Raw genomic sequence first — 57,671 nt, 5'->3', positions numbered from 1 at the left:
GCAGAAGGGTGTCTCTGATTTCCGGGATGTTTTCCTGTGCTCCGTGGATCATAAGGGAGAACTCTATATTGCCCCGATCAGCCCGGATAAGGGGAAGCCAACCTAACTGCGCCAGCGTCTGAAAAAGGGCACCCGTTCCAGGTCACGCCTGGAGATCAGCCCGGATAACAGGCAGATGCTCAGATAGATGGCCATGCCGCAGGCGGCAGCAGCTAAGAATTGTATCCACTGCGACTGTGAGATTGGAACAGAAGTATAGACATACGACATCCCGGCGGCCATGATGACCGTAGCGGCCAGGATTTTGAGCGGGTCCGACCAGCGCAAGGACATGGCGGTGAGCTTGACTACACTGTAGCCGTGCAGAAGCGTGACAAGTAAGCTGTTGACCATAATGGCGATGATGGCGCCCAGAATGCCGTACTCGGGCCGGGAGGCCAGCAGGAGAATCAGCAGGATTTTGACAACGGCTCCTATCAGCGTATTGATCAGTGCCTTGCCTGGGCGGTCCATGGCCTGAAGGGCAGCCTGCAGCGGGGCCTGGACATAGAGAAACACAGCGAACGGGGCCATCATCCTAAGCATAGGGGCCGTATCCGCCGCATTGCCGTACATTAGCGTACAGAGCGGTACGGCAAGAATATACATAACAGCAGCAAACGGGGCACCGGTCACCATGGCCAGCCGCAGGGCCTGGTGCATTCTTTTGTGAATCGTAGGCAAATCGTTGCGGGCGGCGGCCTCGGATAAGGAAGGGACAAGGGAGACGGCCAGCGAGGAGCTGAGCACACCCGGCAGCAGCAGCAGCGGAATCACCATTCCCTGCAAGGAACCATATTGTGCGGTTGCAGCGGCGGCTGCGATTCCGGCGAGCGCGAGGCTGCGCACGGTAATAATCGATTCCAGAAGGTAAGAGAATGAGCCGATCAGTCGTCCGGCAGTTACCGGTATTGAAATGCCGATGAGACGCTTGAAGACAGGTGTAGTCGTCTGCGCGGGTTCGCGTCCGGCACTGCCCTGCGTATCCTGAACCATAGGTCCCACGTTAGGCGGGAGTTCAGTCCTGTCTTTTTTGTCGTTAAAATAATATTGCCCCAGCAGGGCCAGCATTCCGGCGATCTCCCCCACAGTCACGCCAAGCATAGCACCCGCAGCCGCAAAGGCGATGCCCTTCGGCAGCAGCATCCAGGAGAACCACAGCATGAAGAAGATCCGAATGACCGATTCCAGCACGGAGGAGAAGGCCGAGGGAATCATGTTCTGCCTGCCTTGAAAGTATCCCCGGTAGATGGATGAAACGGCGACGATGGCGATCATGGGGGTCATGCTGACGAAGGTATAATAGACACGCTGGTCCGTCAGAAGAACGCTGGATACCCAGGAGGCGCTGAACAGGGCGACGAAGGTGAACACAATGCCCAGCGACAGGCTGAGAGCGAGGCCGGTTTGCAGGATTTTGCGCGACTGCTCCGGGCGGTTCTCTCCTTCGGCTTCGGCAACCAGCTTGGCAATCGCCAGCGGGATTCCCCCCGTAATTACCGTAATGAGCACAATGAAAAACGGGTATCCGAGCTGATACAGACCCACCCCCTCAGCGCCGATGATCCGGGGCAGGGCAATCCGGGGAATGAAGCCAAGCATCCGGTTAATGATACCGGCGAGCAGCAGGATGATCGTTCCTTGTATAAAGGTCTGTTTCCTCACAGGGCACTCCTTCTTCCTACATATGAGATGAAACTGCAGGTGAATTACCGCCATAACCAAGCCAGGCTTGTATAAGGATATGCCGGTACAGGTGTGCTGCATGACAAGCATTCTGTAGACAAGTTTTTTGGTCTTAAGCAGGAAAGTGTGAGCGCAGGGTCGAATACGTACCACTGAGCATACGTAAATGAGGAATCTTTGGAGGTGCCTGCACGTGGAATCGGAACAATGGAGATATGACGAGCTTAGTGAAGATATCGAAGCCATGTGCATCAGCAAAGCGGAGGAATTCCGGCTCCTCGGCTATGAATATGTGACCGGTAAGGATATTTGGGATTGCATCAGCCGCAATTATGCCAAAGAGGGAAGACCTCCCCTGCACAGGCTGGTCAATGACATTTATTCACTCAAGTCAGGCAGTTATATGACTTATCTGACCTTGGCGGCCTACCGGGGATTGAATTAACGGGGGGATTTGCCAAAAGGAACGATTTTCTTTTGCAAACGGGTACAGGAAGCAGTAAAGTAAGTAAAGAGTGTTCAGACTTGTCCTATCAAACGGAGGTATCCACGCTTTGCAGCAGAACCTGCCGTTTCTTTGTGTGAATCAAGACACCGTCATTCCTTCTGAATTGACGGTCATTTCGCACGTAGCTATAATAGGAATATTGAAGTAATGAAAGGGGAACTAGCTAGAGCATGAAGAGAATGTTGAGCTTTATCATTACCGTGGTCGTTCTAACGGGCGTCATGGTATTTACTACTCCCGGGCTGCTGGACAGAGTCCGTCTGGGTCTTGACCTCAAGGGCGGATTCGAAATTCTGTACCACGCCGAGCCAATGGATACGGGAGGAACTCTGACCCGCGCTTCGCTGCAGAAGACTGCAGAGAGCCTCGAGAAGCGGGCGAATGCACTCGGAACCAGCGAGCCTGAGGTGACCACCGAAGGTACGGACCGCATCCGTTTGAAGATCGCAGGTGTAACCGACGAAGCAGAGGTCCGCAAGAAAATGAAAGAACCCGCAGTTCTGACCTTCCGCAGTGCCAATGAAGGGGATGCTCCCGGGGTGTACAGCAAGATTGAGCTTGTAGGCAGTGACTTTGTTGAAGGTGCGGCAGAGGTTCAACGCGATCAACTGAACCGGCCCGAAATCAGCATCTCCATCAAAGACAAGAAGAAATTCGCAGAGATTACCGAGCGCCTGCTGGGTAAGGAACTCGCCATCTATCTGGATGAGAACCTGTTATCTTCGCCTCCAACGGTACGAGCTGTCCTGACCGATGGTAAGGCTTCGATTTCCGGGGGATATACACTGGATGAAGCCCGTGAGATTGCCGATACAATCAACCTCGGTGCTTTGCCGCTGAAGCTGACAGAGAAATATTCCCAGAGCGTAGGGGCTACACTGGGTAAGCAATCCTTGGATGAGACCGTCAGAGCCGGGATTGTCGGTTCTGTGATTATTTTGATCTTCATGCTGATTATGTACCGTCTTCCGGGCGTACTGGCCAGCTTTGCGCTGATCCTGCACACCTGGCTGCTGATTCTGGTATTTGTCCTGGCAGACTTTACACTGACCCTTCCCGGGATCGCCGCGTTCATCCTCGGTATAGGGATGGCCGTCGATGCCAATATCATTACCAATGAACGGATCAGGGAAGAAATGCGCAGCGGGAAGGGCATTATGTCTTCCGTCAAAGCAGGGAACAAGACCTCCTTCCGTACAGTTATGGATGCGAATGTAACCACTATTATCGTAGCGGCTGTCATGTTCGCCTTTGGTACGGGTGCGGTTAAAGGCTTCGCACTGATTCTGATCGTGGAAATTGTACTTAGTATTGTAACAAACCTTTATTTTGCCCACTGGCTGCTGACTGTGCTGGTTAAAGCCGGCGCACTCAAAAAGCCGAAGCAATTTGGGGTAAAGGAGAGTGACATCAGTGCGCTTTAAGAAAGAGCTTGATTTCGTACATTTAAGTAAATTCTTCTATATCTTCTCGATTGCCCTTACTGTGGCGGGGCTCGTCTTTCTGGCAACCTTCGGCCTGAACTACAGCGTTGACTTCAAGGCCGGGTCCAATGTGGACGTAGCGCTCTCTAAGAGTGTCACGCTGGCTGAGCTGCAGCCGGCTCTGAAGGATGCGGGCATCGAGCATGAACCAACCGTTACCATCGGCGACAAGCGGGTCAACATCCGCTATGATCAAGAGCTGAGTGATGCACAAAGTGAGACCCTCAAGAAGTCAATCAACAAGATTGATGACAAGGCGTCTTTTGAAATCAATACCGTAGATACTGAGATGGCTAAGGAACTGGCCCGCAATGCGATCTATTCCGTGCTGTTATCCAGTATCGGGATTATCATCTATGTAAGTATCCGTTTTGAATGGCGTTTTGCGCTGGCTTCCATTGTGGCGCTGCTTCATGACGCATTCATGGTAGTGGCGGTCTTCTCGATCTTCCGTCTGGAGGTAGACATCACCTTCATTGTCGCGGTGCTGACCATTATCGGTTACTCGATTAACGATACCATCGTTATCTTTGACCGGATACGCGAGAATCTGCGCTTCGGCAAGCAGAAGTCTTATGAGGATCTGAAGCACCTGGTTAACAAAAGTGTAATGCAGACACTCATGCGTTCTCTTTATACAGCCTTCACCGTATTTATTGCCGCATTCTTCCTGCTGATTATGGGCGGGGAGTCGATCCGTATGTTCTCGCTTGCTATGGTTATCGGTCTGCTCTTCGGAGCGTATTCATCGATCTTCATCGCAAGTCCGCTCTGGCTGCTCCTGAAAAAGAACCAGAAGCCTGCGGCGAAGACCCCGGCCAAAGCCTAACACCCGGTTATTCTGTAAGCCGCGTCTGTAGCGACGCGGCTTTTCGGAATCTTCGGGTCAGGGCGTCTTGCTTGATTTCATCATCATGAGTTTACCTGCTAGTGGTAAGGAGGGCCTCGTTATGAATGACAAACCATTACCCCGGAAACAAACTGTTGCCTGGACCGGAATCCTTAGTGATGTTCTACTCGCTCTAGCCAAGGGTAGTATCGGTTATCTGTCAGGCAGCAAGGCATTGTTGGGGGATGCAATCTATTCCGGAGCCGATGCCGCTGCCAGACTGGCGGGGGTGATTCCGTGGAACCTGAAGCAGAGCCACAAGGCAGAAGGCTCAGCGGAACGCGGCCGGGCTGCGCAAGGAAGCAAGGAGCCGATGGCGGCTATTCTGTTCTCTGTGCTGATTATTATGGGCGGGCTGCAGGTTGCTTTCTCGGCTATCCGTGATTTGACAAGGGGACATCTGTCGGCACCGGAGGAGTCAGCGCTTGTTGCTGTCCTGCTGTGCATTGTGTTCAAAGAGGCTGTATTTCAATACCAGTACCGTTATTTCAAAAAAAAGGGTGACGGCAGTCATGCTGCTTATGCCGATAGCCACCGGTTCAGCCTGTACACCTCTATAACTGTATTTATCGGAATTGCCCTGGCCATAACTGGAGGATACTTGAACTGGCATCCTCTGCTCTACATGGACCCCATAGCAGCTCTGCTGACCGGATGTCTGATTCTCCGCAAAGGCTATTCGTTAATTGCTTCCTCTGTATACAGCAAGAAGATTCAGGAGCTTCCTTCCGAGGAAGCAGCCAGCTTCATTGAGACGGTTCAGCGGGTGCATGGAGTCATCCGGGTGGAGCAGCTCCGGGCGCTGGAGGAAGGCAGTTATGTGAATCTGCATGTGAAGATTAGTGTGAATCCGCGGATCAGCGTGATGGAGGCCCAGGATATTTCAGAATGTGCCCGCAAGCTGCTGCAGCACCGGTTCGTTCATGTAGGCGAGGTTCATATGGATGTTGTGCCGTATGATCCGGGTTATCCTTATAAAAGCAATCACGAGCTTGTGGACAACGATATTCCCACGCTGCTTCAGTAGTCTGCAAGGTGAGAGAAAGGTGAACTGTATTGCTTCATTCTAAAACAAGCTGGCAATCTCCGGCAGCCAATTCCGAGCGTATTTCGGAACTGGCCCGGAGCCTTTCTATTTCTCCGCTCCTTTCTTCACTGCTGGTGCAAAGAGGGATGGATACCGCCGACAAGGCATGGGTATTCATGGATTCAGGAGCGGAAGATAGACATGATCCATTCCTGCTCAAAGGAATGGCTGAAGCGGTGCCGCGGATACAGAAGGCACTGCAAGAGGAAGAACATATTCTGGTGTATGGTGATTATGATGCGGACGGAGTTTCCAGCACTGCGCTGATGATCTACCTTCTGCGTCATCTTGGGGCCTCTTTTGATATTTATATTCCCCATCGCTCCAATGAAGGCTATGGACTGCATAATCATGCGCTGGACTGGGCGGTCCAGCAGGGTGTATCTCTCGTCATTACGGTTGATACTGGTATCAGTGCCTATCATCAGATTGCCTATGCCTCGGAGCTGGGCATTGATGTTATTGTCACGGATCATCATGAGCCGCCGGAGCTGCTGCCCGAGGCGTATGCCCTGATTAACCCGAAGCTGCCGGACTGCCCGTATCCCTTCAAGGGTCTGGCTGGAGTGGGGGTGGCTTACAAGCTGGCTGAGGCGCTCCTTGGCAGTGAAGTGCCTGAGGAATGGTGTGAGATTGCCGCTATAGGTACCATTGCTGATCTGATGCCACTGCTGGGCGAGAACCGCAGTCTGGTGCGCAGAGGCCTCAGCAGCATGCGGAATTCGTCGTTCCCGGGCATCCGTGCGCTGCTCTCGGTGGGCGGTATTGCGATGAACACCGTCAGTGCGGTGAATATCGCCTTCGGGATGGCGCCGCGTATTAATGCCAGCGGAAGACTGGATCATGCTGGCCGGGCGGTTACACTGCTGACCACGGAAGATGCGGCAGAAGCTGAGCAATTTGCCGGAGAGCTGGATCTGCTGAACAAGGAACGCCAACTGGTTGTCGAGCGAATTGTCACCGAAGCCACAGCTAAGCTGGAGGAGAGAATCAGCCGGAGCGGACTGCCGGATATTATAGTGCTGGCGGACCAGGGCTGGAATGTGGGCGTAGTCGGCATTGTGGCCTCCAAGCTGCTCGAGCGGTATTACCGTCCGGTTATTATTCTGGACATTCATCCGGAGACCGGGATGTGCAAGGGCTCAGCCCGTTCCATCCCGGGTCTGGATATCTATGCAGCCTTATCCTCATGCGCCGAATTGATGGACCACTTCGGAGGACATCCGGCCGCTGCCGGGATGAGTCTGCCGCAGGGCAAGCTGGAAGCCTTCGATGCGGCGCTGAATAGCTATGCTGCGTCTGTTCTGACACCGGAGGACTTCGTAGCTGTTACGGCTGCGGACGGGGAGGTATCCATTGCCGATCTGACCCTCCAGGCTGCGCTTGAGCTGGAGCGGCTTGCGCCGTTCGGCATGGCCAATCCGCTGCCGAGATTCATTCTGCGCGGAGCAGTTGTGAAGGAGACACGGAAGATGGGTCAGGAGGGCAAGCACCTGAAGCTTGTGCTCCAGCAGGACAAGCTGACGATTGAAGCTGTAGCCTTCGGCAAGGGGCCGCTGGCTGATCTGCTTCCGGATGGTACAGTCGTGGATGTTCTGGCAGAACTGTCCGTCAATGAATGGAACGGCTCGCGCAAGCCTCAGCTAATGCTGCAGGATCTTGCGGTGCCGAAGGCGCAGCTGTTCGATCTGCGCGGCGCGGCCGATGCCGTCAAGCAGGCGGCGCATATTCAGGAGCTGCTCCGCACCTATAGCGGCAGCAGTCCCGGCCGGAGTGCAGCGGTCTTCCAGAACAGCCGGACAACGCCGCTGCGTGATCTGAAGGACATGTCCCTCTGGGTATACGATGAGTCTGCCGGGATCTCGGCTGTACATCAGCCGGAGGGCACGCCTGACGAAGAGGGACTGTCACTGCTCTGTGTGCTTGATATGCCGGAGTCTCCGGAGCAGCTGGAAGCACTGTTCACTGCTTTTCCGGGGGCGGAGAACATTGCCCTGCTGCATTCAATCCGTGACGGGCGTGACCGGCTGCAGGTTCCCACCCGTGATCATTTCAAATCGTTATATCAATGGATTGCCGCAATCGCTGCATCTCCAACTCCTGAGCAAGAAGTCCTGCTGCGGCTCAGCCGCCAGTCGGCGCTTGGTGTGCGTATGGTGAGCAGAATGCTGGATGTGTTCGATGAGCTTGACTTCATTGAGCGCAGCGGCGGCAAGATCACCTTTGTCCCGCAGCCTGCCGCCAAGAGTCTGAGCACATCAGAGCATTTCGTCAGACTGGGCAAGACGGCGGAGATGGAGCAGTATTTCATGGAAGGCAGCCGCAGTGAATTGCAGGAATTCATGCTGTCACGGCGTTTAGGGGCCTCATAACAGCTACACATGCTGTCACGGTCATTTGGTTTGAGTAACTTCAGCGGGGGTGATCCCCGCTTACTTTTAGGAGATGATGATGTTGGATTTCAAAAACAGTATTCGCGTAATTCCGGATTTCCCCCAGGCTGGAATCAGCTTCAAAGATATTACTACACTGCTGAAGGACGGCGCTGCGTACCGTGCAGCCATCGATGAGCTTAAAGCTCTCGTGGCCCACCTGGAGATCGATGTCATTGCCGGACCGGAGGCGCGTGGCTTTGTAGTGGGCGCACCGCTGGCTTACGCGCTGGGTGTAGGCTTCGTGCCGATCCGCAAAAGCGGCAAGCTTCCTTATGAGACAATCGAAGTGGGCTATGATCTGGAATACGGCAAGGATACCCTCGCTGTGCATACCGATGCGATCAAGCCCGGCCAGAAGGTGCTGATTGCGGATGATCTGCTGGCTACCGGAGGGACGATTGCTACGTCAGTAAACCTGGTGGAACAGCTTGGCGGACAAGTGGTCGGCGCAGCATTCCTGATCGAGCTGACGGCTCTGGCCGGACGGGACAAGCTGTCGGATATTGAAGTGGTTACCTTGTTGACTTACGAGGATTAATCGTCGTGCCCGGCAACTTTTCCCGGGAAATATAAAGCGGACTGCTGTCGAATGAAGACAGCAGTCCGCTTTTTGTTGATGCGCTGGGTGGATAATAACAGATGTGAGTTATTTAATGTGCCGATTTGTCAGCTTCCTGTTCATTGGACAGGCCCAGAACCTCGATCAGCTTGAAGAGCAGGGCGAGCACCATACCGACGATAGTCGCCAGTGCCATGCCTTTCAGCTCTACACCGCCAAGCTTCAGCGAAATGCCGCTGATGCCGACCACCAGGACGAGCGTAGCCAGAATCATGTTGGTGGCTTTGGAGAAATCGACTTTCTGTTCAACGAAGATACGCAGACCCGACGCCGCAATAACACCGAACAGCAGCAGGGATACACCGCCCATAACCGGCAGCGGAATGTTGGCAATGACCGAGGAGAACGTTCCGGAGAACGACAGCACGATGGCGATTACAGCAGCGCCCGCGATAACATATACCGAGTATACCTTGGTCAGAGCCATAACGCCGATATTCTCACCATAGGTTGTATTAGGCGTAGACCCCAGGAACCCGGAGAGTACTGTTGAAATCCCGTTACCCATCAGTGAGCGGTCCAGTCCCGGGTCCTTGGTCAGATCCTTGCCCACGATATTGCTGGTGACCAGCAAATGGCCGATATGCTCCACAATGACCACAAGCGATACAGGAATAATAGTCAGAATGACCTGCCAGTTGAAGGATGGGGTAATGATCGTGGGATGCGAGAGGAAGCTTGCTTGAGAGATGGCACCAGTATTCACCTCACCCAAGATATAAGCGAGTACATAACCGGTAACAATACCGATGAGGATATGAATGATTTTGGGGAAGCCGCGGAACAGCACGGAGCCGAGCACGGTAACACCAAGCGTGACGAGTGACAGGGTAATCGCTTTGCCGTCAGGCGTCCAATCGGCGGTGGCCACACCATCTGGAGCAATCAGTCCGGCCATCCGTGCGGCTACAGGCACAAGCTCCAGTCCAATCGTGGCAACTATCGCTCCCATAACTGCCGGAGGGAATACAATATCAATCCAGCCGGTACCGGCATAACGTACAATTAAGGCCACAAGAATGAAGATAACACCAGTCACGATAAAAGCGCCCAGTGCAAGCGAATATCCGCGCTCATGATCGCCGGCATGCTCTTTCAGCACAAGCAGCACCGGAGAGATGAAGGCAAAGCTTGAACCCAAATAGGCGGGGATTTTGCCGCGGCAGATCAGAATGTAGAGCAAGGTGCCGATACCGTTCATCAGCAGGATCATGCCGGGATCTACCCCGAACAGGTTGGGAACAAGCACGGTGCTGCCGAACATGGCGAACAGATGCTGAAGACTCAGGAGGAAGCCCGGGCCCCAAGGGAGTCTTTCGTTAACTTGAATTTCGCGTTGCAATGGAGTTCACTTCTCTTTCTGATCTAATTTGATTTGACAATTCTTATCTTTTAAAAAACCGCCTTTACTAGATTAAATAGAACAGCGGGTTTTTACAACAACATTTTTATCCGTGCCACAAAATTGTCTTTTCTTGACCCTTTCCCTGACAGGAATACCACGCTATGGCAAGTGTTGACGGAATCCTTCGTAAGCGTCATAATTATAGACAACTTTAACCTGAGCGCAATGCAGCCGGGAACGTATGGAACCTGCAAATTCTGCATGCTTGCAGGTTCATTTTATTATAGAAGGGAAACGGATACGACGAGAATGGGCATAGAGCAACTAACCGAAAAGGCTGGCGCCTATATAAAAGAAAAAGATCTTCTCCGCATCCGTGAAGCTTATGAATTCGCCGATCAGGCTCATCACGGGCAGGTACGGAAGTCGGGGGAGCCATACATTCTGCATCCGCTGGCGGTCGCAGATATTGTCGTCAATATGCAAATGGATGTCATATCCATCATTGCTGCGCTGCTGCATGATGTTGTGGAAGATACGACGGTGTCCCTGGAGCAGATCCGCACGAAATTTGGCGATACCTGCGCCATGCTGGTAGACGGCCTGACCAAGCTGGAGCGCATCCGCTTCCGCTCCAAGGAAGAGCAGCAGAACGAGAACTACCGCAAGATGTTCATCGCTATGGCCCAGGATATCCGGGTGATCGTGATTAAGCTGGCGGACCGTCTGCATAATATGCGTACGCTCAAATACCAGTCTGAAGAGAGTCAGCGCCGGATTTCTTATGAGACGCTGGAGATCTTTTGTCCCATTGCGGACCGGCTGGGGATCTCTGCGATCAAGTGGGAGATGGAGGATATTGCACTCCGTTACCTGAACCCGCAGCAGTACTACCGGATTGCGAATCTTGTACACAAGAAGCGGGCAGAACGCGAGCAGTTCATTGACAGTGTCATCGGCCGCATCCGCGCCAAGCTCGATGAAATGGGCATCGAAGGCGATCTCTCGGGACGCCCGAAGCATATCTACAGTGTCTATAACAAGATGAACACGAAGAACAAGCAGTTCAACGAGATCTATGATCTGCTGGCTATCCGCATTATCGTCGACAATATTAAGGATTGTTATGCCACTTTGGGCATTATTCATACGCTTTGGAAGCCGATGCCTGGCCGTTTCAAGGACTATATTGCTATGCCCAAGGCGAACATGTATCAGTCTTTGCATACAACCGTAGTAGGTCCGGGAGGAGAGCCGACGGAGGTTCAGATCCGCACCTGGGAGATGCACCGCACGGCCGAATTCGGGATCGCCGCCCACTGGGCGTATAAGGAAGGCAGCAGCAACAACAACGTCAATCCCGAGAACCGGATGCCGTTCTTCCGCGAGATTCTGGAGCTTCAGCACGAAGCCAAGGATGCCGAAGAATTTGTAGAATCGCTGAAGATGGACTTTTTCTCTGATCTGGTCTTCGTATTCACGCCTAAGGGTGAGGTAGTGGAGCTGCCTGCCGGCTCGGTGCCGCTGGATTTCGCGTTCCGCATTCATACCGAGGTCGGGAACCGGACAATCGGCTCCAAGGTGAACGGGCGTATTGTTCCGCTTGACCATAAGCTGAAGACCGGGGATATCGTGGAGATTCTGACCTCGAAGAATTCTTACGGTCCGAGCCGCGATTGGCTGAAGATTGCCCAGTCCTCACATGCGCGGAGCAAGATCAAGCAGTGGTTCAAGAAGGAGAAGCGTGAGGAGAACGTGGAGAAGGGCCGGGAGGCCATCGAACGCGAGCTGAAGCGCCTGAACGTGGAGGTCTCTGACTGGCTGACGGAGGACAAATTGTCCGAGGCTGCGAAGAAGTTCGCCTTCAATGATGTGGAGGATATGCTGTCAGCGGTCGGCTTCGGCGGGATTACCGCAGCGCAGATCGCCTCCAAGCTGACTGAGAAGCTGCGTAAGGACCAGGAGGAGGCCGCAGGTCATCTGGAGCTTACCTCCGAGATGAAGGCGATCAAATCCAGCGGAGAGAAGCGCAACCAGCCGACCAACGGGGTCCGTGTCAAGGGGATCGACAATCTGCTGGTACGCTTCGCACGATGTTGTAATCCTGTGCCGGGCGACGATATCATCGGATATGTGACCCGTGGACGGGGCGTATCGGTACACCGTGAGGATTGTCCGAACATTCCGAACGAGATGGACGGGGAGGAAGCAGCGCGCGTGATTGAAGTGGAGTGGGAAGGCAGTATGGAGGCTAATTACAGCGTCGATATTGAGATTACCGGCCATGACCGCAACGGGCTGCTGAATGAAGTGCTGCAGGCGGTATCGGAGAGCAAGACCAATATTTCAGCGGTCACCGGGCGCTCCGACAAGAACAAGATGGCGATGATCCATATGACGATTCTGATCCGCAATACCGATCACCTGCAGTCAGTGGTCGACAAAGTGAAGCGGGTCAAGGATGTGTATACCGTTAACCGTATTATGCAATAGGTGCTAAGGCAAGGAGCTGAAGGATGAGATGAGAGTCGTTGTGCAGCGCTGCAAGAACTCCAGTGTAACGGTGGACGGTGCAGTGACCGGAGCGATTGAAGAGGGCCTGCTGCTGCTGGTCGGCGTAACCCATGAGGATACGGAGAAGGATGCCAAATATTTGGCTGACAAGGTTGCCGGACTGCGGATTTTTGAGGATGCGGCCGGTAAAATGAACCATAGTGTGACGGAGGCCGGCGGGGCCATTCTGTCCGTCTCCCAGTTCACGCTGTACGGGGACTGCCGCAAGGGCAGACGCCCCAACTTCATGGCGGCAGCGGCTCCGGCTGAGGCAGAGCGGCTCTACGACTACTTCAACCAGGTGCTGCGTGCCGGAGGGCTACAGGTAGAGACCGGCGTGTTCGGAGCGATGATGGATGTTGCCCTGACCAACTGGGGACCGGTTACGCTGCTGCTGGACAGCAAGGGTTAGGATTAGAGCCGGGCAGACGCCGCTATAAAGGACGGCAAAGCCGTTTCCACTTGATAAGATACATCACGGGACTCCACAAGGTGGGGTCTTTTTTGCTTCTAGTTAACCAAGCGGGATAGCAGCAGCCCTGGCTGGATAGACTATGAATGATGCACCATTATTCAAGTGCGGGGAGCAAGCAGAATGAGACAAGCACCAAAAGCATGGATGTGGAACATGATTCAGTCCCACGTGGCCGGGTCGATGACCGAAGCCTCAGCGACAGCCAAGGAAGCCAGGGACCCGAAGGAACCGCAGGGACTCCAGCGTAGAGGCCGCGGTCTTTTGCCGCGTACCTAACTGGAGCGAAGGTATGCGGGGAGATCCATTATCCTTCTATTTCTCGCTGAAACGGTACGGTCCTTTAAAAGGACGGCAAAGCCGTTTCCACTTGGCGCGTAGGCAGTACGTACGGAACAGAATTTACGGGAACTGCTTAGGCTTCGTTATAAAGCGGGGGAATGAGGGTAATAGATTGACGAGACGACAGCAGCCTTAGAGAGGAGATATGGATCTCATGAGTAAAGTAGCTTTTCTGCTCGCCAATGACTTTGAAGATTCTGAAATGAAGGTTCCTTACGAAGAAGTTCTGCAGGCAGGACATCAGGCAGAAATCATCGGTCTGAAGAAAAATGAGACCCTGCTCGGCAAACAAGGAAGCGTATCCTATACATCGGATAAAGCGATCGGCGAGGTCAAAGCCGCAGAGTATGATGCGATAGTCATTCCGGGCGGATCTTCGCCGGAGAATCTTCGTCTTGACCCGGATATTCTGCAATTCGTGAAGGATGCTGACCGTGCAGGCAAGCCGATTGCCGCGATCTGCCACGGCCCGCAGATTCTGATCAGCGCTGAATTGCTGCAGGGCCGCACCCTTACCTCCTACCCGCCGCTGAAGGATGATCTGATCAATGCCGGTGCGGAGTTCAAGGATGAAGAGGTCGTCGTAGACGGCAATTACATTACTTCACGCACACCCAAGGATGAGCCCGCTTTTGTGCGTGAGCTGCTTAAGGTGTTGTAATACAAGAAATACATGCATAACCCGTTTGGCATAATACAACTTTATGGGAGGGATTTACAATGACTAGAAGAATCCAAGCCTATTTCAGTACAGAAGATGCAGCGGAAGGTGCTAAGACTTCTTTGATTCCTTACGGTGTAGAGGGGATTGAGGTATCGGCTTTAACGGACCCTTTGGATAATGGAGTAAATAACCGGCGCAACATTCTAATACCGCTGGGCTCCACGAATACCGCTTCAACAGGTGCCGGAGGCGTTTACGCTGCCGGAGGTGCAACAGGTATGGGGTCCGGAGCGGCCATTGTCCCGGCAGTTGCGGCAGAGGATGATCTGAAACGTACGGATGAAGTACGCGCCGATGAAGTACGCACGGAGGGCGAGGTGCATAGAGGGCAAGAGCTGACAAGCAGTGACCTGGAGCACTTGCATTATGTTATGGATCTCAAGGTAGCCGAGAATCATTACAACGAGGTTGTAGAGGTTCTGCGCGGCAAGCAGGCCTATGTGGAGATTTTTGATTAAAAGGACCGCGGTTCCCGCCGGGATACATTTCAGCTCCAGCCCTCCGTTATGGAGAGGCTGGAGCTGTTTTATATGCAGAATAAAAGGGAGGACAGCGTCATAGATCTAGACAGGAGCTGAGGGATGGTGTAACCTATGGATTAGCATGACAGCGGGGATTTGGACGGCTTGGTGAAACGCTTTCTTTTCTGTAATGCAACTGTAACACTACATTCATGATTCCTTAATATAGCGTGTTTATAATAGAAGCATGACCCCCTTTTTTATAATATATGATGATGGACCTGCAGCAATCGGCTGCAGGTCACTTTTTTGTTTTTAGGGGATTATAAGCAACATGGAGTGTCATTAGAGTGAGTGCCAGCAGAGTGAAGCGGACTGAGAAGCGCCTATTTGTCCAAAAACCGTTATTTTGAGGCAGACGCGGACTGACATTCCGTTATTATGTTGATTTGAGCGATTAACGAGGCAGATGTAGGCACATAACGGAATCTGAGTCCGCTTAAGCTGAGAATGTTGAGTTTTTGCCGCAATAGCGGAGTCTCTGTCCACTTGGCGGAAGGAACGCTGGTGGCAGCTTATTTTATTCAATCCTTGACTTTAGCGCAGTGGTTCAGTAGAATCTAACAGTATACGGTAAGTTTATATTGTTTTGATGACGGGACCAAGTAATCCGTAACCCACAACCCCAGAGAGGAATCCCGCAGATCATGGCTGTCGTCCAGGTAAGGAGGACCGCACGCTGATCCGCAAGGCTGTAAGGATTCTGTTGATGAACGGACGAATGACCTCCCCGAGAACGCACGGCGAACGCAGGCAGCAGGATTGCCTACAGTCAGTAGCCGATTGCGCGTAGGCGGGCGTTAACCGCTTAGAGCGGAGCTTACGCAGAGCAAGTTGCTAAGCCCGGAATGTGGGTGGTACCACGGGTGAATTATTGGTTATGATAATCCCTCGTCCCTGTTTGTAATTTAACAGGGATGAGGGGTTTTTTGCTGTTTTAAGGGGTTATTTTCAGGAGGGATAGACTGTGGCTAAAGAAAGATTCGAGAAACCAACAGGTACACAGGATGTGCTGCCGGGTGCAGTAGAGAAATGGCAGGTTGTGGAGGCTAAGGCCAGAGAGCTGTGCCGCCGCTTCAATTACCGGGAGATTCGCACCCCGCTCTTCGAGCACACCGGGCTGTTCGAGCGCGGAGTCGGCGAAACAACGGATATTGTAGAAGGTGAGATGTATACCTTCAAGGATAAGGGCGACCGCGATCTGGCGCTGCGTCCCGAAGGGACAGCAGGCGTGGTACGCGCGTATGTCCAGAACAAGCTGTACGGGGAGCCGGATGTCAGCAAGCTGTATTACATCGGACCGATGTTCCGTTATGAGCGTCCGCAGGCCGGCAGATACCGCCAGTTCCATCAGTTCGGCATCGAAGCCTTCGGCGCGGTGGACCCGGCGATTGATGCTGAAGTCATCTCGCTAGGGTACCAGTTCTACATTGATCTGGGGCTGAAGGATGTGCGGGTAGAGCTGAATTCGGTCGGCAATGCTCCGAGCCGTGCGGCTTACCGCGAGAAGCTGCTGAATTTCCTGAGACCGATGAGAGAGAGCCTGTGCAGCGACTGCCAGCGGCGGATGGAACGCAACCCGCTGCGCGTGCTGGACTGCAAGGTTGATCAGGACAAGTTCGGCGGAGCGCCTTCTATTCTGGACAGTCTGGATGAAGAGTGTACAGAGCATTTTGCCAAGGTGAAGGGGCACCTGGATGTGATGGGTGTGGAATACAGCATCAACCCCCGCCTGGTGCGCGGCCTTGATTATTACACGCATACAGCGTTTGAGTATAAAGCGGCAGGCATTGGCTCCATCGACACGGTGGGCGGCGGCGGCCGGTACAATGGTCTGGTCGAGGAGATCGGCGGACCGGATCAGCCGGGCATCGGGTTCGGGATTGGACTGGAGCGGATTCTGCTGATTCTGGAGAATCAGGGTGTGGAGCTGGAAGCGGCGAAGCCGCTGGATGTGTACTTCGTCGCATTAGGTGAAGCAGCAGATCTGGAGATCACGAAGCAGCTGTTCCGTCTGCGCAGTCTTGGATTCTCTGCGGAGCGCGATTACCTGGGACGCAAGATGAAGGCACAGATGAAGTCGGCGGACCGTATGTCAGCCCGGTATACGGCGATTCTTGGTGAAGACGAGCTGAATAGCGGCGTCATCGCACTGAAGTCGATGGAGACCGGCGAGCAGCGGACTGTGAAGCTGGACGAGCTGGCAGAGGCGCTGATTCAGAATTAGGCGAAAAGGCGAGTATATGTAATTTTAATCATGAAGGGGTAGGATAAAAGATGACCAGAAGCCATAACTGTGGACAATTAACGACAGCGAGCATCGGTGAGACAGTAACATTGAACGGTTGGGTGCAGACCCGCCGTGACCTTGGAGGCGTGCTGTTCATTGATCTGCGCGACCGGACAGGGATTGTACAGATTGTATTCAACCCTGACTATTCCGGAGAAGCGCTGCAGATTGCCGATAAGGTCCGCAGTGAATACGTGCTGTCCGTGACAGGTACGGTGGTTAAGCGCGATGAGGAGACCGTTAACCGCAACCTGCCGACCGGTGAGATCGAAGTGCAGATTACAGACATCGAAGTGCTGAATGCAGCCAAGACGCCTCCATTCTTCATCGAAGACGGAGTGGAAGTAGACGAATCCCTGCGTATGAAATACCGTTACCTGGATCTGCGCCGTCCGGAGATGCACAAGACGCTGCTGCTCCGTTCCAAGGCAGCGAAGATCTTCCGCGATTTCCTCGACAACGAAGGCTTTATCGATGTGGAAACGCCGATCCTGACCAAAAGCTCGCCGGAAGGCGCACGTGACTATCTCGTGCCAAGCCGTGTGCATGAAGGGGAATTCTTCGCGCTTCCACAGTCACCGCAGATCTACAAGCAGCTGCTGATGGTCGGCGGCATCGAGCGTTATTACCAGATGGCCCGCTGCTTCCGCGATGAGGATCTGCGTGCTGACCGCCAGCCGGAATTTACGCAGTTCGATATCGAGACCTCGTTCATGCCGCAGGATGAGCTGTTGTCGATGATGGAGAAGCTCATGCAGCGCCTGCTGAAGGAGACGGTTGGGGTAGAGGTATCCGCACCGTTCCAGCGGCTGACCTATGCCGAAGCGATCGGCAAATACGGCTCGGACAAGCCGGACCTGCGGTTTGGCCTGGAGCTGGTAGAGATGAATGATATCGTTGCTGAGAGCGGCGTGAAGGTATTCGCTTCCGTGATCGAGAAGGGCGGAGAAGTGAAATGTCTGAACGCCAAGGGCTGTGGCACCTGGACACGTAAGGAGATTGACGATCTTGGACCATACGCTGCACGCTACGGCGCCAAGGGTCTGGCCTGGATTCAGGTCAAAGACGGCGAGTTCAAGGGACCGATTGTGAAGTTCTTCTCCGAGGAAGAAATCGCTGCCGTGAAGGAGCGCACAGGTGCCGAGGAAGGCGACCTGCTGCTCTTCTCCGCGGATACCAAGAAAGTGGTAGCAGATGTACTTGGCGCCTTGCGTCTGAAGATCGGCCGCCAGCTTGGTCTGATCGACGACAGTGTGTTCAAATTCGCCTGGGTAACGGAATTCCCGCTTCTCGGCTACGATGAGGACCAGAAGCGTTATGTGGCTGAGCATCACCCGTTCACACGTCCGATGGACGAAGACCTGCATCTCTTCGATACCGATCCTGGCGCCATCCGCGCACAGGCGTATGACCTGGTGCTTAACGGCTACGAGGTAGGCGGCGGTTCCCAGCGTATCTACAAGCGTGACGTTCAGGAGAAAATGTTCAATGCACTCGGCTTCTCGCAGGAGCTGGCCTATGAGAAATTCGGCTATCTGATGGATGCCTTTGAATACGGCACGCCTCCGCATGGCGGTATCGCGTTTGGCTTCGACCGTCTGATTATGCTGCTGGCGGGCCGCACGAACCTGCGTGAGACCATTGCCTTCCCTAAGACAGCAAGTGCAACGGACCTGCTGATGGATGCCCCATCCCCGGTGGATGCCGGACAACTGGAGCAGCTGCACATCAAGCTGGCACCGAAACCGGAGAAAGAAAAGAAATAAATTAACTATGGACTGACGGGGCGCTCCAGGAGAGCAGAGGGACGTCCCGGAAGCCTTGCCCAAGGAGGCTGACATCATGCTGAATCAGTTCTCGCGTACGGAGCTGGCGATCGGGCCGGAAGGCCTGGCGATCATGAAGAACAGCACAGTAGCTGTGCTGGGGATCGGCGGAGTTGGCGCTATGGCAGCGGAAGCGTTGGCCCGGACCGGAATCGGCCGCATTATCCTGATTGATAAGGATTCGGTCGATATTACCAACATCAACCGCCAGCTCCATGCGCTGACCACGACCATCGGCCAGAACAAAACCGATCTGATGGTGGACCGCATCAAGCTGATCAACCCGGACTGTGAAGCGATTGCGCTGAATATGTTCTACACCGAAGAGACGTATGAGGAGCTGTTCAAATACAAGCTGGACTATGTGATTGACGCTTCGGATACGATTATCTATAAGATTCACCTGATCAAGGAATGTCTGGCCCGGAAGATCCCGCTGATCTCCAGCATGGGAGCGGCCAACAAGATGGACCCGACCCGCTTCCAGGTCGCCGACATCTCCAAGACTACCATGGACCCGATTGCCCGGGTGATCCGCACCAGACTGCGTAAGGAAGGCATCAAGAAGGGCGTGAAGGTGGTCTTCTCCACCGAGAAGCCTGTGAAGCCGCGCGAAGATGTGACGGAGCAGATTGTGCCTGCGAATGCGCCGGACCGGCGCAAGGCGAAGCAGCCTCCGGCCAGTACTTCTTTTGTCCCCCCTGTAGTCGGCCTGATTATGGTCAGTGTAACGGTACGGGATTTGCTCGAAACGGGCGGCATTACATTTGAATGATTTCTATCAGGTAAAAGGGTGTGTAGCCGGCTTCCGGCTATATGCCCTTTTATTACGGTATGTTTTGGGGCCCCCCGCAAAGTACCTGAGTAAACATCGAAGCGAACCCTCACTTTGCGGGGATATTTTTACGGTATGTTTTGTGGAGAGATACTTGACATCCTATGAGAAGAACTTAAGTGGAGGTTGTTACATGAAGTCGAATATTTGGCGGAATAGTGTGGGAATGGAGCCGGGCGACAACTGGAAGCAGGAATGGGCGGCCGGCATCCTGTCGTATTTCGCTTCGGTATATATTGTAATGGTTAACGCGGCGATCCTGGCAGATGCAGGCATGCCGCTGCGGGCCGGGATGGTTGCTACGCTGCTGACAGCCATCACAGGCTGCCTGCTCATGGCGTTTGGCGGCAAAACGCCGATTATCGTGGTCCCGGGCATGGGGATCAATGCCTTTTTCACCTATACGCTGGTGCATTCCATGAAGCTGGACTGGCGTGAGGCGCTGGCCGTGGTAGTGGTGACCGGGGTGCTGTTTGCCATTGTGGCCTTCACCTCGCTCTACCGCATTCTCAGCGATGCGATTCCCCATAATCTGCAGCATGCGATCACAGTTGGCATCGGACTGTTCCTGACCTTCATCGGCCTGCAAAAAAGCGGGATTGTCATTGCTCACGCCACCACCTTCGTCGCGATCGGGCATTTCAGTGATCCTGCGGTCATTACCTCGGTGGTGACGCTGCTGCTGGCGTTGGTGCTGTTCATCCGCGGCACACGCGGCGGTCTGCTGATCAGTATGCTCGTGGGCACAGGGCTTGCCTATCTGCTGGGGGCCGCTCATGCGCCGAAGAATACCGAGCCGGGACATGTGTTCAGCGGTTATGGCAGCGTGTTCGCCAGTATGGACTGGAGCGGATTCGTCAGCCTCGTCTTCTGGATTGCCGTCTTCCTGCTGCTGCTGATTGTGGTGTTTGAGAATATCGGCCTGATCTCTTCCCAGACACTGATGGCAGGACGCCCGGAACGCTTCAAAAGCAGTCTGCGGGCGCTCTCGCTCGCCAACATCGCGGCAGGTCTGTTCGGCAGCAGCCCGGTGGTCGCCGCTGCCGAATCCACCGCCGGGATTGCGGCAGGGGGACGCTCCGGCTTAACTTCACTCGTCACCGGCCTGCTGTTCGGCGCGACCTTCCTGTTCATCCCGCTGCTGGCTTATGTGCCGGACAGCGCGATTGCGCCGATTCTGATCGTGATCGGCGGGCTGATGGTGCAGAGTGTGCGCGAGATGGATCTCGGCGACATGACGGAGCTGTTTCCGGCGTTCCTGGTCATGGTGATGATTCCCTTCACCTACAGCATCGTGGACGGCATGGCGTTTGGCTTCATCACCTATCCGCTGGTGAAGCTGGCTACCGGCAAAGGCAAGGAGGTTCCTCCTGCCTTGTATGGTATTGCCGGACTGTTCATCGCGAACTTCGTGCTGCATGCGCTGATGGGCTAACAGCAAAGGCGGAAGGGGGAAGCCCCCCTTCTCTCATCCGCTTGTCCCCCGCGTGGAGGGCAGTTTGAAAAATATGGCTTTCCCCGCTCTGCTGTGTTATGATGTACAGCTCACATCAATTGAGGTGCATGCTTCCGAAGCGAGTTTTGCTTGGAGAGATTCAGGAAGCTAATGCCCGCAAAACTTTTAGGAGGTAACTGAAATTGGAAGACAACTTTCAAAGTGCCTATCAAGAGGAAGAAGACAGGCTGAACCACGTGCTGACAGAGATTGACTCCACCCTTGAGCGATTGCGTTCAACACCGGTGTACACAGGACACGATTATACCGAGCAGGTGCTGGAGGATTCAAGGGAACAGAAGCGCAAAGATCTTGCCAAGCTTAGGCAGGAGCCTTATTTCGGACGGCTTGATTTTCAGGGCAATGACGAGGAAGACCGCAAGGCACTGTATATCGGCAAAATCGGCGTAGACCGCGAGCAGGTAAGCGACCGTCCGCTTGTCATTGACTGGCGGGCACCGGTGGCAAGCCTGTTCTATTCTTTTACCGGAGGAACGGAAGCCGCCTCGTATGAAGCGCCGGAGGGGCTGATCGAAGGGCTGGTCTATCTCAAGCGCAACGTGGTGATCCGCAAGCAGATCCTGGAGCGGGTGGCGGATACGTATAACCGTGACAGCGACGCACCGGCGGTATCGGATGAATTCCTGGTCTACCGGCTGGGGGAGAACAAGGATAACCGGCTGCGGGACATCGTCTCCACGATTCAGGAGGAGCAGGACAAGATTATCCGGGCGGCCAAGAACACGGCGCTGATCATCCAGGGGGTGGCGGGAAGCGGCAAGACCACCGTTGCGCTGCACCGGCTGGCGTTCTTATTGTATCAATACAAGGAGCAGGTCTCGGCGGAGAAAATGATTATTTTCGCCCCGAACCGCATGTTCCTGGACTATATTTCGGATGTGCTGCCGGAGCTGGGCGTCGGCAATATTGCCCAGAGCACGTTCCCGGACTGGGCGGCCGGAGTGCTTGATGTCACGCTGCCGGAGCAGGATGCTTCGGAGGTCATGAGCCGCTGGTTCGAGACGGCGGGAGCAATGCCGGCCATCACGGAAGAGACCCCCGGGCGCTTCAAAGGCTCAACGGTGCTGATGAGCGTCATTGAATCCAGCGTCAAGCTGCTGGAGACCAATGCTGTGCCGGAGGGCGATTTCAGTCCTTGGGACGGGGCGGTGCTGAGCCGCCAGGTGATTCTGCGCTGGCACAATGAGGAATACGCACCGTATCCTCCGGCGAAGCGCAAGGAGCGCGTCATGGCGCGGCTTCACCGCTGGATCGAGATGGAGCTGAAGAAGAGCCCTTCAGCGGCTGCGCTGAAGGAGCGCAAGAAGAAGGGCGCGGCCCGCGAGAAGGCCTACAGCGCCAAGTGGCCGAAATACGAGCCGCTCGCCATCTATAAGCAGATCTTCCGGGCGGCGAAAGTGCCGGAGGACTGGCCGGCGGCAGCACCGGAGGAGATTCCGCCATCCGTGCTGAAGGAGACCGTCAAGGAGCTGAAGAAGGGCATTCTGCGCGAAGAGGATCTGCCTCCGCTGCTGTATATCCATTATCTTCTGAACGGTAACGAGGGTACCGAACGCTTTGACCATATTGTGATCGATGAAGCGCAGGATTTCTCCCCGTTCCAGATTGCCGTACTGGACCTGTATGTGAAGGGACATTCCTTCACGATTCTGGGTGACCTGTCGCAGGGCATTCACGCCTACAAGGGAGTACATGCCTGGAGAGAGATGCAGACGCTGTTTGCCGAAGAATACACCGCATACCATGCACTAACCCGAAGCTACCGCTCAACGATGGAGATCATCGAGTTTGCCAATGGCATTCTGTCTGCGGGCGTCGGCAGCGAGCTGCTGGCTGTGCCGGTCTTCCGCAGCGGGAATCCTGTGCGGCTGATCTCCTATGAGGAGGATGTGCTGCCGGGAGCGGCGGCGGCTGCATCGGCGGACCAGCGGCTCAGCGCGGTCAAGAGCGCGCTGGCGCAGCTCTCCGGGCGCGAATACCGCACGGTGGCGGTATTGACCCGCAGCCTGCGGGAAGCCTCTCTACTGTACGCTGAGCTCGCCATGCAGTTTGAGGATCTTCATCTGATTGACGGCAGCATCACGGAATATCGCGGCGGCTTGTCGATTCTCCCGGTCTACTTGTCCAAGGGACTGGAGTTCGATGCCGTCATTCTGGCAGACGCAGACAGCGCCCATTATGGAGCGGCGGCCTGGGATGCGAAGCTGATGTATGTGGGCTGCACACGTGCCCTGCATGAGCTATGGCTGCTGCGGGGCGGCGAATTGCCGCCTTACGTTCAACTGAACGCAGAGGAGAGCGTCTCCGGCTGGCCGGAGCCTGAAGGGAATTAAGGCTTAGTGCAATCTTAAAAAACGCAAGAAACCTCTCTTTCAAGAAATGGAATCCGCCATTTCAAAGGAGAGGTTTCTTTTGTACACCGGAAGTTGACTGCATGGTTAGAGCAGGCTAGGTGGTGAGATTAAAGGGAAAAATCCCTCTGATTCTGCTGAGATCAGGCTAGGTGGTGAGATTAGAGGGAAAAATCCCTCTGATTCTGCTGAAATCAGGCTAGGTGGTGAGATTAGAGGGAAAAATCCCTCTGATTCTGCTGAGATCAGACTAGGTGGTGAGATTAGAGGGAAAAATCCCTTTGATTCTGCTGAAATCGGGCTAGGTGGTGAGATTAAAGGGAAAAATCCCTTTGATTCTGCTGAAATCGGGCTAGACGGTGAGATTAGAGGGAAAAATCCCTCTGATTCTGCTGAAATCGGGCCAGGTGGTGAGATTAGAGGGAAAATGCACCTGAATTCACTGGGCACGGGCCAAATGATCGAATGAGGAGCAATAGTGCACCTGAATTCACTGGACACGGGCCAAATGAGGAAATGGGGAGCAATAGTGCACCTGAATTCACTGGACGCTACGCAAATGAGGGAATGAAGAGCATAAGTGCACCTTACTACGCCAGATGCCGACAAAGGTAGGCGAAAGGCGAATGAAAGATGGAGGATGGGAGGTTGTCTAAAGGATGCACGGGTCGCATAGTTTCTTCCATCATGGATTAAGATTGAGTGAATTCTCCCGCTTAAACAGCGGAATGTCCCCCAAGCGCCCGCCCAAGCCGCCTCTCTAAGCTATCTATTTGTCCTCCAAGCGCCTATCCAAACATTTATCCAAGCCGCCGGATACTATCTACCACATATCATCCCCCTGGGCCTAAGCTTAAGCCTTGTCCTTCGCATCGAACTGGAAACGCTCCACCTGTCCCTGCATATCCGCAGCCATGCCGGAGAGTGCCGCCGCGGAGGAGGTGATCTCCTCCATCGAAGCAAGCTGCTCCTCGGTAGCTGCGGTTACGCTCTGGAAGGAGTCGAGCGCCGCCCGGGCGATGGTGGCCATCTCCTGGACGGAGGCGGCTACTTGGGAGCTGCTGGCCGACATTTGCTCCGTAATGGCCGACACCTCATGGATCTGCTCGCCGACCTGCCGGGTGGACTGCTCAATCTGCCGGAAGGCTTCGCCCGCCTCCAGAGTAAGCGCCATGCCCTGCTCCACATCCTCTGCCACCTTATGCTTCATCACATCATAAGCGCTGGCGATCAGGCCCACCATCTCGGAGATGGTCTCCTGAATCTGCCCGGCACTGCTATTCGTAGCCTCCGAGAGCTTGCGCACTTCACCCGCCACTACGGCGAAGCCCCGGCCGTGTTCACCGGCCCGGGCCGCCTCGATGCCGGCATTCAGCGACAGGAGATTGGTCTGCTTGGCAATGGCGGAGATCGCCGTGCTGGTCTCAGCCACTTTGGTGCTTAAGCCGTTAAGCTCAGCGATCAGGGTGCCGGACTGCTGCACCGATTCACGGATCGTTTTCATCTGCTCCCCCACCTCCTGCATTCTGGAGCTGCCGGTCGAGACATCCGTTTCCGTAAGTATAGCGGCGCTCACAATCGCCTCTGAAGCAGAAGCGATTTTCTGGATGCCGGTGGACATCTCCTCCATCGTTGTAGCGACTTCGGCGGAAGCATACGCCTGGGTCTCTACGCCCCGGGTGGATTCCTCCACCAGCTCCGTCACATACTCGACTGCCTTGCTGTTTTCGGCCGTGCTGGCTGTGAGCTGTTCACTGGCAGCGGCGAGCTGGCCGGAGGTCTCGGCAACCTCCTGCACCATGGTGCGCAGCGAAGAGACCATTTCATTATAATTGCCGGCAAGCTGACCGATCTCGTCCCTGCGGCTGGTCTGGACGAATTCATCCAGATACCCTTCGCTTACCCGCTTGGCCGAACGGTTCAGGCGTTCTACCGGCCCGGTAATCCGGCGGATAATCAGGAAGGTAATTACTGCAGCAAGCAGCAGCGCAACCACGAGAACGATAGCTGATTTGTACAGAATCGGGTAGACCGCCTTCGTATATTCACTCTCTGGAAGCACTCCGGCCAAGGTGAAGCCGGTCAGCTCATTGGTAATGTAGTATCCGTCCATTTGCGTATCGGCTGCAGCATCCTTGTAGGAGATTTTACCCGCCGGTCCTTGCTTAATTCCTGCTGTCATTGCGCCTGTGGCTTCCGAAGCAATCTCCATGGCAGGGTGGTAGATCACCTTGTTATTGCCGTCCAGGATGAAGACATATCCGCTATCGCCCAGACTGACATTCTTCGCCAGCTCCATAAGCTCCTTCATGCTGATGCTGATCGTAACAGCCCCCTTGCCGTCCGGAAAAGCCTTGGAGATCGGCAGAATGTAGCTGTTCGTTACTTTGGAGAAAATGGGATCGATCACCGATGTTGTCTCCGGGGTCTTAAGTGCATCTATGTACCAGTCGCGTACGCGGGGATCATAATTGTCCAGCTTGGAATCCGGCGCGAACATGTATTTCCCGTCCTCGTTGCCTATCGCCACGATATCTACCTCAGGATGCTCCAGCTTGAAGTTGTCGATCAGCTTGCGCAGCTGTGGAGAATTGTTCGTTAGCCCCGCGCTGCTCATCTCGTATGCCAGCTCATTCACTCCGGCGCTCTCCAGCAGAATCAGCTGCGACAGTGTTTTATCCAGGAGGTGGATGCTGGAGCGTGTGGTGTCTTCCATTTTGGAGCGCAGAGCCGATTCTGAGGTTTGTGTCGATATGGCCACCAGAGCCAGCGAGGGCAGTACAATGGCTGTAATGATAAGCAGCATCAGTTCAGTTCTGAGCTTCGTGATACGGAATAGGCGCTTTAGGGGGTTTTTCGGTGTTGGCATGGAAGTTCCTCCTGAATTTCTGAATGGATGGACGTTAAAATTTATTTCCATATCTCGAAGTAACTAGATATTTTAATATATATTTCGACAGGGATCGACTAAATAATTAGTTTTTCGTCAAAAAATGTACTACAATATTTCTGCAATTCTCCCTCTTTCCAAAAGAGTTCGCGTGCCAGCCTTCAGGTGGAGAACGATTATAACTATTCTTGAACTTGTAACCCGGTGCGGCCTGTGGCTTAATAATAAGTGTCCGGCCGGGCAAGATTACTTCTGGAAGGAGGCTGAAGATATGTTTTCAGAATACGAGGTGGTTTCCGTCTAAGACGGAGACCTGTTAAACGGGAGGCCGCGAGGCCTCCTTATGTATAATGAGCGAACACGAGCGGATATGTAATTCCGGTTACTACAATATAAAGAATGACACTGACCAACCACTGACAGACCGCTGATCCATAATGAATGTAGACGATAACCGCAGGGTTTAATATAATGAATTTAGATGATTTACCAAATTTGAGGAGAAGAAAGGAGGCAGGTGGAATGATTATTCAGAACAGTACAGTGATCGGACTGAACGGAATACACCTGTTGAAGGAGGAAATTGAACGTGAGTTACGTCAATGGAAAGGATGTGCTCCCCCCGGGGCTGCTCGAAGAGCTGCAGGGATACATACAGGGTGAGCTGTTATACATCCCGAAGAAAGCGGAAGAACGGGTAAGATGGGGCGAGAACAGCGGCTCCCGGCAAGAGATTGCTGCCCGCAACGAAGAGATCTTCTGTAGTCACAGCAGCGGCTGCTCGGTGAACGAGCTGCAGAAGAGATATCACTTATCTGAAGAAAGCATCCGCAAGATCATTTCAAAAATGCGGCAAACGCGGCTGGCGATGAACCGCTAGTCTGGAACGGATACGAGTTCTAATTATAGAACAAAGAGCATGGCTCCCGCCGGTGGCGGCGGGGTCATGCTCTTTTTAACGTTTGGGACAGGTATGGTATGATAGGAGAAGTGTATGTATTCTATTGAAATCTTAGATGATAGCAAGGAAGTGTAAGGATGGATTTATTCTCGCAGGGTGAAGACAACGGGAGCGGACGGCTGCTGGCAGACCGGATGCGGCCCGGCAATCTGGATGAATATATCGGACAGGAGCATATTGTAGGCAAGGGCAAGCTGCTGCGCAGAGCGATTGAAGCGGACCAGGTCTCTTCCATCCTGCTGTACGGGCCTCCGGGCTGCGGCAAAACCACTCTGGCCCATATCATATCGCATCACACCCAAGGTGAATTCGTGCGGTTGAATGCGGTGGAGGCTTCGGTGAAGGATGTGCGGGGGGTCATTGAACGCGCACAGAGCAATAAGGCGCTGTACGGCTCGAAGACGATTCTGTTCCTGGATGAAGTACACCGCTTCAACAGCTCCCGCCAGGATGCGCTGCTGCCGGCCGTGGAGAAGGGGACGATTACCTTCATCGGTGCGACCACAGAGAATCCGTTCCATTATGTGAACGGGGCCTTGATGAGCCGCTCGACCTTGTTCCAGCTGGAGTCCCTGACCAGCGGGCATAGCCTGATTGCGATGAAGCGGGCGCTTGCTGACGATCAGCGGGGGCTCGGCTTCATGGATCTGAAGGCAGACGAAGACGCGCTGCTGCATATCGCCGCGATGGCGAACGGCGATATCCGCCGAGCCTTGAATGCTCTGGAGCTGGCGGCGATGACTACGGCGCCGGAGCGTGACGGCAGCGTGCACATTACACTTGCGGTGGCGGAGGAGTCGATCCGCCGCCCGATTGTCAAAGCGGACGAGTCGACGCAGTACGATGTGCTGTCCGCTTTTCACAAAAGCATCCGCGGCTCCAGTGACGCCGCCCTGTTCTGGTTCCTCTACGCGGTGGAGAAGCTGGGAATGGACCCGATGACCTTCATCCGCAGATTAATTGCGGCCAGCAGCGAGGATATCGGCCTGGCCAACCCGCAGGCGATGGTCCAGGCGGTTAGCGCGCTGGATGCCTACCGCAATAACGGCTGGCCGGAGGCGAAGCTGAATATCGCGCAGGCGATTCTGTTCGCTGTAGAGAGCCCAAAATCAGACGGGGTAGTGACCGCTATCGCCAACGTCATGAACAGTCTGGAGGATCTGAAGTCGGCTGAGGTGCCGCTGCATTTGCGGGATACACACTATAAAGGTGCGGCCCAGCTGGGCCATGAGGGCTACCAGTACCCGCATAATTTCCCTGGCCATTATGTGAAGCAGGACTATCTGCCGAAGGCAATCTCCCGCAAGGTCTTCTATCAGGCCACCGAGCAGGGCAATGAGGCGAAGATCCGCCATAACCAGCAGCTGCGGCGCGGGCAGTAGGGCTTCGATGATAGTTCGCTCCGTCTGCTCCAGCCAACTGTACATTTTACAAACAGAGAGCAGCCATTCTCCATAACCGGAGGAGGCTGCTCTTTTTGACGCTGTAAATATGATGGAAATGGAAATATTTTGACAAAAAACCGGTATTCTCAGAAAAATATAATGTAAATATATAGAATTAATTTACTGTATGTGGTATATGTGTAGGTAGGGGTATTTTACCTTAATTTGTAATATGGAGGTGGTAAATGGAACGTGCTCAAATACTATGTCTAATTATGGACACTGGGGAGGTATTTGTGCGTGCCTGAGTCCTGACGGACTGAACAAGCAAGAAAACGAAGGGAGATGAGTAAGGATGAGTCAAAGTAAACGGAAGACCGGCTGTATCGCTTCACTAAGCCTGATGTTAGCCTTCACTATTGGTTCAGGGACGGCTGTCCGCCCGTCTGTCACCGAAGCGGCAACCGCCGGATTTAATTATGCAGAGGCACTGCAGAAATCGATCTATTTCTACGAGGCCCAGCGTTCGGGTGAGCTGCCGGCGGACAACCGCGTGGAATGGAGAGGCGACTCGGGGCTGCAGGATGGTGCCGATGTCGGCCATGACCTGACGGGTGGATGGTATGACGCAGGGGATCATGTCAAATTCGGATTTCCGATGGCGTACACCGCGACAATGCTGGCATGGTCGGTCTATGAATACAAGGATGGTTACGTGCAGTCCGGGCAGCTGGATGAGATTCTGGACAATATCCGCTGGGCCACAGACTATTTTGTGAAAGCGCATACTGCACCGAATGAGCTGTGGGGCCAGGTGGGTAACGGCACGGCGGACCATAACTGGTGGGGACCGGCGGAGGTCATGCCTATGGCGCGCCCGGCTTACAAGATTGATGCTGCACATCCCGGCTCGGACCTGGCTGGTGAGACTGCCGCCGCCCTTGCCTCGGCTTCCATTATTTTCAGGGATTCAGATGCCGCCTATGCGGACAAGCTCCTGCTGCATGCCAAGCAATTATACAATTTTGCCGATACGTACCGGGGAGCTTACTCCGATACCATCACTGACGCCAAGCAGTATTACAATTCGTGGAGTAGTTACGCGGATGAGTTAAGCTGGGGCGGTATCTGGCTATACCTGGCGACCGGTGAGCAGACCTATCTCGATAAGGCGATTGCCGCCAGTGATCTGTGGGGCACCAACCAGGCTGGTGACTGGGGCTACCAATGGACCCAATCCTGGGATGACAAGCATTATGGTGCGCAGCTCCTGCTGTCCCGCATCACCGAGGACCCGAAGTTTATCCAGTCCACGGAACGCAATATGCAGTTCTGGACGACCGGGGTGAACGGCACCTCTGACCGGGTAGCGTATACTCCAGGCGGGCTGGCCCATCTGGATCAATGGGGGGCGCTGCGGTATGCAGCCAACCATGCTTTTCTTGCTTTTGTCTATGCAGACTGGGTTACTGATCCGGTGAAAAAAAATACCGCCCAGGCCTTCGCAGAGCGCCAGATTAATTATATGCTGGGCGATAATCCGCGTAATAGCAGCTATGTCATCGGCTTCGGCGCGAATGCACCTGAGCATCCTCACCACCGCACCTCACACGGCTCCTGGAGCGACAGCCAGACCACTCCGGCCAACCACCGGCATGTGCTCTACGGCGCACTCGTTGGCGGCCCCTCCAAGACCGATGCTTATACCGATGCGATCAGCGATTATGTGTCTAATGAAGTTGCAACCGATTACAATTCAGCCTTTACCGGCTCTCTGGCCCGGATGATGATGCTCCACGGGCAGGGGCAGAGCCCGCTTGCGAACTTCCCGCCGGCCGAAACGCGTGAGGATGAGATGTTCACGGAGACTTCCGTGAATGCGAGCGGCAGCAATTTTGTGGAGATCCGCGCGGTTCTCAATAACCGTTCGGCATGGCCTGCCCGCTCCAGCAGCCAGCTGTCCTTCAACTACTATCTGGACATCAGTGAGGCTGTTGCCGCAGGATATGGCCCCGGCGATATCACCGTCAAGGCAGGCGGCTATAACCAGGGAGCCACCGTCTCGCAGCTGCTGCCTTACGATGAAGCGAACCATATCTACTATACCAAAGTAGATTTCTCCGGCACCCCGATCTATCCGGGCGGACAGTCTGCTTACCGCAAGGAAGTACAGTTCCGGATTGCCGGACCGCTGAATACTACCTTCTGGGACAACAGCAATGACTTCTCCTTCAAGGGAGTGGCTGCGAATGCTTCAGCGGCAACGAAGAACCCGTATATCCCGGTATACGATGCAGGTGTAAAAGTGTACGGCGAGCTGCCTTCCGGCGGCGGAACACCGGGTGAACCGCAGGTTCCGGCCCGTCCGTCCGGCCTTCAGGCCGTGCCCGGCAATGCAAGTGTAGCCTTGAGCTGGACTCCGGTCAGCGGCGCTTCCAGTTATACGGTCAAGCGCTCTCTGGTGAGCGGCGGACCGTACACTACAGTGGGTACGGCAACCGCAGCGGTCTACAATGACAGCGGGCTGACCAATGGTGTGGACTATTATTATGTGGTGACTGCAACGAACAGTGTAGGCGAGAGTACAGCGTCTGCCCAGGTGACTGCCAAGCCGCGCGAGATTACTGTGCCTGCCGGCGCTCTGCGTGTGCAGTACCGCACCAATGACACAAGTCCCGGGGATTCCCAGATCCGCAGCCAGTTCCGGATTGTCAATACGGGAACCGAGGCCATTCCGCTCAGCGGCCTGAAGCTGCGCTATTATTACACCGTGGACGGGGACAAGCCGCAGGAATTCCACTGTGATTACGCCCAAGTCGGCAGCGGCAATGTGAGCGGAACCTTTGGGAAGCTGAGTACGCCTGTGGCACTGGCCGATTCGTATTTGGAGATTTCTTTTGCCGCAGGGGCAGGAAGTTTGGCTCCGGGAGCAGACAGCGGGGAGATTCAGGTGCGCTTCAACAAGTCGGATTGGACCAATTACAATGAGAGCAATGACTATTCCTATGGGGGTACTCAAGCGACCTTTGCGGATTGGGATAAAGTCACGCTGTACCGTGCAGGAACACTTGTCTGGGGCCTCGAACCCTAAACCATACCAGAGAGGAAGTATGCCGAAATGATGAAGCTAAGTTCATTTAAGAAACCGCTTTCTATCGCGCTGAGTGCTGTCCTCACCTTGTCTCTCACCAGCGGGATCATCAATTTCCATCCGGGAACCGCTAAGGCGGCATCGGTGGAGAAGACCAGATTCCTGCAATTGTATGACCAGCTGAAGGACCCGGCCAGCGGGTATTTCTCGGCTGAAGGCATCCCGTATCATGCGGTAGAGACCCTGCTCAGCGAGGCGCCCAACTATGGGCATATGACAACCTCCGAGGCCTATAGCTACTGGATGTGGCTTGAAGTGCTGTACGGCCATAACACCGGGGACTGGAGCAAGCTCGAATCAGCCTGGGACAACATGGAGAAATACATTATTCCGATTAATGAAGGCGACGGCGTGCAGGAGCAGCCGACCATGAGCAGCTACAACCCGAACAGCCCGGCCACCTACGCCTCGGAGCTCCCTCAGCCGGATCAGTATCCAAGCGCACTGAACGGCAAGTATACCCCGGGGAAGGACCCGCTCGATGCAGAGCTGAAGTCCACCTATGGCAATAACCAGACTTATCTGATGCACTGGCTGGTGGATGTGGACAACTGGTATGGCTTCGGCAACCTGCTGAACCCTACCCATACCGCCAGTTATGTGAACACCTTCCAGCGCGGAGTGCAGGAATCGGTCTGGGAAGCAGTAGGCCACCCCTCACAGGATAACAAGACGTTCGGTAAAGCCAATGAAGGCTTCATGAGCCTGTTCACCAAGGAAAATAGTGCGCCTTCCGCGCAGTGGCGTTACACTAACGCTACGGATGCCGATGCACGCGCTGTGCAAGCCATGTATTGGGCTAAGGATCTTGGCTATACCAATACGGTCTATCTGAACAAAGCCAAAAAAATGGGCGACTTCCTGCGTTACGGCATGTACGACAAGTATTTCCAAAAGATCGGCAGTGCTGCTAACGGTTCGCCGCAGCCGGGAACCGGTAAGGATTCCAGCCAATACCTGCTGGCCTGGTATACGGCCTGGGGCGGTGGTCTCGGAACCGGCGGGGACTGGGCCTGGAGAATCGGCGCGAGCCATGCGCACCAGGGCTATCAGAATGTGGTTGCAGCCTATGCGCTGTCCACCGCAGCTGGAGGGCTGATTCCGTCATCGGCAACAGCTGGAACGGATTGGGGTAAATCGCTGACCCGCCAGCTTGAATTCTACAACTGGCTGCAATCCGCCGAAGGCGCCATTGCAGGCGGTGCCACCAATAGCTATGGTGGTTCGTACAGCGCTTATCCTGCCGGCACTAGCACCTTTTATGGCATGGCCTACGACGAGGCTCCTGTCTATCATGACCCGCCATCCAACAACTGGTTCGGCATGCAGACCTGGAGCATGGAGCGGGTAGCAGAGCTGTATTATATCCTGGCTTCCAGCGGGGATACGACCTCGGCCAATTTCAAAATGGCCAAGCGCGCCATAGAGAACTGGATTGACTGGTCGACGGACTATACCTTTGCGGGTAGCCGTCCGGTAACGGATGCCGCCGGCTACTATCTGGACCAGCAAGGAAACCGGATTCTGGGCGGAACGAACGCACAGGTTGCCACTGTATCCGCACCCGGGGAGTTCTGGGTTCCGGGCAATGTGGAATGGCACGGCCAGCCGGATACCTGGAATGGCTTCAGCTCATTTAACGGCAACAGCGGCCTCAAGGCCGTGACCAAGGACCCGGGGCAGGATACCGGCGTGCTGGGCAGCTATGTCAAAGCGCTCACGTTCTTTGCCGCAGGGAACAAAGCAGAGCATGGCAACAATACTGCGCTCGGCGGAACCGCTTCACAATTGGCTAAATCCTTGCTGGATACGGCCTGGGGCTACAATGACGGGGTGGGCATTACGACACTTGAGAAGCGTGCGGATTATTTCCGTTTCTTCACCAAAGAGGTCTATTTCCCGGCAGGCTGGAGCGGTACCTTCGGCCAGGGCAATACCATTCCAGGGAACGCGACAGTTCCATCTGACCCGGCTAAGGGCGGGAATGGAGTGTATGCGAGCTACACCGATGTTCTCCCGGATATCAAAAATGATCCCAAGTGGAGTTATCTTGAAGACAAATACAATACCTCCTACAACAAAACCACCAAGACTTGGGAGGGTGGCGCACCTGAGTTCACCTATCACCGCTTCTGGTCTCAGGTGGACATGGCTACGGCCTATGCCGAGTATGACCGGCTGATTAATAACGGCAGTGGCCCTATGCCAACAGCTACCCCTACAACCACGCCAACGGCTACACCGACAGCTACACCGACAACAGTGCCAACAGCCACACCGACAGTCGCACCGACAGCTACACCGACAACAGTGCCAACCGCTACACCGACAGTCGCACCAACGGCTACGCCGACAACAGTGCCAACGCCTACCCCAACAGTCGCACCAACCGCTACGCCTGCCTTAGGGAATCTGGCTGTTCAATACCGTACAACGGATACGAACGCCACAGACCCGCAGTTCCGTCCGCAGCTGCGGATTGTCAATAACGGGACCACAGCGGTAGACCTCAGCAAGGTTAAGGTACGGTATTACTACACGATTGACGGCGAGCGGGCACAGCAGTTCAATGTCGATTATGCCACAATCGGTGGCAGCAATGTGCTGGGCAGCTTCGTGAAGCTTGAGCCTGCAGTTACAGGAGCGGATCACTATGTGGAGATTTCCTTTAGTGCGGGCGCGGGCAGTCTTGCTCCGGGTGCGAATACCGGCGAGATTCAACTGCGCATTAACAAGACCGACTGGAGCAATTACAATGAGGCTGACGATTACTCCTATGATGCAACCAAAACGTCTTTCACAGACTGGAACCGGGTGCCGCTGTATCTGAACGGTGTGCTGGTCTGGGGCGTTCAGCCGCAATAAGGCTGAAGCCTTGTGAGTCAGCCCCGGCGTGACTCCGTGTCCTGACCCATCAATGACGAAGAACCTTCAACTCCACGCGCTGTGGTGTTGAAGGTTCTTTTTTAAGCGAAATAAGAAACATGTAGTCGAAAAACCGAACACAATGTGCTCAGCACCAGCACTGTTCAACCGTTAGAAAGTTTTTCTTTAGTAGGGGGAACTCTGGCTGGGGTGCAGTCAGACCTGCGCCAGCGGCGCGACTTTGTCGGCCGTCTCGATGGTTCCGCCGCCAAGACAGGTCTCGCCCAGATAGAAGACCACGGCTTGTCCGGGCGTAATCGCCTTTTGCTGAACATCAAAGGCCACATGGACGGTTCCATCGGCCTGCTTCGTCAGCGTAACTCCCTGATCCGGCTGGCGGTAGCGGAACTTGGCCGTACATTTTAGCGGCTCATCACCAAGGGTGTCCGGATCAATCCAGTTCACCCCTGAAGCTATAAGACTGGTCGAGTACAGGCTGATGTGCTTCTCACCTTGCACCACATACAGGGTATTGCTTGCCAGATCCTTCTCGGCCACGAACCAGGGTTCGCCTGTCCCCGAGCCGCCGATACCAAGCCCCTGGCGCTGGCCCAGCGTGTAGTACATGAGGCCGTCATGCCGGCCCTTCACTTCGCCCGTAGCGATATCGACCATATTGCCTGACTGTGCAGGCAGGTATTGGCTGAGGAATTCGCGGAAATTGCGTTCTCCGATGAAGCAGACGCCGGTGCTGTCTTTTTTCTTCGCGGTATAGAGTCCGGCTTGCTCGGCAATCCGGCGTACCTCCGGCTTCGGCAGATGTCCGATCGGGAACATGGCCTTCGAGAGCTGGTACTGGTTCAGCGCATTTAGGAAATACGTCTGGTCCTTGTTGTTGTCCACGCCGCGCAGCAGCTTGAACAGGCCATCTTCCTCCACGACCCGGGCGTAATGCCCTGTAGCGACATAATTTGCGCCAAGCTGCAGTGCTTTGTTCAGGAATTCGCCGAACTTGATCTCGCGGTTGCACATCACATCCGGATTCGGGGTCCGGCCAGCCTTATATTCTTCAAGGAAATAGGAAAAGACTTTATCAAAGTATTCCTTCTCGAAATTAACGGTATAGTAAGGAATATCGATCTGCTCGCAGACGCGGCGCACATCCTCGGCATCGGTCTCGGCCGTACATACGCCGAACTCGTCGGTATCATCCCAATTCTTCATGAAGATGCCGATGACGTCATACCCCTGCTGCTTCAGCAGCAGCGCTGTAACAGAGGAATCCACTCCGCCCGACATCCCGACGACGACCCGGATATCCTGATTAGCTTTTGTCATCGTGATCACCATTTTCTGTACACAAAATACCGGCGTTCTCACTGAACACCCGGCTCATTGTGTATTATAACATACCTGTCTACCCCAAACGAGGACACTACTGCTATGAAATATAGCGAAAAACGGTCCGAAATTGACAATTTGTCCACCAGTGGAGAACAAAATCGTGAATTATTGCCGTTTGCTGTTTCAAATGTGTCCATAGATATGATAACATAAGCTGAGAGCAGACATCGGAATACATTGATATGCAACTAAACCGAAAGAGGTGCCCCTTTGAAAATCTCAACCAAAGGACGTTACGGATTAACCATTATGATGGAGCTTGCCCTGAAATTCGGCGAGGGGCCTACATCACTTAAGAGCATCGCCGAGAAAAACGGACTCTCCGAGCATTACCTGGAGCAGCTCATCGCCCCGCTGCGCAATGCAGGCCTGGTGAAGAGCATCCGCGGAGCTTACGGCGGTTATATTCTGTCCCGCGAGACCAACACCATTACCGCCGGAGATATCATCCGCGTCCTGGAAGGCCCGATCTCCCCGGTAGACTTCACCGAAGAAGACGACCCGGCCAAGCGCGACCTCTGGCTTCGCATCCGCGACAGCATCGCCGATGTGCTGGACTCCACCACCTTGTCCGACCTGATCAACTTCAAGGAAGAGAGCCAGGCGGATAATTATATGTTTTATATTTAACAGGGACCTGAAATCTGTTGATTTCAAAGGGATTGTTGAAAAGTGTTACCCACAAATTACCCGCATGTTGAAGGTGAGTAATGAAGGCCTTCAACTCGTCCTTCTCAAGAAATTTGGGGAGGACTTTTTTTCCATTTTTGTGTTTAAAACGATTGATGGTTTATATCGTTTATGATATATTTATGCCGAGAACGATATAATTTGTTCTTAATATACAAATACAATAAAGAGGTCATTCATGGCGGAGGTTATATTCTACTACACGGAGAAGGGGAATTCAGAAGTTGAGAAGGCCCTAACCGAACTTAATGAAAGTGCTAAGAGGGGGAATCAACAAGCTTCGGCAGCGCTTGATTCGATTTACTACGCACTAGAGATGGTAGAAAGCGGGATGCCTCATTCAAGGCAACTCGAAGGTCCACTTTACGAAATACGAGCCAAACGACACCGGATTACGTATTTTCGATGGGAGGGTTACATAGTGCTTTTGACGATATTCTTGAAAAGCACACAACGAACCCCCAAACCTGAAATTGACAGGGCCCGAAAACGAATGAAGGATTGGGTTGCAAGGGAAGGCTCGTAAAATAGTGAAGCGGGTAGATGGCGAATGGAAAACCTTTACCAGATTAAAGTGGAGGTGATTGCATGAAAAATAATAAAGAATTCAGAACATGGAGCAACTTCAAAAAAGAACTGGACTATAAGTCTGAGTATGAAAAAAAAGTGATCAGTGAGATGGCGAAATTGGTAGTACAGATCACCAACAGACGCAAGTCTTTGGGGCTCACACAAGCACAAGTTGCTGAACGAGCCGGGATTACTCAAGCTCAAGTGGCAAGGTTAGAGACTTCTTCTTCAGTTCCATCCATCGAAACTGTGATGAAAGTCGCAGTTGCCTTGGATATGACTATTGGCCTGAATTCAGTCGATGAACAATCGGCAGCAATGACGGCTCGCGCCTAAGACCTTTTAAAGTAACAGCTGTAAATATTAATCCGTCTTATTACAAGGAGTCCCTGCCAGGGCTCTTTTTCTTTTTATTAACGTGGAAGTCGAAAACGCATGAAAGCCCCTCAAGCCATACGGCCTGGAAGGGGCTTTTATCTATATCTGATTAAGGCCCGTAGCTCTGTTAAGCCAGTTCACCGAAGACCTTTGTTTTTTTGAAAATTGCTCTTACATACTCCAACGTTAAATAAATGTTTTCTCCATTCTCCATCTGAGTTTTAATGACATAATTGATTTCACCCAACTCATGTTTTTCCTTTATGATATCTGAAAACTGGATTTCCAGCATGAATAGCGAATGCATTGCTCCCGCAAAAGAAGTGCGAAGAATTTCTCCGTTTAAAAAGCTTCTCATTACTCGTCCGGCCTCATCTCGAATACTTCTGAGAACAACTGTTCTTTCAACTGTTTTTCGCATAACAATCCTCCTGTATATACCCGTCTGCTGATTGTATCTCCCAAACGATTTATGTTAGGATTGAGTGGAGAGCAGGAGGTGCAACTCCTACCCTCCGGGAACCTATTTACGTTTGCTGCGTTTGGTTCCTTTTTCTTTTGTCTCTTCTACCTTACTTGTCTCCTTTGTGGCCTCGTCCAGCGTGACCGCTGTTGCTAAGTTGACCAATGCAATGGAGAGCTGCACCCAATTTTTCATAGCCTTGTTCACCTCCTAACTGCAACTGACACTCTATAGGTGTCATCTGCATTAATAATATATCATGACTCTCTATAAGAGTCAACGCTTTATTGACACTTTTTAGGCGGCATTGTATGCTTGTCCCACGAGGTGATTTTATGGGTGAGGTTCATTCCGGGCTTAAGCTACTTGTAGATGAAAGCGGTAAATCTATCCGGCAGGTGGCCCGAGATATTGAATACCGATTTGAAACAATCCGAAAAATGTACAATGATGAGCTGAGGCACTATCCAAGCGACCTGCTGGCTAAACTTTGCGATTATTTTGAATGCGGGATAGAGGAGATACTGATTTATGAAAAAGAGCCGCCACAAGACTAACTTGCACGGCTTTTAGATGTTTTTTTACTCACATTTTACCCGCAAATCCCCAACCCGTCCTTCCCAAGAAACTTGGGGAGGACTTGTCTTTTCACAGCTTTTTCGAACAGTCTTCCTGTCCCCCGGAATGATAGCATTCACTTAATCTCCCATCCATCTGCATATGATCTTTATCTGTATAGGGTAAACTTAACGGTGTACCTTGGCAGTTCTATGAGCTGTGCGTTCGTGGTTCTACAAAAAAGGGTGAGGTTATCATATGTCAAAAACGATATTGATTGTGGAAGATGAAGATATTTTACGTGAAATTATGAAAGATTATCTGCTGGAAGAGGGATATCGCGTGATTGAAGCCATTGACGGAAAGCAGGCGATCTCGTTATTTCAGGAGCATGAGGTGGACTTGATTTTGCTGGACATCATGTTGCCGGAATTGGATGGATGGTCCGTGTGCAGGCGAATCCGCAAGACATCGAATGTGCCGATTATCATATTGACGGCCCGTTCGGATGAGGACGATACGTTGCTGGGGTTCGAGCTTGGCGCTGACGACTATGTTACGAAGCCTTACCGCCCGCTCATTCTGTTGGCCCGGGCCAAGCGGCTGCTGGAGAGCAGGCATACGCATGAGCATGAAAGCGACACGGTGTCCGGCGGAGGCATTTCAATCCATTTTCCATCCCGGACCGTTTCGGTTGACGGCACAAGCTCTGATCTAACGCATACGGAATTCGAAATATTAGCCTATCTGCTGCAAAACAAAGGGATTATTATCAGCAGAGAGCAGCTGATTACGAGAATTTGGGGATATGATTTCGCAGGCGATGATCGTACGGTTAACAGTCATATCCGCAATTTGCGTTCCAAGCTGGGGGAGCATGCCAGGCAGATTGTGACGGTTGTGCGTTCAGGATATAAATTTGAGGAAGAGCTATGAAAAAGGGGATTGTGCTTAAACTGTTCCTGCTGACAGCAGGATTGTGCCTGTTCCTGATCGCCGTTATTTTCATCTTGCAGACCGTATTTTTCAAACAGTTCTACGTTCATCAGAAAATAAAAGACGTTAACGCGGCACTTCAGGCTTATGAACAAGACTACCTGGATCATGGCTCGAACACGCAGGAGATGGCCAAGCTGGAGCAAGACTTTTTTCAAAAGCATAACACCTGGGTCACGGCTTTGGACACCCGCGGAAATTTAAAGTTTGCAGATGATTTCTTCATGGACATTAAGCTGGATCATTCGGACGAACCGGCGCTTGCTGATACAACGATAACCGTGCCGCTATACAGTTTTATTAACGTAGAGGACTTCAGCAGCAATCAAACGTTCCTCACTCCCTGGATTGAAGAAGGGGGAATGATCGCCATGGAAGGCTTAATCATAAACAATCAGCCAATGATCCAGCGGATGGGAAGGAACCGTTCCAATCTGAGAGATGAGAGCCGGCTGGAGAATCATCAGATGGTGAGCAAAGAGTACGAGGTACTGGGCCGATTAGGTGCGGTCCAATATCGTGAGCAATATTCCAGCTTTCTGGCCACAGGAACGATTACGAAAGTCCGGGTGCCGGAAGGGGCGGGGGTCGCGCGTTACACCAATCACCTGTTTCTGGACCGCATCAAAGCTTTCCAGGCGGATCTTTTGTACGGTGACTTTAAGGATACAGCGAACGCAAAACAGGTCATAGATGTTGAAGAAAATCATGTGAACTACAAAATTTTCGTGGACCGCACCCGGGACCGCGACGGAAATCCGGCATACCTGTTCGCGATGACATCGCTGCAGCCGGTTAATGAAGCCGCTGGGATCATCAACGACTACTATGTGTATATCATTATTGCGGCCTTGCTGCTTGTACTGCTGACATCGTTTTACTACTCCCGTCAGATTGCCCGCCCGTTGCTGCGTATTAGCCGTACCACCCGGCAAATGGCAGAGCTCGATTTTTCGGAGAAAATTCCCGTCACCACGAAGGATGAAATCGGAGACTTGTCAGGCAATATTAACGAGCTTTCTGAGCGCCTGCACTCCCATATTCTCCAGCTTGAACAGGATATTGAGAAAGAAAAGCAACTGGAGCATACGCGAAAAGAATTTATAGCCGGTGTATCGCATGAGCTGAAGACTCCGTTAAGCGTTATTCAGAGCTGCCTTGCCATTTTGAATGACGGGGTTGCCAGCCATAAGCGGGAGCATTATTTTGCAGCAATGGAAGACGAGGTCGGCCGGATGAATGTGCTGATTGACGATATGCTGGAGTTGGCCAAATATGAATCGGGTACGTATAAAATGGACACCGGTTCGTTCTCTATCGATGTAGTCATCAACCGGGTGTGTACTAAATTAACGCCGGATTTTGCAGCCAAGCAGCTGCTTCTACACACTTCGCTTATCCCTGCCGAAGTCGAGGGGAATGAGCGCCGTATAGAGCAGGTGATCGTCAATTTCCTGACCAATGCGATTTCGTATACGCCGGAGCGAGAATCCATATACGTAACCGCTTCGGAAGAGAGGGACACGATTCTAATTTGTATCGAAAACAAAGGTGCCCATATCCCGGACGAGCAGCTGGAGAAAATATGGGATCGTTTCTACCGCGGTGAAACCTCCCGTCACCGGTCAACCGGCGGGACAGGGCTGGGTCTTGCCATATCCAAGAAAATATTGGAGATGCACGGTGTACCTTACGGCGTGAACAATACCTCCGATGGAGTGATGTTTTATTTTCAATTGAATAAAAAAGCGTAGCAATACGGAAGAAAGTGCAGACCTTGGTTCTGCGCTTTTTCTTTTTGGATTTTTTGATACAGCGTTGATTTGCTCTGCACTTGTTCTGCATCTCTCCCTGTTATTCTTTCTATCAGAGAGGGGCAAGAGCACTGCTATCTATACCTAATTCTAAATAAAGAGAGGTCGATGTTCATGTTTAAAAAAATTATCCTGCCGCTAGTTATCGGCAGTACCGCGCTCACCTTGGCAGCTTGCGGGAATGGGCAAGCTCCGCAAACCGTAACGTCTCAGCCGCAAGCCAATGACACAGCTCAGGTGGAGAAGTCAAACCAGACGTCCTATAAAACGATTTTTAAGAACAGCGTATTTCTGGGGGATTCGATTACAGAGGCGCTATCTTACCATGACATTCTGGACGAGTTCAATGTAGTGGCAGGTGCCGGAAAGACTACCGAGCTATCTCTGATGAGTGGAGATGTCGATAAGCTGGCAGAGCGGAATCCGCAGCATGTATTTATCATGCTGGGGTCTGATGATATTCTATTGCCGCCCCAAATTACCGATAACCCCAAGCAGTATTCGCTGAAGTTTTACGCCGAATTGATCGACAGCATCCAGGAGAAGCTTCCGGAGGCATCCATAACGGTTTTGCCGGTTACTCCGGTTACGCCGGAAGCTGAACAAGTGGAACCGCGATACAAAAATATCAGCGATTACAACCAAGGCTTACAAGAGCTGGCGGACAAGCAGCAGGTTGAATTTGCCGATTTATCTTTGATCTTTGTTGACGGCCAACATTTGTATAGCTCGGACGGCATTCATTTTAAACCGGAATTTTATACACGTATGCTCGATTTGCTGAAAGACCGGGTGAAATAACATGCAGCCAGGTGAAGATCTGGAGGTGACGGGGATTGCTCTTTAGCAGCCTTATATTTGTATTCCTCTTTCTGCCGTTCACCCTGCTGATCTACTATATCTCGCCTATGAGGATTAGAAATGCTGTTCTGCTCGCCGCAAGCCTGATCTTCTATGCATGGGGCGAGCCCGTCTACATTTTCCTGATGATCTTCTCGACGGTATTCGACTATGTGAACGGGATTCTGATCGATAGATACAGGCATCGTAAAGTGATTGCACGCGGAGTGTTGATCCTGTCCATGATGGGCAGCCTGGGGATTCTTGGCTTCTTTAAATACGCGGGCTTCGTGTTCGATAATATCAATTCGCTATTTAACCTGCATTTGCAGGCAGCAGATCTTCCGCTTCCGGTGGGCATATCGTTCTACACGTTCCAGACGATGTCTTACATCATCGATGTTTACCGCAGGAAGGTGCCTGTTCAGAAGAATCTGATCTCCTTCGGCGCCTACGTGACGATGTTTCCGCAGCTTGTAGCGGGACCGATTGTTAAATATGAAGATATTGCAGGACAGCTCGCTAACCGCAAAGTGACGTTGGAGCATTTTGGCGAAGGGGCGGAATTGTTTATCACAGGGCTTGCCAAAAAAGTGCTGCTGGCCAACAATATCGGTGTGCTGTGGGCAAGCAGTAAAGCGGTGCCTGCGGCGGAGCTGTCGGTTCTGTCCGCATGGCTCGGCATCATCGCCTTCACCTTCCAAATCTATTTCGATTTCAGCGGATATTCGGATATGGCACGCGGTTTAGGTAAGATGATCGGGTTCGAATTTATGGAGAACTTCAACTATCCTTATATCTCCAAGAGTATTACGGAATTTTGGCGGAGGTGGCATATCTCGCTCGGGTCCTGGTTCCGTGAGTATATCTACATCCCCCTCGGCGGGAACCGGGCGGGTAAGCTGAAACAGCTCCGAAACTTGGCGGTGGTATGGTTTATAACCGGATTGTGGCATGGAGCGAGCTGGAATTTTATCATTTGGGGCTTATATTTCGGTCTCTTTGTCACACTTGAAAAGCTGGTTCTCTTGAAACAGCTTCAACGCTTGCCTGTCTTGGTAAGCCATGTCTACACCCTGATGATCGTGATCATCGGCTGGGTATTGTTTGAATTTGAACATTTGCCGGCAGCCCTGACCTTCATCGGAACGATGTTTGGCGCCGGAACACATGGATTTGCGGACAACCGGGCGCTCTACGATCTGTCGGGGAATGCCCTGCTGCTGCTTATCTTGGCGGTTTGTGCCACGCCGTTTCCCGGCAGAGCACTGACCCGGTTCAGAAGCAGGTTTGCCCGTTTCGGCACGCTTGCCGCTTCCGCCATCTACTTCATCTTTATCGTGGCGTCAACAGCCTATCTGGTCAATGCAACGTACAATCCATTCTTATACTTTCGTTTTTGATCGAGGTGATTTGATTGAAGAAATACGACCAAGTCTATTACCGCGCACTCGCCATTGTACTACTTATGTTTACCGGGGCGGTATTGGTTGTCAATATTCTGACCCCAGGAAAGGTATTTTCCGAATCAGAGAACCGGATGCTGCAGCAGCTCCCGGCATTCTCGCTTCAAACCTTAGAATCAGGCAAGTTTACTTCTGAATTTGAAGCGTATCTATCGGATCAGTTTATGGAGAGGGACTTTTGGATTGGACTGAAATCTGACGCGGACCGGGGATTGGGAAGGAAAGAGAGCAACGGGGTTTACATCGGCAAGGACGGATACTTAATTCAAAAATTTACTCCTCCCGGGGAAGGAGATTTGGAAGACAAGGTGAAAGCCATTCAAGCCTTTGATCAGGCTACGCCTGGTCTGCGCAAATATATGATGCTGGTGCCGACGGCAGCTTCCATACTTGAGGATAAATTGCCGCCTTATGCTTCCGGGGGCGGTGAGAGGGTCTATTCGGACAAGATAAAGGAATCTGACCTCGGGAACATTCGCTATATCGATGCTTTCCCCGCGCTGGAGGCGAACAAGGAGCAGCCGCTCTATTACAAAACAGACCATCACTGGACGACCAAAGGCGCTTTTCTAGCCTATCGGGAGCTGGGCGCACCCATGAGCTTTACACCCAAGAACGAAAATGATTTCAACATTCGTGAGGTCACCGGTCAGTTCTACGGATCTTTGTATTCGAAAAGCGGGTTCAGACACGTACAGCCGGATTCTATTGAGCTGTATGATCCCAGAACACCGGCTGATATTTCTGTGGATTATGTAGACGAACAGCAAAGCGCGGATTCGATGTACGCTATGGAAAACCTCACAAAGAAGGATAAATACACTGTTTTTTTCAACGGGAATCATGGCTTGCTTCGCATAACAACCGGAAATACGGAAGGGCGAAGACTGCTTATTGTTAAAGATTCGTATGCCAACAGCCTGATCCCTTTTTTAACATCGCATTTCAGCGAAATTGATGTGGTAGACCTCCGTTATTATGATGGGGATCTACTGAAGCTTACGGAAGAACGGCAAATCCGCGACATGCTGATTTTGTATAACATCACCACATTTGTTGAAGATCCATCTATTACATCATTAGCAGATTCTGTGGAATAATCCATAAAGGGGTTGAGTAACGATGTTTCCGGGAAAGAGAATGAAATACTTAGTTGTCCTGGCTGCCGGCATGAGCTTATGCGGTATTCTGATCGGATGCTCCAGTAAGAAGGAAGACGCCAAGGATGTTCCTGTCCATACCATTGAGGAGCGTATCAAGCAAGCGGCTTCTATGGAAGCCATGGAAAAAGGGGATATGAACAGGCTTAAGAAGCTCTATCATCTTAATGCAGAGGAAGTTCAGGATTTTGTGCTCTATACGGCAGAATCGAACGTCGAAGCAAATGAGCTGGCCGTGATCAGGGTGAAGCAAGAGAATCAGGCGGAAAGCGTTAAGGAGAAAATCATGAAAAGAATTGAGGCTCAAAAGGTCAAGCTGAAGGACTACCGTCCTGAGCAATTTTACCTCGTCGAAAAACATATATTAAAGGTCAAAGGCCCATATATTTTGTTTACGGTCTCCAAGAATGCGGAGCAAATCGAAAGTGCGTTTAACGAAGCGCTTAAATAATCTCATTCACAAATGCGAAAAAGACCCCTCGGGCCATCCACGGCTTGGAAGGGGCACGCATAAGTTTCTATCTGCAGGAGCTATCTGGCTAGCGGGCCTATTTATTTTATCCCCCGCCCAGCAGCCGCTGAAGCCGCGTTGCCAGCTTTTGGCCGGCATTGGCCTCTACGAGCGTAAGGTCCCACAATACCGCATGGGTTCGAGGGTCGGCAGCATCAGTTTTGACTGTAAGGGTCAGCTCCTGTTTGCCTTCAAGCGGCACCTGAAAAGACAGCGGCTGATTCTCGCCCGGTGCGATATTCACATCCAGGGAGTAAAGCTCTTCTCCGTCGGCGCTGATCGTGACGCTGCTGGTGTCGCTGCCCTTAGCAGGTATAGCATCGTCAGGGACGCCGAAATTCCCGGCTAACTCCTTATACTGTCCATCCAGGCGTATTGAGAACTCGTGGAGTCCCGGATGATCAGGGCTATAGAGATTGACCGCCGGTTCAATCTGCTCCTGTGCCATAGTGAAACTAAGGAGTCCTTGTTCCCACTGCACTTCACCATGCTCAAGGGGGAGCTGATCCAGCGCCCTGATCTCCCCGCGGCCATGCTCCAGATAATAATTGATACCGCTCACGGCGGAGTAGACGAGTAGTGTCAAGACCGCGCCTGAGGACAGGAGCTTGAGCATACCTATTGGCGCCCACCGGTCGCGGCGGATCAGCCGCTGGGCGCCGTAGCCGACAGCTGCACCGAGCGTATTAACGACGATGTCGTTAATGTCGAACGCACCCAAATGGGTCACCATCTGAATCAGCTCTACCCCGGTGATGGCTGCTATGAAGACCAAGAGGAACGGCAGGAACCGGGAGCGGACCAGTAGCGGAATGAATAGCCCGAACGGTACGAAGGCCAGATAGTTACCCAGGCTGAAGACCCAAAGCTCCGAATAACCATAGCCCGGAAATATCAACGGAATCCCGTCAAAAGCCAAGCGATAACGTAAGCCCGTCTCCGGCAGAGCCGATGAGCGGTTGAAGCCGGCGAACAAGAAAAATAAGGTGAGACCCGTGTACAGACCTAAACCGATCCAGACGGCGGTCCTCTGTTTGCCTTGAAACATGATGGTTAACCTCTCTTTACCGGTAGTTTATGTCCCTTGCAGAGGACAAAGGAAGTATAAGCTATCTTCGTTAGCCCAAGCAAGGGGGACAGTTGCAGTCCAGCCCCTCAGTAATCGAGCTTCCTCTATCCACACACAATGCTCATACTCCGACGGGGTTCGGTCTTAATGGGACGGTCGGCTCGGCGTTACGGACTGAGACGCGCTTATTTGGAAGGAGAGTCACAACTTGGGCAAGTTGCGGACACCACGGCCCTTATTAACGAATATTCCGCTCCTAAACGTTCTTTAGAGAGACAATAAGGTCCACTCGGTCCGTTACTCCGCAAGAAGTTCCTGTTTCTTCAAATTAACGGCTCTCTGGTCCGTAAGGAACCGAAGTAGCTCGGGGCCCTTGCTTGGCCTGCAGGCTACATTACTCCATTTTTGATTTTACAATTTTGTTGGCGGTAACTTGTGCCGGAAACGAATCATCACTTGTTTGATAGAACACTTCAATTTCTTCACCCTTTTTATATTTAGAAGGTGAAACTTTATTTACCCAAATGGCTTGAGAATACATATTAGTTTCTAGAACTTCCTTGTAATTCTTATTCAAGTCTTCTTCTTTCAACTGAGCGATTACCAAGATCCTTGTATTCTCTACATCTACTGTGTGTACCTTCCCTTTTAAAACATTATCCCCCTTGCTACAGGCGGCCATGGCTAACAAAAAAACGAAAATGAGAGTCGATTGGAGACTCGCTTTTAGAAGCATGGACGTTCTCCTTTGAAGTGGTATGACATTATTCAATATTACCTCCTTTTGGGTTTCAGTTCCAGCTAGGGAATGCGGTGAAATTCCTGTTTGTTCCAGCTTTTCTCTATCTCTAAATGTTCCTTCCCGGTTCTAACTATCCCCGACTCAGCATACCCTATCTTAACGGGAACATTTGTTCTATTTTACCATTGCTTAAAAATCTTAATCCTGGTTATAATACAAACAAATGTTCTTACTTGAGCCCGGAGGCGATTAGTCATGAAGATGAGCATCGGCCAAACCATAGAAATCATATACCTGGACAAAGCGGGCCAGATTACGCAGCGGAAAATTGAAGTGCGCGGCATTCGTGACGGCCGCATACGTGCCACCTGTCTGAGTACCGGCCAGCCCCGTGTATTCCTGACCGCCAATATTCTGTCGTGGCATCCGTTACGGGGGCGGAGGTATGCCTAAGGACCGGATTATTCTGCTCTCGGACTGCCAGTCCTTCTATGCCAGCGTCGAGAAGGCGGCCCATCCCGAATATGCGGATCAGCCTGTCGCTGTGGGTGATCCGTCGCGGATGAACGGGATTGTGCTGGCCGCCTGCCCGCTTGCGAAATCCTATGGCGTAACTACCGCATCACGCGTGGGCGAAGCCCTGACGAAATGCCGGGATCTCGTGGTCATCCGGCCGCGGATGGGGACGTATATTCAGGTCTCGCTGCTGATCTCAGAGATCTACCAGGGGTATACCGATCTGGTGGAGGCGTTCAGCATTGATGAGCAGTTCCTGGATGTGACCGGTTCTCTGCGCGTGTTCGGAGGGGATTTGCCGGAGCTGATTCACTCGATCCAGCAGCATGTTCTGTTATCTACCGGAGTGTGGACCCGGGTGGGCATCGGCCCGTCCAAAATCCTCGCTAAAATGGCCAATAATTTCGCCAAGAAGAAGACAGGCGGAACCTTCCGGCTGGATTACGATAATCTGGACACAGAGCTATGGCCGCGCCCAGTGCATGAAATGTTCATGGTGGCGGGCCGGATGACCAAGAATTTCTACCGCATGGGTATTTCGACCATTGGAGACATTGCCCGGATGGAGCTGGGTGAGCTGAAGCGGAGAATGCGCACCACGCTGGGTAAGCAGAGCGATATTCAAGCGGAATATTATTGGCAGACCGCACGCGGCATCGAATATCTGCAACATTTTTTATGTGCATAATTTGAATTGCCAAAATAACTCAGTGTTTTGGCCTTTTAAAGTATCAAGACGTTTTGTACATAAATAATTATGTGCAAAATTATTATCGAAAGGAATCCAATACTACAAAGCTGGTGATTTGGATATGTCTAAAGTCATTTTTCTCGTGGACGGACAATCTTTTTATGCCTCCGTCGAAAAAGCAGCTCATCCAGAGTATCAAAACAAACCGGTAGCCGTCGGCGATCCGTTACGTAAATCAGGGATTATTTTGGCCGCCTGCCCTCTTGCCAAAGCCAAGGGTGTTACAACTGCCTCGCGTGTAGGAGAGGCCTTGGCTCTCTGCCCTGATCTCGTAGTCATTCGTCCCAGAATGGGGCGATATATCACGATATCCTTATTAATTACGAAGATTTTTGAATCAATAACAGATCAAGTCGAGCCCTACAGCATCGATGAACAATTTCTGGATGTAACAGGTTCTACCGCTCTATTTGGAGCCGAAGATGAAATTGCCCATTTAATACAGTCACGAGTGAAGTTATCGACTGGCGTATGGTCTAGGGTCGGAATTGGCCCCACAAAAATTTTAGCTAAAATGGCAACTGATAATTTTGCGAAAAAAAGAAACGATGGTGTATTTAAGCTGGGATTTGAGAATATGGAAAAGGATCTTTGGCCGTTACCCGTTCATCAAATGTTTATGGTTGGCTCCAGGATGACGATGCATTTTCTCCGGATGGGTTTACCGACCATAGGTGATGTTGCACGTTTGGAGTTAGGCGAATTTAAGCAAAGGATGCGCAGAGAGTTTCGAAAACAATCGGATATCCAATCGGAATATTACTGGCAGATTGCTAATGGAAAGGACTCAAGTCCCGTAGTATCCTCCATTCGAGGTGCACTTAAATCCATAAGCCATGGAAAAACTTTAAGGAGCAGTTTATACAGATGCTTAGAGGATATTGAGGTCGTCCTGCTTGAACTAGTGGTGGAGGTTTGTCGGCGAGCACGCAGGAATGGCTACCAAGGCCAGGTGGTGTCTGTAGGAGCTGTAGAAACGGATGGAGAAAAAGCTTCTTCATTTGGCCGTCAGGTAACGCTGCAACAACCTACGTCCTTGACGCATGAGGTTGCACAGGCAGCGCGAAAACTGTTTATTGATCACTGGAAAGGGTTACCGGTAAGCAATTTACATATTTCGCTAACACAGCTTTCGGACGACAGTATCTATCAGTTGACCCTATTTGAAGACAGAAATGCTGCATACGCGGTTGAGCGAGCTACAGACTACATTAAGGAACGATACGGCAGTGATGCCATCATGCGGGCTTCATCTTTGCTGGAAGCCGGTGTAGCGCGAGAACGAGCAAGTCAAATTGGGGGGCATTTCAAATGAGCAAACTCGACGGGAATGAGAGATGGAAATCAAAGATGCTTTTAACGGAACATCAAGAGCAATATGAGAACAGAAATAAAAGTTTGCAGACGGGGAGAATAACGACGGAAGAACTGACCATGATTCGAGACGCCATTATGTTCCCTCATATGCTAACCATGTGCGACAAGAGTTTACAGGACCTTCGGAGCTCAAGGCATTTATTTAAGCAACTATTTGAACAAGTGATTCTGGTCATAATGGATTACATTACTAAGGATATGTCCAAAATCAACCGAGAATTAAGACAACGAAATATCAAGATTTTTAGCGATGAAACTCATGACGGAATTATTTATCATCGTTATATTTGTCGTGGTTATGAAGACCGATTTGGAATTGTCAGAGAAGTATTACGATCTGAGATTAGTATCCTATTTACCAAATACGCAGCAAATATTCTTACACAATTAAAAGCAGATCAATCCATTTAACTAAGATGTAAGAAGTCAATAAGGGCTTTTTAGTAATTTCGATGTTTTATTCAAATAGGTCCTTAAAGTCTTTTGAAAAGTTGGTGCTCAATCCAGGTTGCTCTATACTTTTACTTTTTAATTGAATTACGTTTTTTAGGCCCTGTTCTTTTTGAATGGAGCTATATGTGGATTGGACTACAACTTCCATGTACTTTTTTTCAAAATAATTTACTCTGTCTTTTAACTGATGGTTCTCGTGTGCAAGCTGATTGAATTTTTGCTCAAGCTCTTCGTATTCGGAGCACTTGTTATGATACAGCAGTGCCTGCTCATACATCGATTGCAGCAATTCGTTGATATGAGATAAGGAATGTATCAGTTTGTTTTTGTTATCCCAATTCAGCTCAACTAATTCGGCAATATTCGGAAGGGGAAGTGAACCGTCCTTTCCTCCAAATTCCTTTTCTACAGGTGTACTGAGATCGTCAATGATGTGCTTCATCCGTCTTGACCACACGTGCCTTTTTATACCGGTTTCTTTTTCTAACTGAAACGGGCTGATTTTTTTACCGGGGTTTTCAACAGCAAAGCGTAATAAGATATCCTTAAGTTGCTGATCGCTGTAAATCTCAGGCCGACCTGGTCTTTCTTGTGGCATTATTGTTCATCCTCCATCCAAGAGTCAACGAGCGATTTTTGATCTAACATCCTTTTTAGTTCATTTGCTGCAGAGGATAAATTCTCTTGGGCGGAATATTGATATTCCAGTGTTTTTAGGTTATAAACCATATCTTTAACCAAACGTTTAATAAAATTGAGCTGTTCTTTGATGCGAGTACCCAGAGAGTCAGAACTATCCTTTAACCACTTCATTGCGTGTTGCAGGTCTTGGCGAGGGATAAAGAAATGTTTACAGAATCTGCAGTCACCTATCTCGCATCTGGCAGGATGATCTGTACAATATCCGTAGTCTACTTCATGAAACTCATTAAAATTGCTTAAGTCGTATAATTTCCCCTTGGTCACTAATTCTCTGAAGTTAAAGTTGGCATCATAATTAGAGAAAGTGATTCGATCCATTCGGTGGGATTGAGCCAAAGTGTATACATAAGATTCAGCAAAGTGATCTAAATGTCCGTGATAATGCATTTGGCTATGAAGGCTATGATGACCTCCCATACGGGCAATACTTAGCATGTTAAATCCCTGAAGCATCATATTGCAGAATGCAAAATGACGAGTGTCGCCTGGAGTAATTCTTGCTAAGTTAGATCTATGAAATTTTTTAATAATAACTTTAGAATAGAAATGATCAAGCAAAAGCGAAAATTGATTAAGCGAAAATCGCTCAGGATTAATTTTGGAATCGGGCGAGTACCTTAAAAACTCGCGGTAAGCCATATAGGACAACAGAAATGGTGTTGGAGGGAACTGAGAAGTCAGGTCTATATATTCCTGAATAAGTAGATACGTTTCTGCATTGATTTGTAGAGTATCTGTGAGTTCTATTTCACAGGAGTTGCGTGGTTTTCTTTTTTCTCTGGGTATAATAATGAAATATTTACCGCCATGTGCAACAGAAAGACAATCCCTTTGTATGGAGCAAAACTCTGAAGGGCGCATCGGAATGATTCGAGTGATCTTCCACCATAAGACAATTGGGAAAAACCGTAGTTTTTCTTGCTCATTACACACATTAACGAATCGATTTAAGATATCATCAAAAATTAAAATATCTTTATAAGGGGGAAGTTCTCTTACGGTAACCATACGGTAAATATATGGGCTGCAAACTTCATGATACCGTTCAAAACTAGAATGATTCAAAAAGGATAAAAATTCAAGTAGTGGTTCGGCCATGTTTTTGCTAACACGAGGAGTCAAATTACTAAGGTATTGATCTAAAGAAGCCAAAGTATTTTCATCTGATTTAAAGGCAGTAGTTAAAAAAATTGCCGATTTAAGTTTGTTAAAAGCGCCTAAGATAAATGATGTGCTAAGGGAGGCAGACTTTTTCAACAAGACCCAACACCGTAGTGCCTGCTGTAAATCTGGATACATATCCAAGTCGAAAATAAAGTTTCCGTATGAATCCTTATTTCGTATCTTTAACTCACGCCCATTGAAAGTTGATTCGGGTGCGATGATTCCCCTATCCTTCAGTTCTTCAAATAAACGATTAAAAATCTCTAACGTTTTCGGAGAGTAGGAAATGAAACCGATGGATTCAATAAAGCGATTTTTTATCGTATGGGTCACAAGTTCTCTTTGAACTAAAGTTTCTTTCATTCCGATTCCTCCGTGAGCAATAATCGATCTATGAAGATCAGTTTGGATTCGAGATCCTCCAGGTGAATGAACTGTTCGATATAGTCTTGTCCCAACTCTTGTTTAGCTTGGAGCAGTAGATCAAGCACCTTATAAAGCATGGTGGATTCCCTGATTCTTACTGCAGGAAATGGAGTACACGTAAGGGAGTGAATACGTTTGTGTATCTCTTCAGCAATGGAGATCATTAAATAAGTCTTAGGAATAATATAATCACAATGCATGCATGATATTGCGGTTGGATAGGAGCACTTAGGATAAGTAAAGCATTGAGCATTTTTAATTTTTGCTGGTAGTTCGCCTTTGAAAATTTTCAATACTTTGCTATACAGTTCGTCTTTGGGAAGTTGGGCGATTTTTAGGGCTAAGGAGTGTTTTTCGCTATGTTGTTTTTTTAGAAAATATGCAAGTCCTTCGAGCTGAGGTGGGGTATACTCCAACTGCAACTGAGAAATTAGAAGAGTCTGCTGCTCCATGCTTAAAGGAGTTGTGATGCATAAGCGAAGCATGAAATTATAAAGCCAACCAAAATGGCCACGATTAAAGAGATTGATGGAGACCCGATCCAGAGAACCATCATTATTAATTGATTGGATATAGGTTGCAGTTGTATCTTCTGAAAGATGACTTCGCAGTCGCTGAGCTAAGTAGTATGAAATATCAGCATTATCTTTACCTTCTGTAATGCTGTGGAAAAAATAAGTCAATAAACTTCGATTCATTTTTAAGCTGGAGAAATGGATTAGCTCAGGCTTATTCTTAAAGAAGTTCTTAAAATGATAATGTTTCACTTGATTTATATTTTTGGTCTTTATAAATCCAAAGCGCAATAAAAAAGGATCTTCCTCTTTTCTTCGATGAAGCTCACAGATTGTTAATGCGATAGCTGTTGGGATTTGCATATCCTCGTTGACGATAAAATGTCCGAGAGCTCCCGTTTTGGATACATACATTCGCTCAATTCTTGAAGCGATTTGGTTTAAAAGAGCTTGCGCGCTAGCATGGGTAAAGGTAAAGCTACTGAAGTCATGAAATGATTCAATTTGTACCACTTCAATGGGAACAGGTGGAAAGTTGAGGATGTCACTTTTACGCCAAGCATCAATCATATGTATCAATATGTAAAGCCAAGTAACGGCATATCTACGATCTGTAATAGCGTGATCTAAGTGGTACTGAAAATCACGGACGTAGTTGTAATAAGAGAAGAAGATGTCGGGCGAATAAATTTCTTGTTCTTCTTGTTTATTGCGAACTTCACGGTATTGATTTTTAAACTTACAAGAAGTAGTACCCGAACAATACTGAAGAAACTGAGAAAGAAAAACTTTTTTTAAGTGATTTAAAGTGGTTCTTTTCAAAATCTCAACAATTTCATGATCTGATAAATTCACAATCTCTTTGTTTAATAACGGAATTAATGTTTTTAATAGAGCAGCGAGTTGCCGGGCGGAAGATAATTGATTTTCTTCCGAGGCTTTGCTTGCGGATAGTTTAGTAAGGGCAAATTCTTTAAACAGCAACAGTGTTTTTCTTAAGTGAGGTGGATTCTCAAAATTTGAGGCTTCTTTTTGAAAAAGCTCTACGGAGCTTAAAACTTGAGATTCTACTCGTCTTTGCTCCAGTACTTGGTTTACAGAATGTTCGGGGTAAAGCCACTTCTTTCCTTTTTTATACGCACCCGAAAATTTCCCTAAAGCAGCATTTGTATTCACACCACTAATAGTCAAGCCAAGAATTTCAGCTGCTTCTTGACTAGTTAGAAATCCTTCAGGAGTACAAGTCTTTTGATAGTCATCAACATCGGAGAGTGGAATTCTCCATGCTTTCTTAAAGAAAACTGCATTAGGAAACATATTAGAATTGATCAAAAGTAGGATATATCTGGTGTGGTGATCGAGTTGTTCAGCAACTTTAGAGGTAGTCAAATACTCAGTCTCCCATTTTTTATATTGGTCCGCTAGATCATCAATCTCCTTTTTGTGTATCCACCATTGCGGGGTACGAAATACTGCTGTTTTGAGCTCCCCGGAATGGATCATCTTAAGGACTTTTTGTTTATTGTGCTGTATTAAGTTTGCTGCTTCAGATGCTTTGTAATAATCAGAATAAGGAATACTAGCCATTTGATCCACTTCTTGTTTAGGTATTAACCATGTTCTACGAATCCCCTGAACAGCCCCTTGGAATTCCCCTTTTTTAATCATCCCAATGATTGCAGTAGTTGAAAAGTTTAAAATTAGACTTGCTTCACGCGTCGAATAATATCCCATTTAAGTCCCCTCTATCTATTATTGAGCTTTGGAAGGTAGTCTTTGTAGAGGTCATCCAGATGAGCCTCAAGTTTATGTTTCATCCGGAGCGTATTCCCCTGATACACAAGGGATGAGGATAAGTTTGAATCCCCTCTAGGCAAAGCAATATCATAAACATTCGATGCTTCTTCAGCCAATAGATTTGTGAAAATACCACGCCCAATATGTGTTGACCATTTAAATTCTTCAAGTTTCGATGCATTTACTCGATCAATAGGGTTTGTAGACTGTCTAAGCCGAAGAAGAAATTCCTTTTTAGCTTTTGAGAAGTAATAACGGTATGAACTTCCGGTCATTGCTTTCCCCTCAGTTGTGACAAAAAGTGCGTTAGAACCATCAAGGGGAGAGTAACTCTTCAGATGCTCTTTATAAAGGATTTGAAGCCAGTTTTTTATTGGGTAGACCACTTGTTTCCTTGGTTTTTTAACGTAAGTAGACCCCTCGAGGTCTACTACATCCGGTCTCATTATTTTTTTTTGGAGTTTGATAATCATTCCATGAGCCCCATAAGCACCTATTGAAGCGACATCATCTCGACGGATATTTACAAGCCCTCCGACGCGAATGCCACCAAAACATTGAAAATAAATACCTAACGCGATGGGATTAGCGACTCGAACTGCAGTTTCAATAAAAGGGATAATGTATTCTTCAGGTAACATGTGAGCTTGATGAGGCAGGTCTCTGCCGGGAAGAATGATGCCTTTAAATGGAGAGGTCGTATATGTTTTATAGGGATCATGTGGGTTAGATCTTCGATCAAACTGGTCGGGAGTCACTGCAAGTAAGAGCTGCTTTTTGGCTAAATATTCATAAAACAAGGTGAGTGTTCGCTGAATTCCTTTAATGGTAGACCTGGATCTACTCTCTTTCGTAAGGAAATTTAAAAATAATGAGGCATGTTCAAAGGTTAGTTGGGAGAAAGAGTTAATTTTAACTTTGGGATGAACTAACAAAAAATTTAAAAATGAAACAACATTATTTGCATGATGCCTTTGTGTATTGTAGGCCCTGTGCTTCCAGTTTGAGAAGATGAAGGATGTTAAGGGGTGAATAACAAACTTATTGTTCCTTATATTTTTTAGGGAAATGATAGCATGTTGCTTGATGATAGGAGTTCCATTCGTTAACTCATTTAGCTTGGCATAAGTACATCGTACGCAAAATTGAACAGTATGCTTAGGGTTTGTAATAGAACTGACTTCAACCACAATAATACCTCCTCCCACCATAATCAATCGCATGATATCATAAAAAGTTATTTACTGTCGAAACATATATTAACTGTTTGCGATGATTTCTGGGAGTAAAGGCTGATCTAGTTTGGAATACCGTTTGCTGCTGTCAGAAGAAAACAAAGTATTAGTAAAATAAAGTTGTAGACTAAGAAAATAAAGAACTAGTCTGTCGAGGCCGTTAAGCGAACGAGCAGGGTAGTACAAAAAAATTCACAAATATGCTTTAGATTGCGAATTCTACGAAGTTCATAAATAAGATGTTATAGTTTATAGTAAATACATGTAATAATTAAAAAACATTAACATACCCAGAAATCTTTTTTCACTTTAGGAGGGATTTAAATGAGGCGTGTAAATACACCCAGATTAAATGATAGAATTCTTACTTTCGAAGAGTGCTTTGAAGCAAGGAAAATGGAAACTGCATGGAAAAAATATGTAAAGGAAGGCATGAGAGGGCAAGCTTTACTTGATTTACATGATTATTTTGATTTTCACAGACATAAGACTCAAATTCTTAGAAGTATAAGTAATCAAATAAGTGAAGGTATGTATCGACCTAAATCATACTACGAAATTGTTGTAGAAAAAAAGTTAGGAGTGAGCAGACATCAGCTAATACCTTCTCCTGAGGATGCTGTAGTCCTACAATCAATCGTCGAAAGTATTTCACCTATTATTAGTAACGCACAACCATCGGATCGGGCTTATTATAGCAGAAGTCATGCAGCTCCAAAATCTGAAGCTGATATTGATGAAACCTTTCCGTATGCATGGTGGGAACTTTGGCCGAGATTTCAAGAGCAAATCTACGAGTTCACACGAACATTTGACTATGTGGTTATTACTGACATTTCTAATTACTTCGACAATATTATTTTTAGGCAGCTTAGAAATGTTTTAGCGAGTTACGGTAAAATTGAGGAAACATTATTAGACTTTCTTTTTTACATAGTAGAAGCTTTTGTTTGGCGGCCTGACTACTTACCATTGTCAGGTATGGGTTTACCACAATTAAATTATGATGCGCCAAGACTACTGGGGCATTCTTTTTTATTCGAAATAGATAAATATCTACATGAAAAAACAAATGGCAATTTTGTCAGATGGATGGATGACATTGATTTTGGTGTTGATCATATTCATGAAGCAAAAGAAATATTAAGAGGCCTCGATGAATTATTGCTGACCCGTGGTATACGACTTAATATGGGCAAAACTAAAGTGCTTAATATGGCTGAAGCAGAAAAATATTTTATACCAAACGAGAACAGGTATATCACAATAATGAGCAATAGAGTAAAACGTCTTATTGAAA

48 protein-coding genes (2 of these 48 only partly in view) are annotated in these 57,671 nt (G+C 50.5%); 36 read left to right on the top strand and 12 right to left on the bottom strand.

Annotated features, from left to right (window positions below):
- On the top strand, positions 1-106 hold the final stretch of the coding sequence (locus MKY12_RS24050; protein WP_339311239.1) for a DUF421 domain-containing protein. Its footprint begins 704 nt before the window's first position; the window shows 106 of its 810 coding nt (coding positions 705-810); its start codon lies beyond the left edge, outside the window; the stop codon is at positions 104-106.
- On the opposite strand, the gene spoVB is transcribed toward MKY12_RS24050, so the two are convergent.
- Positions 103-1,704, bottom strand: a complete 1,602-nt coding sequence (gene spoVB / locus MKY12_RS24045; RefSeq protein ID WP_339311237.1) for a stage V sporulation protein B — start codon at positions 1,702-1,704, stop codon at positions 103-105. The genes MKY12_RS24050 and spoVB overlap by 4 nt on opposite strands.
- Before the next feature lie 214 nt (positions 1,705-1,918).
- Between spoVB and MKY12_RS24040 the strand changes: the two genes are divergently transcribed.
- The 6 genes from MKY12_RS24040 (at position 1,919) to MKY12_RS24015 (ending at position 8,666) form a co-directional block, all read left to right on the top strand.
- Positions 1,919-2,170: a post-transcriptional regulator gene (locus MKY12_RS24040; RefSeq protein ID WP_036690543.1), complete on the top strand. Its 252-nt coding sequence runs from the start codon at positions 1,919-1,921 to the stop codon at positions 2,168-2,170.
- A 233-nt stretch (positions 2,171-2,403) separates the two neighbouring features.
- A complete protein-coding gene (secD, locus tag MKY12_RS24035; RefSeq protein WP_339311235.1) occupies positions 2,404-3,657 on the top strand; it encodes a protein translocase subunit SecD in 1,254 nt (417 codons plus the stop codon).
- Positions 3,647-4,546, top strand: a complete 900-nt coding sequence (gene secF / locus MKY12_RS24030) for a protein translocase subunit SecF (protein ID WP_076081676.1) — start codon at positions 3,647-3,649, stop codon at positions 4,544-4,546. The genes secD and secF overlap by 11 nt, the downstream gene beginning before the upstream one ends.
- Positions 4,547-4,667: 121 nt before the next feature.
- The gene (locus MKY12_RS24025; RefSeq protein ID WP_209872317.1) at positions 4,668-5,633 is read left to right on the top strand and encodes a cation diffusion facilitator family transporter; all 966 of its coding nucleotides are present in this window, start codon (positions 4,668-4,670) and stop codon (positions 5,631-5,633) included.
- 29 nt (positions 5,634-5,662) lie between these two features.
- Positions 5,663-8,065: a single-stranded-DNA-specific exonuclease RecJ gene (recJ, locus tag MKY12_RS24020; protein ID WP_339311233.1), complete on the top strand. Its 2,403-nt coding sequence runs from the start codon at positions 5,663-5,665 to the stop codon at positions 8,063-8,065.
- 82 nt (positions 8,066-8,147) lie between these two features.
- Entirely contained in the window at positions 8,148-8,666 is a 519-nt protein-coding gene (locus MKY12_RS24015) for an adenine phosphoribosyltransferase (RefSeq protein WP_339314969.1), read from the top strand.
- 112 nt (positions 8,667-8,778) lie between these two features.
- Here MKY12_RS24015 and uraA read toward each other — a convergent pair whose 3' ends face one another.
- The gene (gene uraA, locus MKY12_RS24010; RefSeq protein WP_076081673.1) at positions 8,779-10,089 is read right to left on the bottom strand and encodes a uracil permease; all 1,311 of its coding nucleotides are present in this window, start codon (positions 10,087-10,089) and stop codon (positions 8,779-8,781) included.
- 312 nt (positions 10,090-10,401) lie between these two features.
- Between uraA and MKY12_RS24005 the strand changes: the two genes are divergently transcribed.
- The 10 genes from MKY12_RS24005 (at position 10,402) to MKY12_RS23960 (ending at position 23,504) form a co-directional block, all read left to right on the top strand.
- Entirely contained in the window at positions 10,402-12,585 is a 2,184-nt protein-coding gene (locus tag MKY12_RS24005) for a bifunctional (p)ppGpp synthetase/guanosine-3',5'-bis(diphosphate) 3'-pyrophosphohydrolase (protein WP_036732347.1), read from the top strand.
- Positions 12,586-12,613: 28 nt separating this feature from the next.
- The gene (gene dtd / locus MKY12_RS24000; RefSeq protein ID WP_339311232.1) at positions 12,614-13,057 is read left to right on the top strand and encodes a D-aminoacyl-tRNA deacylase; all 444 of its coding nucleotides are present in this window, start codon (positions 12,614-12,616) and stop codon (positions 13,055-13,057) included.
- A 183-nt stretch (positions 13,058-13,240) separates the two neighbouring features.
- Positions 13,241-13,396 carry a hypothetical protein gene (locus MKY12_RS23995; RefSeq protein WP_339311231.1) on the top strand — a complete coding sequence of 52 codons (156 nt, stop codon included), beginning with the start codon at positions 13,241-13,243 and terminating at the stop codon, positions 13,394-13,396.
- Positions 13,397-13,613: 217 nt separating this feature from the next.
- A complete protein-coding gene (locus MKY12_RS23990; RefSeq protein ID WP_339311230.1) occupies positions 13,614-14,120 on the top strand; it encodes a type 1 glutamine amidotransferase domain-containing protein in 507 nt (168 codons plus the stop codon).
- Positions 14,121-14,179: 59 nt separating this feature from the next.
- A complete protein-coding gene (locus MKY12_RS23985; RefSeq protein WP_339250398.1) occupies positions 14,180-14,641 on the top strand; it encodes a hypothetical protein in 462 nt (153 codons plus the stop codon).
- A 1,030-nt stretch (positions 14,642-15,671) separates the two neighbouring features.
- Positions 15,672-16,931: a histidine--tRNA ligase gene (gene hisS, locus MKY12_RS23980; RefSeq protein WP_339311228.1), complete on the top strand. Its 1,260-nt coding sequence runs from the start codon at positions 15,672-15,674 to the stop codon at positions 16,929-16,931.
- 50 nt (positions 16,932-16,981) lie between these two features.
- Positions 16,982-18,760 (top strand): aspartate--tRNA ligase, encoded by a 1,779-nt coding sequence (gene aspS, locus MKY12_RS23975; RefSeq protein ID WP_339311227.1) that lies wholly within the window; start codon positions 16,982-16,984, stop codon positions 18,758-18,760.
- Between the two features lie 76 nt (positions 18,761-18,836).
- Complete coding sequence (locus MKY12_RS23970; protein ID WP_036732338.1) at positions 18,837-19,595, top strand: tRNA threonylcarbamoyladenosine dehydratase; 759 nt, start codon at positions 18,837-18,839, stop codon at positions 19,593-19,595.
- A gap of 193 nt (positions 19,596-19,788) precedes the next feature.
- Complete coding sequence (locus MKY12_RS23965) at positions 19,789-21,090, top strand: NCS2 family permease (RefSeq protein WP_339311225.1); 1,302 nt, start codon at positions 19,789-19,791, stop codon at positions 21,088-21,090.
- A gap of 203 nt (positions 21,091-21,293) precedes the next feature.
- On the top strand, positions 21,294-23,504 hold the full coding sequence (locus MKY12_RS23960) for a UvrD-helicase domain-containing protein (protein WP_339311223.1): 2,211 nt from the start codon (positions 21,294-21,296) through the stop codon (positions 23,502-23,504).
- 871 nt (positions 23,505-24,375) lie between these two features.
- On the opposite strand, the gene MKY12_RS23955 is transcribed toward MKY12_RS23960, so the two are convergent.
- On the bottom strand, positions 24,376-26,391 hold the full coding sequence (locus tag MKY12_RS23955) for a methyl-accepting chemotaxis protein (protein ID WP_339311221.1): 2,016 nt from the start codon (positions 26,389-26,391) through the stop codon (positions 24,376-24,378).
- Positions 26,392-27,001: 610 nt separating this feature from the next.
- Between MKY12_RS23955 and MKY12_RS23950 the strand changes: the two genes are divergently transcribed.
- The 4 genes from MKY12_RS23950 (at position 27,002) to MKY12_RS23935 (ending at position 34,774) form a co-directional block, all read left to right on the top strand.
- Positions 27,002-27,292, top strand: coding sequence for a CD3324 family protein (locus tag MKY12_RS23950; RefSeq protein WP_036690524.1), 291 nt, complete (start codon positions 27,002-27,004; stop codon positions 27,290-27,292).
- Positions 27,293-27,450: 158 nt separating this feature from the next.
- Complete coding sequence (locus MKY12_RS23945; protein WP_339311219.1) at positions 27,451-28,755, top strand: replication-associated recombination protein A; 1,305 nt, start codon at positions 27,451-27,453, stop codon at positions 28,753-28,755.
- Positions 28,756-29,113: 358 nt separating this feature from the next.
- Positions 29,114-31,849: a glycoside hydrolase family 9 protein gene (locus MKY12_RS23940; RefSeq protein ID WP_339311217.1), complete on the top strand. Its 2,736-nt coding sequence runs from the start codon at positions 29,114-29,116 to the stop codon at positions 31,847-31,849.
- Positions 31,850-31,879: 30 nt separating this feature from the next.
- A complete protein-coding gene (locus tag MKY12_RS23935) occupies positions 31,880-34,774 on the top strand; it encodes a glycoside hydrolase family 48 protein (protein ID WP_339314967.1) in 2,895 nt (964 codons plus the stop codon).
- A gap of 216 nt (positions 34,775-34,990) precedes the next feature.
- Here MKY12_RS23935 and mnmA read toward each other — a convergent pair whose 3' ends face one another.
- Complete coding sequence (gene mnmA / locus MKY12_RS23930) at positions 34,991-36,112, bottom strand: tRNA 2-thiouridine(34) synthase MnmA (protein ID WP_339311216.1); 1,122 nt, start codon at positions 36,110-36,112, stop codon at positions 34,991-34,993.
- 276 nt (positions 36,113-36,388) lie between these two features.
- On the opposite strand from mnmA, the gene MKY12_RS23925 reads away from it, so the two are divergent.
- From MKY12_RS23925 to MKY12_RS23915, 3 genes are all read left to right on the top strand, one after another.
- Positions 36,389-36,808 carry an Rrf2 family transcriptional regulator gene (locus tag MKY12_RS23925; protein WP_036732323.1) on the top strand — a complete coding sequence of 140 codons (420 nt, stop codon included), beginning with the start codon at positions 36,389-36,391 and terminating at the stop codon, positions 36,806-36,808.
- A 238-nt stretch (positions 36,809-37,046) separates the two neighbouring features.
- Complete coding sequence (locus MKY12_RS23920) at positions 37,047-37,394, top strand: type II toxin-antitoxin system RelE/ParE family toxin (protein WP_339311215.1); 348 nt, start codon at positions 37,047-37,049, stop codon at positions 37,392-37,394.
- A gap of 62 nt (positions 37,395-37,456) precedes the next feature.
- Positions 37,457-37,774, top strand: a complete 318-nt coding sequence (locus MKY12_RS23915) for a helix-turn-helix transcriptional regulator (protein WP_339311213.1) — start codon at positions 37,457-37,459, stop codon at positions 37,772-37,774.
- A 169-nt stretch (positions 37,775-37,943) separates the two neighbouring features.
- Here the strand turns inward: MKY12_RS23915 and MKY12_RS23910 are convergent, their stop codons facing one another.
- Together MKY12_RS23910 and MKY12_RS23905 are read right to left on the bottom strand one after the other, a co-directional pair.
- The gene (locus MKY12_RS23910; RefSeq protein ID WP_339311211.1) at positions 37,944-38,237 is read right to left on the bottom strand and encodes a hypothetical protein; all 294 of its coding nucleotides are present in this window, start codon (positions 38,235-38,237) and stop codon (positions 37,944-37,946) included.
- Between the two features lie 102 nt (positions 38,238-38,339).
- On the bottom strand, positions 38,340-38,474 hold the full coding sequence (locus tag MKY12_RS23905) for a hypothetical protein (protein ID WP_339311210.1): 135 nt from the start codon (positions 38,472-38,474) through the stop codon (positions 38,340-38,342).
- Between the two features lie 140 nt (positions 38,475-38,614).
- Between MKY12_RS23905 and MKY12_RS23900 the strand changes: the two genes are divergently transcribed.
- The 7 genes from MKY12_RS23900 (at position 38,615) to MKY12_RS23870 (ending at position 45,564) form a co-directional block, all read left to right on the top strand.
- Complete coding sequence (locus MKY12_RS23900; protein WP_339311208.1) at positions 38,615-38,836, top strand: helix-turn-helix transcriptional regulator; 222 nt, start codon at positions 38,615-38,617, stop codon at positions 38,834-38,836.
- Positions 38,837-39,095: 259 nt separating this feature from the next.
- Positions 39,096-39,773 (top strand): response regulator transcription factor, encoded by a 678-nt coding sequence (locus tag MKY12_RS23895; RefSeq protein WP_339311206.1) that lies wholly within the window; start codon positions 39,096-39,098, stop codon positions 39,771-39,773.
- Complete coding sequence (locus tag MKY12_RS23890) at positions 39,770-41,587, top strand: HAMP domain-containing sensor histidine kinase (protein ID WP_339311205.1); 1,818 nt, start codon at positions 39,770-39,772, stop codon at positions 41,585-41,587. Before MKY12_RS23895 ends, MKY12_RS23890 begins: the two co-directional genes overlap by 4 nt.
- A 174-nt stretch (positions 41,588-41,761) precedes the next feature.
- Positions 41,762-42,448 carry a GDSL-type esterase/lipase family protein gene (locus tag MKY12_RS23885; RefSeq protein WP_339311203.1) on the top strand — a complete coding sequence of 229 codons (687 nt, stop codon included), beginning with the start codon at positions 41,762-41,764 and terminating at the stop codon, positions 42,446-42,448.
- Between the two features lie 35 nt (positions 42,449-42,483).
- Positions 42,484-43,890 carry an MBOAT family protein gene (locus MKY12_RS23880; RefSeq protein WP_339311202.1) on the top strand — a complete coding sequence of 469 codons (1,407 nt, stop codon included), beginning with the start codon at positions 42,484-42,486 and terminating at the stop codon, positions 43,888-43,890.
- A gap of 14 nt (positions 43,891-43,904) precedes the next feature.
- Entirely contained in the window at positions 43,905-45,053 is a 1,149-nt protein-coding gene (locus MKY12_RS23875) for a DHHW family protein (protein ID WP_339311201.1), read from the top strand.
- Between the two features lie 40 nt (positions 45,054-45,093).
- Entirely contained in the window at positions 45,094-45,564 is a 471-nt protein-coding gene (locus MKY12_RS23870; RefSeq protein WP_339311199.1) for a DUF4358 domain-containing protein, read from the top strand.
- 106 nt (positions 45,565-45,670) lie between these two features.
- Here MKY12_RS23870 and MKY12_RS23865 read toward each other — a convergent pair whose 3' ends face one another.
- Complete coding sequence (locus MKY12_RS23865; RefSeq protein ID WP_339311197.1) at positions 45,671-46,672, bottom strand: VanZ family protein; 1,002 nt, start codon at positions 46,670-46,672, stop codon at positions 45,671-45,673.
- 415 nt (positions 46,673-47,087) lie between these two features.
- Positions 47,088-47,429: a DUF3221 domain-containing protein gene (locus tag MKY12_RS23860; RefSeq protein WP_339311196.1), complete on the bottom strand. Its 342-nt coding sequence runs from the start codon at positions 47,427-47,429 to the stop codon at positions 47,088-47,090.
- Between the two features lie 261 nt (positions 47,430-47,690).
- Here MKY12_RS23860 and MKY12_RS23855 point away from each other — a divergent pair, with 261 nt between their 5' ends.
- From MKY12_RS23855 to MKY12_RS23840, 4 genes are all read left to right on the top strand, one after another.
- On the top strand, positions 47,691-47,888 hold the full coding sequence (locus MKY12_RS23855; RefSeq protein ID WP_339311195.1) for a hypothetical protein: 198 nt from the start codon (positions 47,691-47,693) through the stop codon (positions 47,886-47,888).
- Positions 47,881-48,639 (top strand): hypothetical protein, encoded by a 759-nt coding sequence (locus MKY12_RS23850; RefSeq protein ID WP_339311193.1) that lies wholly within the window; start codon positions 47,881-47,883, stop codon positions 48,637-48,639. Before MKY12_RS23855 ends, MKY12_RS23850 begins: the two co-directional genes overlap by 8 nt.
- 124 nt (positions 48,640-48,763) lie before the next feature.
- Positions 48,764-50,017: a DNA polymerase IV gene (locus MKY12_RS23845; protein ID WP_339311192.1), complete on the top strand. Its 1,254-nt coding sequence runs from the start codon at positions 48,764-48,766 to the stop codon at positions 50,015-50,017.
- Positions 50,014-50,490, top strand: a complete 477-nt coding sequence (locus tag MKY12_RS23840) for a hypothetical protein (protein ID WP_339311191.1) — start codon at positions 50,014-50,016, stop codon at positions 50,488-50,490. The genes MKY12_RS23845 and MKY12_RS23840 overlap by 4 nt, the downstream gene beginning before the upstream one ends.
- A gap of 46 nt (positions 50,491-50,536) precedes the next feature.
- Here MKY12_RS23840 and MKY12_RS23835 read toward each other — a convergent pair whose 3' ends face one another.
- From MKY12_RS23835 to MKY12_RS23820, 4 genes are read right to left on the bottom strand one after another with little or no spacing between them, the layout of a single operon-like run.
- The gene (locus MKY12_RS23835; RefSeq protein WP_339311189.1) at positions 50,537-51,130 is read right to left on the bottom strand and encodes a hypothetical protein; all 594 of its coding nucleotides are present in this window, start codon (positions 51,128-51,130) and stop codon (positions 50,537-50,539) included.
- Positions 51,130-52,761 (bottom strand): hypothetical protein, encoded by a 1,632-nt coding sequence (locus MKY12_RS23830; RefSeq protein ID WP_339311188.1) that lies wholly within the window; start codon positions 52,759-52,761, stop codon positions 51,130-51,132. Before MKY12_RS23830 ends, MKY12_RS23835 begins: the two co-directional genes overlap by 1 nt.
- Positions 52,758-55,073, bottom strand: a complete 2,316-nt coding sequence (locus tag MKY12_RS23825) for a helix-turn-helix domain-containing protein (protein WP_339311187.1) — start codon at positions 55,071-55,073, stop codon at positions 52,758-52,760. Before MKY12_RS23825 ends, MKY12_RS23830 begins: the two co-directional genes overlap by 4 nt.
- Positions 55,074-55,084: 11 nt before the next feature.
- Positions 55,085-56,326, bottom strand: a complete 1,242-nt coding sequence (locus MKY12_RS23820) for a hypothetical protein (protein ID WP_339311186.1) — start codon at positions 56,324-56,326, stop codon at positions 55,085-55,087.
- 369 nt (positions 56,327-56,695) lie between these two features.
- On the opposite strand from MKY12_RS23820, the gene MKY12_RS23815 reads away from it, so the two are divergent.
- On the top strand, positions 56,696-57,671 hold the 5' portion of the coding sequence (locus MKY12_RS23815; protein ID WP_339311185.1) for an RNA-directed DNA polymerase. Its footprint extends 848 nt past the window's final position; the window shows 976 of its 1,824 coding nt (coding positions 1-976); the start codon lies at positions 56,696-56,698; the stop codon falls past the right edge of the window.

Origin of the sequence: Paenibacillus sp. FSL M7-0896, assembly GCF_037975415.1 — a bacterium.
Lineage (GTDB): Bacteria > Bacillota > Bacilli > Paenibacillales > Paenibacillaceae > Paenibacillus_AQ > Paenibacillus_AQ silagei.
The sequence above is the reverse complement of the archived record's forward strand: the minus strand, read 5'-3'. Positions and strand labels throughout refer to the sequence as shown.

Coding starts and splice junctions, on each gene's coding strand:
- MKY12_RS23860 (WP_339311196.1), bottom strand. CDS start 47,429: ATGCTTCTAAAAGCGAGTCTCCAATCGACTCTCATTTTCGTTTTTTTG.
- MKY12_RS23855 (WP_339311195.1), top strand. CDS start 47,691: ATGAAGATGAGCATCGGCCAAACCATAGAAATCATATACCTGGACAAA.
- MKY12_RS23990 (WP_339311230.1), top strand. CDS start 13,614: ATGAGTAAAGTAGCTTTTCTGCTCGCCAATGACTTTGAAGATTCTGAA.
- MKY12_RS23945 (WP_339311219.1), top strand. CDS start 27,451: ATGGATTTATTCTCGCAGGGTGAAGACAACGGGAGCGGACGGCTGCTG.
- MKY12_RS23870 (WP_339311199.1), top strand. CDS start 45,094: ATGAAATACTTAGTTGTCCTGGCTGCCGGCATGAGCTTATGCGGTATT.
- aspS (WP_339311227.1), top strand. CDS start 16,982: ATGACCAGAAGCCATAACTGTGGACAATTAACGACAGCGAGCATCGGT.
- MKY12_RS23970 (WP_036732338.1), top strand. CDS start 18,837: ATGCTGAATCAGTTCTCGCGTACGGAGCTGGCGATCGGGCCGGAAGGC.
- MKY12_RS23920 (WP_339311215.1), top strand. CDS start 37,047: ATGGCGGAGGTTATATTCTACTACACGGAGAAGGGGAATTCAGAAGTT.
- MKY12_RS23845 (WP_339311192.1), top strand. CDS start 48,764: ATGTCTAAAGTCATTTTTCTCGTGGACGGACAATCTTTTTATGCCTCC.
- MKY12_RS23985 (WP_339250398.1), top strand. CDS start 14,180: ATGACTAGAAGAATCCAAGCCTATTTCAGTACAGAAGATGCAGCGGAA.
- dtd (WP_339311232.1), top strand. CDS start 12,614: ATGAGAGTCGTTGTGCAGCGCTGCAAGAACTCCAGTGTAACGGTGGAC.
- MKY12_RS23865 (WP_339311197.1), bottom strand. CDS start 46,672: ATGTTTCAAGGCAAACAGAGGACCGCCGTCTGGATCGGTTTAGGTCTG.
- secD (WP_339311235.1), top strand. CDS start 2,404: ATGAAGAGAATGTTGAGCTTTATCATTACCGTGGTCGTTCTAACGGGC.
- MKY12_RS23850 (WP_339311193.1), top strand. CDS start 47,881: ATGCCTAAGGACCGGATTATTCTGCTCTCGGACTGCCAGTCCTTCTAT.
- MKY12_RS23935 (WP_339314967.1), top strand. CDS start 31,880: ATGAAGCTAAGTTCATTTAAGAAACCGCTTTCTATCGCGCTGAGTGCT.
- MKY12_RS23825 (WP_339311187.1), bottom strand. CDS start 55,073: ATGGGATATTATTCGACGCGTGAAGCAAGTCTAATTTTAAACTTTTCA.
- MKY12_RS23940 (WP_339311217.1), top strand. CDS start 29,114: ATGAGTCAAAGTAAACGGAAGACCGGCTGTATCGCTTCACTAAGCCTG.
- MKY12_RS23895 (WP_339311206.1), top strand. CDS start 39,096: ATGTCAAAAACGATATTGATTGTGGAAGATGAAGATATTTTACGTGAA.
- MKY12_RS23905 (WP_339311210.1), bottom strand. CDS start 38,474: ATGAAAAATTGGGTGCAGCTCTCCATTGCATTGGTCAACTTAGCAACA.
- MKY12_RS23835 (WP_339311189.1), bottom strand. CDS start 51,130: ATGCCACAAGAAAGACCAGGTCGGCCTGAGATTTACAGCGATCAGCAA.
- MKY12_RS23910 (WP_339311211.1), bottom strand. CDS start 38,237: ATGCGAAAAACAGTTGAAAGAACAGTTGTTCTCAGAAGTATTCGAGAT.
- MKY12_RS23900 (WP_339311208.1), top strand. CDS start 38,615: ATGGGTGAGGTTCATTCCGGGCTTAAGCTACTTGTAGATGAAAGCGGT.
- MKY12_RS23830 (WP_339311188.1), bottom strand. CDS start 52,761: ATGAAAGAAACTTTAGTTCAAAGAGAACTTGTGACCCATACGATAAAA.
- MKY12_RS23885 (WP_339311203.1), top strand. CDS start 41,762: ATGTTTAAAAAAATTATCCTGCCGCTAGTTATCGGCAGTACCGCGCTC.
- MKY12_RS23915 (WP_339311213.1), top strand. CDS start 37,457: ATGAAAAATAATAAAGAATTCAGAACATGGAGCAACTTCAAAAAAGAA.
- MKY12_RS23840 (WP_339311191.1), top strand. CDS start 50,014: ATGAGCAAACTCGACGGGAATGAGAGATGGAAATCAAAGATGCTTTTA.
- MKY12_RS23890 (WP_339311205.1), top strand. CDS start 39,770: ATGAAAAAGGGGATTGTGCTTAAACTGTTCCTGCTGACAGCAGGATTG.
- MKY12_RS24005 (WP_036732347.1), top strand. CDS start 10,402: ATGGGCATAGAGCAACTAACCGAAAAGGCTGGCGCCTATATAAAAGAA.
- mnmA (WP_339311216.1), bottom strand. CDS start 36,112: ATGACAAAAGCTAATCAGGATATCCGGGTCGTCGTCGGGATGTCGGGC.
- MKY12_RS24025 (WP_209872317.1), top strand. CDS start 4,668: ATGAATGACAAACCATTACCCCGGAAACAAACTGTTGCCTGGACCGGA.
- MKY12_RS23965 (WP_339311225.1), top strand. CDS start 19,789: ATGAAGTCGAATATTTGGCGGAATAGTGTGGGAATGGAGCCGGGCGAC.
- MKY12_RS23955 (WP_339311221.1), bottom strand. CDS start 26,391: ATGCCAACACCGAAAAACCCCCTAAAGCGCCTATTCCGTATCACGAAG.
- MKY12_RS23995 (WP_339311231.1), top strand. CDS start 13,241: ATGAGACAAGCACCAAAAGCATGGATGTGGAACATGATTCAGTCCCAC.